General features: G+C 72.9%; 31 protein-coding genes. 17 read left to right on the top strand and 14 right to left on the bottom strand.

The genetic code is table 11. From position 1 onward, the window contains the following. Nucleotides 1-105: 105 nt before the first annotated feature. Complete coding sequence (locus H9640_RS18405) at nucleotides 106-1,056, top strand: tetratricopeptide repeat protein (RefSeq protein WP_191792223.1); 951 nt, start codon at nucleotides 106-108, stop codon at nucleotides 1,054-1,056. Between the two features lie 85 nt (nucleotides 1,057-1,141). Here H9640_RS18405 and glgB read toward each other — a convergent pair whose 3' ends face one another. From glgB to H9640_RS18380, 5 genes are all read right to left on the bottom strand, one after another. Next, nucleotides 1,142-3,436: a 1,4-alpha-glucan branching protein GlgB gene (glgB, locus tag H9640_RS18400; protein ID WP_191792222.1), complete on the bottom strand. Its 2,295-nt coding sequence runs from the start codon at nucleotides 3,434-3,436 to the stop codon at nucleotides 1,142-1,144. 72 nt (nucleotides 3,437-3,508) lie between these two features. Then, nucleotides 3,509-6,259 (bottom strand): glycoside hydrolase family 2 protein, encoded by a 2,751-nt coding sequence (locus H9640_RS18395; protein ID WP_225227465.1) that lies wholly within the window; start codon nucleotides 6,257-6,259, stop codon nucleotides 3,509-3,511. Between the two features lie 159 nt (nucleotides 6,260-6,418). Further along, nucleotides 6,419-7,981, bottom strand: a complete 1,563-nt coding sequence (locus H9640_RS18390; protein ID WP_191792221.1) for a phosphotransferase — start codon at nucleotides 7,979-7,981, stop codon at nucleotides 6,419-6,421. A gap of 33 nt (nucleotides 7,982-8,014) precedes the next feature. Beyond that, entirely contained in the window at nucleotides 8,015-9,814 is a 1,800-nt protein-coding gene (gene treS, locus H9640_RS18385) for a maltose alpha-D-glucosyltransferase (RefSeq protein ID WP_191792220.1), read from the bottom strand. Beyond that, a complete protein-coding gene (locus H9640_RS18380) occupies nucleotides 9,811-11,922 on the bottom strand; it encodes an alpha-1,4-glucan--maltose-1-phosphate maltosyltransferase (protein WP_404821907.1) in 2,112 nt (703 codons plus the stop codon). Before H9640_RS18380 ends, treS begins: the two co-directional genes overlap by 4 nt. A gap of 212 nt (nucleotides 11,923-12,134) precedes the next feature. Here H9640_RS18380 and glgP point away from each other — a divergent pair, with 212 nt between their 5' ends. Continuing rightward, nucleotides 12,135-14,720 (top strand): alpha-glucan family phosphorylase, encoded by a 2,586-nt coding sequence (glgP, locus tag H9640_RS18375; RefSeq protein WP_191792218.1) that lies wholly within the window; start codon nucleotides 12,135-12,137, stop codon nucleotides 14,718-14,720. A gap of 71 nt (nucleotides 14,721-14,791) precedes the next feature. Here the strand turns inward: glgP and H9640_RS18370 are convergent, their stop codons facing one another. After that, on the bottom strand, nucleotides 14,792-15,622 hold the full coding sequence (locus tag H9640_RS18370) for a hypothetical protein (protein ID WP_191792217.1): 831 nt from the start codon (nucleotides 15,620-15,622) through the stop codon (nucleotides 14,792-14,794). Between the two features lie 386 nt (nucleotides 15,623-16,008). Between H9640_RS18370 and H9640_RS18365 the strand changes: the two genes are divergently transcribed. Further along, on the top strand, nucleotides 16,009-16,773 hold the full coding sequence (locus H9640_RS18365) for a hypothetical protein (protein ID WP_191792216.1): 765 nt from the start codon (nucleotides 16,009-16,011) through the stop codon (nucleotides 16,771-16,773). A 43-nt stretch (nucleotides 16,774-16,816) separates the two neighbouring features. Here H9640_RS18365 and H9640_RS18360 read toward each other — a convergent pair whose 3' ends face one another. Beyond that, a complete protein-coding gene (locus H9640_RS18360) occupies nucleotides 16,817-18,589 on the bottom strand; it encodes an FAD-binding dehydrogenase (RefSeq protein WP_191792215.1) in 1,773 nt (590 codons plus the stop codon). Nucleotides 18,590-18,675: 86 nt separating this feature from the next. Then, the gene (glgX, locus tag H9640_RS18355; protein ID WP_318243842.1) at nucleotides 18,676-20,970 is read right to left on the bottom strand and encodes a glycogen debranching protein GlgX; all 2,295 of its coding nucleotides are present in this window, start codon (nucleotides 20,968-20,970) and stop codon (nucleotides 18,676-18,678) included. Between the two features lie 181 nt (nucleotides 20,971-21,151). Here glgX and H9640_RS18350 point away from each other — a divergent pair, with 181 nt between their 5' ends. After that, entirely contained in the window at nucleotides 21,152-21,961 is an 810-nt protein-coding gene (locus tag H9640_RS18350) for an electron transfer flavoprotein subunit beta/FixA family protein (RefSeq protein ID WP_191792213.1), read from the top strand. Between the two features lie 11 nt (nucleotides 21,962-21,972). After that, nucleotides 21,973-22,950 carry an electron transfer flavoprotein subunit alpha/FixB family protein gene (locus tag H9640_RS18345; protein WP_191792212.1) on the top strand — a complete coding sequence of 326 codons (978 nt, stop codon included), beginning with the start codon at nucleotides 21,973-21,975 and terminating at the stop codon, nucleotides 22,948-22,950. An 88-nt stretch (nucleotides 22,951-23,038) separates the two neighbouring features. Here H9640_RS18345 and H9640_RS18340 read toward each other — a convergent pair whose 3' ends face one another. After that, nucleotides 23,039-24,112: a phosphotransferase gene (locus H9640_RS18340; protein WP_191792211.1), complete on the bottom strand. Its 1,074-nt coding sequence runs from the start codon at nucleotides 24,110-24,112 to the stop codon at nucleotides 23,039-23,041. 257 nt (nucleotides 24,113-24,369) lie between these two features. Here H9640_RS18340 and H9640_RS18335 point away from each other — a divergent pair, with 257 nt between their 5' ends. Further along, nucleotides 24,370-25,638, top strand: a complete 1,269-nt coding sequence (locus H9640_RS18335) for a cysteine desulfurase family protein (RefSeq protein WP_191792210.1) — start codon at nucleotides 24,370-24,372, stop codon at nucleotides 25,636-25,638. Next, nucleotides 25,635-26,891, top strand: coding sequence for a tRNA 2-thiouridine(34) synthase MnmA (gene mnmA / locus H9640_RS18330; RefSeq protein ID WP_191792209.1), 1,257 nt, complete (start codon nucleotides 25,635-25,637; stop codon nucleotides 26,889-26,891). The genes H9640_RS18335 and mnmA overlap by 4 nt, the downstream gene beginning before the upstream one ends. Before the next feature lie 22 nt (nucleotides 26,892-26,913). On the opposite strand, the gene H9640_RS18325 is transcribed toward mnmA, so the two are convergent. Then, a complete protein-coding gene (locus tag H9640_RS18325; protein WP_191792208.1) occupies nucleotides 26,914-27,471 on the bottom strand; it encodes an ester cyclase in 558 nt (185 codons plus the stop codon). A gap of 244 nt (nucleotides 27,472-27,715) precedes the next feature. Here H9640_RS18325 and H9640_RS18320 point away from each other — a divergent pair, with 244 nt between their 5' ends. Further along, nucleotides 27,716-28,780 carry a uroporphyrinogen decarboxylase/cobalamine-independent methonine synthase family protein gene (locus H9640_RS18320; protein WP_191792207.1) on the top strand — a complete coding sequence of 355 codons (1,065 nt, stop codon included), beginning with the start codon at nucleotides 27,716-27,718 and terminating at the stop codon, nucleotides 28,778-28,780. A 98-nt stretch (nucleotides 28,781-28,878) separates the two neighbouring features. Here H9640_RS18320 and H9640_RS18315 read toward each other — a convergent pair whose 3' ends face one another. Both H9640_RS18315 and H9640_RS18310 read right to left on the bottom strand, forming a co-directional pair. After that, entirely contained in the window at nucleotides 28,879-30,147 is a 1,269-nt protein-coding gene (locus H9640_RS18315) for a sensor histidine kinase (protein WP_191792206.1), read from the bottom strand. Then, nucleotides 30,140-30,802: a response regulator transcription factor gene (locus H9640_RS18310; RefSeq protein ID WP_191792205.1), complete on the bottom strand. Its 663-nt coding sequence runs from the start codon at nucleotides 30,800-30,802 to the stop codon at nucleotides 30,140-30,142. The genes H9640_RS18315 and H9640_RS18310 overlap by 8 nt, the downstream gene beginning before the upstream one ends. Nucleotides 30,803-30,991: 189 nt before the next feature. On the opposite strand from H9640_RS18310, the gene H9640_RS18305 reads away from it, so the two are divergent. The 6 genes from H9640_RS18305 (at nucleotide 30,992) to H9640_RS18280 (ending at nucleotide 37,860) form a co-directional block, all read left to right on the top strand. Next, nucleotides 30,992-31,474 carry a hypothetical protein gene (locus tag H9640_RS18305; RefSeq protein WP_191792204.1) on the top strand — a complete coding sequence of 161 codons (483 nt, stop codon included), beginning with the start codon at nucleotides 30,992-30,994 and terminating at the stop codon, nucleotides 31,472-31,474. Further along, the gene (locus tag H9640_RS19805; protein WP_191792203.1) at nucleotides 31,471-32,574 is read left to right on the top strand and encodes an efflux RND transporter periplasmic adaptor subunit; all 1,104 of its coding nucleotides are present in this window, start codon (nucleotides 31,471-31,473) and stop codon (nucleotides 32,572-32,574) included. The genes H9640_RS18305 and H9640_RS19805 overlap by 4 nt, the downstream gene beginning before the upstream one ends. Next, nucleotides 32,571-33,260 (top strand): ABC transporter ATP-binding protein, encoded by a 690-nt coding sequence (locus H9640_RS18295; RefSeq protein WP_204809613.1) that lies wholly within the window; start codon nucleotides 32,571-32,573, stop codon nucleotides 33,258-33,260. The genes H9640_RS19805 and H9640_RS18295 overlap by 4 nt, the downstream gene beginning before the upstream one ends. Next, nucleotides 33,257-34,447 carry an ABC transporter permease gene (locus H9640_RS18290; protein WP_191792202.1) on the top strand — a complete coding sequence of 397 codons (1,191 nt, stop codon included), beginning with the start codon at nucleotides 33,257-33,259 and terminating at the stop codon, nucleotides 34,445-34,447. Before H9640_RS18295 ends, H9640_RS18290 begins: the two co-directional genes overlap by 4 nt. A 195-nt stretch (nucleotides 34,448-34,642) precedes the next feature. Then, nucleotides 34,643-35,383 carry an HAD family hydrolase gene (locus H9640_RS18285; protein WP_191792201.1) on the top strand — a complete coding sequence of 247 codons (741 nt, stop codon included), beginning with the start codon at nucleotides 34,643-34,645 and terminating at the stop codon, nucleotides 35,381-35,383. Next, nucleotides 35,383-37,860, top strand: a complete 2,478-nt coding sequence (locus tag H9640_RS18280; RefSeq protein WP_191792200.1) for a glycoside hydrolase family 65 protein — start codon at nucleotides 35,383-35,385, stop codon at nucleotides 37,858-37,860. Before H9640_RS18285 ends, H9640_RS18280 begins: the two co-directional genes overlap by 1 nt. Nucleotides 37,861-37,963: 103 nt before the next feature. Here H9640_RS18280 and H9640_RS18275 read toward each other — a convergent pair whose 3' ends face one another. Continuing rightward, nucleotides 37,964-40,144 carry a prolyl oligopeptidase family serine peptidase gene (locus H9640_RS18275; RefSeq protein ID WP_191792199.1) on the bottom strand — a complete coding sequence of 727 codons (2,181 nt, stop codon included), beginning with the start codon at nucleotides 40,142-40,144 and terminating at the stop codon, nucleotides 37,964-37,966. A gap of 189 nt (nucleotides 40,145-40,333) precedes the next feature. On the opposite strand from H9640_RS18275, the gene adhE reads away from it, so the two are divergent. Further along, complete coding sequence (gene adhE, locus H9640_RS18270) at nucleotides 40,334-43,063, top strand: bifunctional acetaldehyde-CoA/alcohol dehydrogenase (RefSeq protein ID WP_191792198.1); 2,730 nt, start codon at nucleotides 40,334-40,336, stop codon at nucleotides 43,061-43,063. A gap of 343 nt (nucleotides 43,064-43,406) precedes the next feature. Beyond that, nucleotides 43,407-45,929 carry an NAD-dependent DNA ligase LigA gene (gene ligA, locus H9640_RS18265; RefSeq protein WP_404821906.1) on the top strand — a complete coding sequence of 841 codons (2,523 nt, stop codon included), beginning with the start codon at nucleotides 43,407-43,409 and terminating at the stop codon, nucleotides 45,927-45,929. A gap of 25 nt (nucleotides 45,930-45,954) precedes the next feature. On the opposite strand, the gene H9640_RS18260 is transcribed toward ligA, so the two are convergent. Further along, nucleotides 45,955-46,944 (bottom strand): dihydrodipicolinate synthase family protein, encoded by a 990-nt coding sequence (locus H9640_RS18260; RefSeq protein ID WP_191792197.1) that lies wholly within the window; start codon nucleotides 46,942-46,944, stop codon nucleotides 45,955-45,957. 81 nt (nucleotides 46,945-47,025) lie between these two features. Between H9640_RS18260 and H9640_RS18255 the strand changes: the two genes are divergently transcribed. Then, nucleotides 47,026-48,144 carry a hypothetical protein gene (locus tag H9640_RS18255; RefSeq protein WP_225227463.1) on the top strand — a complete coding sequence of 373 codons (1,119 nt, stop codon included), beginning with the start codon at nucleotides 47,026-47,028 and terminating at the stop codon, nucleotides 48,142-48,144. The last annotated feature ends 111 nt before the right edge of the window (nucleotides 48,145-48,255 follow it).

Genomic DNA, 48,255 nt, shown 5'->3' with positions numbered 1-48,255 from the left:
CCCCCCCCCCCCCCCCCCCCCCCCCCCCCCCCCCCCCCCCCCCCCCCCCCCCCCCCCCCCCCCCCCCCCCCCCCCCCACGGCCGGATTCTTCATAGGATGTAGCCATGAGCCAACCGAGCCAGCAGCCGAACTTCGACGTGCGCGGTGCCGTCGACCTGTCGTCCTTGAACCGTCCGTCGGCCCCGCCGCCCGGCGCGCCCGGTGGTGCGCCCGAGGCCGGCGGGTACGTCGTCGACGTGACCGAGGAGTCGTTCCCGCAGCTCGTGCAGGACTCGACGCAGTACCCGGTCGTGGTCCTGCTCTGGATCCCGACCGACCAGGCGAACGCGCAGCTCGGCACCGAGCTCGGCGCGATCGCGGAGGAGTTCGCCGGGCGATTCCTCCTGGGCCGGGTCGACGCGCAGACCTATCCGCAGATCGCCGCCGCCTTCCAGGTCGAGAGCGTCCCGACGGTCGTGGCGATCGTCGGCGGCCAGCCTGTCCCGCTGTTCCAGGGCGCCGCCGCCGGGGACCAGATCCGCGCCGTCCTGCAGCAGGTGCTGCAGATCGCCGAGGGCAACGGGGTCACGGGCCGGGCGCCCGCGCAGGGAGCCCCGGCGGGTGACGAGGCGCCGACCGAGCAGGCGGCTCCCGAGCCCGAGCTGCCGCCCCTGCACCAGGAGGCGTACGACGCGATCGAGCGTGACGACTTCGACGCGGCCGTCGCCGCGTACGAGAAGGCCATCAAGCAGGACCCCCGCGACCACCTCGCCACGGCGGGGCTCGCGCAGGTGGGGCTGCTGCGGCGCACGCGCGACCTCGACCTGCAGGCCGCGCGCGAGGCCGCCGCGGCTCGGCCCGCCGACCTCCAGGCGCAGCTCGACGTCGCGGACCTCGACATCCTCGGCGGCAAGGTCGAGGACGCCTTCGGGCGTCTGCTCGACCTGCTCGTCGGGTCGAGCGCCGAGGACAAGGAGACGCTGCGCCGTCGGCTCGTCGACTACTTCGAGATCCTCGGCCCGGCCGACCCCCGGGTCGGCAAGGCCCGCCAGCTCCTGGCGATCAACCTGTACTGACGCCAGCGCCCGCGCACGACGACGGCCGGTCTCCTCCCGCGAGGTGACCGGCCGTCGTCGTGCGCGGGTGCGGAGCCCGACGTGGTCAGGCAGGCGCCAGGTAGAGCACCCCGAGCGGCGGGACGCGCAGCGTCACGGAGTGTGCCCGCCCCTTCCAGGGCCGTGCCTCGGCCAGCACCTCACCGAGGTTCCCGACCCCGGACCCGCCGTAGACCTCGGCATCGGTGTTGAGGATCTCGCGCCACGCGCCGCCCTGGGGCAGGGCGAGGCGGTAGCCCTCGTGCGGGGTACCCGCGAAGTTCACGACGACGGCGACCTGGTTCCCGCCCGCGTCGCGCCGCAGGTATGCGACGACGTTGTGGTCGGCGTCCTCGGCGTCGAGCCACTCGAAGCCCGCAGGGTCGTGGTCGAGCGCCCACAGGGCGGGGGTGCGCCGGTAGAGCTCGTTGAGGTCGCGCACCTGGCGCTGGACGCCCGCCTTGCCGGGGTCGCCCAGCCCGGCCCAGTCGAGGCTCGCGGCCTCGTTCCACTCGGCGTGCTGGGCGATCTCGCAGCCCATGAACAGCAGCTGCTTGCCGGGGTGCGACCACTGGTAGGCCAGGAACGAGCGGACCCCCGCGCGCTTCTGCCAGTCGTCGCCGGGCATCTTGCCGTAGAGCGACCCCTTGCCGTGCACGACCTCGTCGTGGCTGATGGGCAGGACGAACTGCTCGGAGTACGCGTAGACCATCGAGAACGTGATCTCGTGGTGGTGGTAGCGCCGGTTGATGGGCTCCTCGGCGATGTAGCGCAGCGAGTCGTTCATCCAGCCCATGTTCCACTTGAGGCCGAACCCGAGGCCGCCCGCGTCGGTGGGACGTGTGACGCCGGGCCAGGCCGTGGACTCCTCGGCGATCATCATGACGCCGGGCGTGCGCCGGTAGGCGGTCGCATTGGTCTCCTGGAGGAACGCGATGGCCTCGAGGTTCTCGCGCCCGCCGTGGACGTTGGGGTGCCACTGGCCTGGGCCCCGCGAGTAGTCGAGATAGAGCATCGAGGCCACGGCGTCGACGCGCAGGGCGTCGACGTGGAACTCCTCGAACCAGTACGTCGCGTTGGCGACGAGGAAGTTGCGCACCTCGTTGCGACCGAAGTCGAACACGTAGGTGCCCCAGTCGGGCTGCTCGCCCCGCAGCGGGTCGGGGTGCTCGTAGAGCGGGGTCCCGTCGAAGCGCGCGAGCGCCCACTCGTCCTTGGGGAAGTGCGCAGGGACCCAGTCGAGGATCACGCCGATCCCGGCCCGGTGCAGGGTGTCGACGAGGTACCGGAAGTCGTCGGGGTGGCCGAAGCGCGCGGTCGGGGCGTAGTAGCTCGTGACCTGGTAGCCCCACGAGCCGCCGTAGGGGTGCTCGGCCACGGGCATGAGCTCGACGTGCGTGAAGCCGGTCTCCAGGACGTAGGACGTGAGCTGGTCGGCGAGCTCGCGGTAGCTCAGGCCCTGGCGCCACGAGCCCAGGTGCACCTCGTAGACGCTCACGGGGCCCGTGTGCGGGTCGCGGGCCGCGCGCTCGGCGAGCCAGGCGTCGTCGGTCCACTCGTGCCCGGACGCGACGACGACGCTCGCGTTGGCGGGCGGCACCTGCGTGCCCTTGGCCAGGGGGTCGGCCTTCTGGAGCCAGGCCCCGCCCGCCGTCAGGATCTCGTACTTGTAGAGCGTGCCGGGCCCGACGCCGGGCACGAACAGCTCCCACACCCCCGTGTCGCCCAGCGAGCGCATGGCGTGCGTGCTGCCCTGCCAGTGGTTGAAGTCGCCGATGACCCGCACCGCGCGGGCGTTGGGCGCCCAGACCGCGAACGCCGTGCCGCTCGTGGTCCCGGACGCCCCGGGCTCGCCGAGCACGCTCGGGTAGACCTTCGGGTTGGCGCCCAGGACGGTCCACAGCTCCTCGTGGCGCCCCTCGCGGACCAGGTGCTGGTCCATCTCGCCGAGCGTCGGCAGGAAGCGGTACGGGTCGTCCAGGAGGGTCGTGGTCTCGCCGTAGCGTGCGCGGACGCGGTAGTCGGGGGCGTGCAGCACGGGCGGGGTCGGGGCGCCGTGCGCGGGCTCGTCGACCGCCGCGGGCACGACCGCGACCCAGATCCCGTCCTGCTCGTGCGTCGCGGCGAACTCGCCGTCGAGGGTGATGATCGCGACCTCGTCCGCGAGCGGACGCAGGACGCGCACCGTGGCGGCGCCCCCGGTCCGGCCGCCCGGGAGGGGCACCGCGGTCAGGTGCGGGCCCAGCACCGCGTGGGGGTCGACTGCCCGGCCCTGGGCGACGGCCGCGAGCGCGACCGGATCGGCCGGCACCACGGGGAGCGGTGGGAGGGAGCTGCTCGGAGGTGTCGATGACCCGGTCATGGCCCAACCTTTCCACGTCGCCGGGGTGCGTGCGTACTCCCCGCGCCGCACGGGCACGCGCTCACCCCGCCCTCACCGGTCCGCGCCCGGTGTCGACGGTCCCGCGACGAGCTGGTTCGCCGTGCGCAGGACCCGGCGGGCGGTCAGCGCGGACTCCCCGGTCCGCCCGAGCGGTTCGGGAACCGACACCGTGAACGTCACGGACTCGCCGGGCAGGAGCGTCACGAGCTGGTCGTCGACGCTCGCCTCCGGGTGCACCTTGTCGACCAGGAGGGCCACGTCGCGCACGAGCGCCCGGGCCGTGACGACGACCTCGTACCGGCGACCTCCTCCGGGCCCGCCGACCGCAGCGGGCGTGCGGATCGAGCCCGGCACGGGCGTCGGCACCGGGGCGTCGGGGGCGACCTCCCGCACGGAGGCGTCCAGCCCGTCGTCGGCCAGGGCGCCGTCTCGCGGTTCCGCGAAGAACCACAGCCCGCGCTCGTCGCCCAGGCTCACGACGACCAGCTCGTCGCGGGCGCTCGCGGCCGTCGCGACGGCGTCCGGCAGCAGGAGCGTGCGCGTCTCGCGCGGCGCCAGCCCGACGGCGGTGCTCACCTCGGCGAGGACCGTCCCGTCGTAGCGCACGCGGCGCTGGACGAGCGTCCCGCTCCACGGGTCGGGCGAGTCGTTGACGACGACCACCGCGAGGGCCGAGGGGTCGCCGGAGACGGGCGCGCCGCCGTCGGGCCTGCGGGGCTGGACCGTGACCAGGCGGTCGCGGTACGCGTGGGCGAGGGCGAAGAGCGTGGGCTTGGCGCGACCGGCGCCGTCGACAGCGGCCCACGACGTGACGGGCCAGCAGTCGTTGAGCTGCCACACGATCGCGCCCGCGCAGCGCGGGCTCCACGAGCGCATGTGCTCGATCCCGACCGTCATGGCGTTCGCCTGGTTGAGGGACATGGCCCAGTGCCAGTCGTCCATGTCGTCGGGCAGCGGGAAGTGGGGGAGGAGGCCGTCGGTCAGCTTGTCGTTGCCCTGCGCGGCCTTCTGGTGCACGAGCATCCCGGGGGACTCGGGTGTGAGCGGTTCGTCGGACAGGGCGTCGCGCAGGGTCGACCACGTGGGCGGGCCCTGCCAGCCGAACTCGGCGACGAAGCGCGTGACGTGGTCGCGGTACACCTCGTACCCCTGGCGGTTCCACGCGTCCCAGACGTGCACCGAGCCGTGCGCGTCGAGGTTGGGGTGCAGGTCGAGCGTGCCCGACCACGGGCTGCCCGGCGTGTACGGGCGGCCCGGGTCGAGCTCGGCGAGCAGCGCGGGCAGCAGCTCGGTGTAGTACCCCAGGCCCCACGTGCGGCCCTGGAGGCGCGGCTGCCAGTCCCAGTCGTGGAAGCCCCACAGGTTCTCGTTGTTGCCGTTCCACAGCACGAGGCTCGGGTGCGGGGCCAGGCGGGTCACGTTGTCGCGCACCTCGGCCTCGACCTCGCTGCGCAGCGGCTCCTCCTCGGCGTACGTCGAGCACGCGAAGAGGAAGTCCTGCCACGTGAGGATGCCGCGCTCGTCGCACAGGTCGTAGAAGTCGTCGGCCTCGAAGATCCCGCCGCCCCACACGCGCAGCAGGTTGACGTTCGCCTGCTCGGCCTGGGCGATGCGCGCGGCGTACCGCTCGCGCGTCACGCGGTGCGGGAAGGCGTCGTCGGGGATCCAGTTCGCGCCGCGCACGAACACGGGCTGGTCGTTGACGACGATCACGAACGACGTGCCGGGCTCGCCGTCGTGCTCGTCGGGGAGCATGTCGAGGCGCACGGTGCGGAAGCCCACGCGGTGGCGGTGCGCGTCGAGCGGCCCGACGGCGGCGCGCGGCTCGTGCTCCTGGCGGTCGTCGCGCTCCTCGGCCGACGGCGCGGCGAGGAGCTCGACCGCGACCTCGTAGAGCGGCTGCTCGCCGAACCCGCGGGGCCACCAGCGCCGGACGGCAGGGACGTCGACGTCGACGACCGCGGAGGCCTGTCCTGCCGGGACCCGGGCGCTCGTGACGAGCCCGTCGACGTGGACCGCGACGTCCAGCGGGCCGTCGACGTCGGGGGAGCGCTCGAGGTCGACGTGGACCGTGAGGCGGCCGGGGACGGCGGCGTCGGGCGAGGCCGGGGCGTGCCCGTCGCCGGTGACCGACGCCACGGGCCGCACGGCCGCGAGCCGCGCGCCCGTCCACCCCTCGAGCGCGAGCGGGCGCCAGATGCCCGACGTCGCGGTCTCCAGTCCCCAGTCCCAGCCGAAGCTGCACGCCATCTTGCGGATCGCGTTGAACGGGTGGGGGTTGGTGTGGGGGCGATAGCCCATGGCCACGTTCTGCGCGGCGGCGTACGCGAGCGGCGAGGAGAAGCGCACGACGAGCTCGTTGGTACCGGGTCGCAGGTGTTCGTCGACGGGCAGGCGGTAGGTGCGGTGCTGGTTCGCGGTCTCGGCGAGCAGGTGCCCGTTGAGGGTCACGGCCGCGACGGTGTCGAGTCCGTCGGCGACGAGGTCGTGGCGCTCGTGCCCGTCGGGGGCCCACTCGAACGTGGTGCGGTACTCCCAGTCGCAGCGGCCGATCCACGCGAGGACGTGCTCGTTGTCGTCGAGGTAGGGGTCGGGGACGATCCCGGCCGCGAGGAGGTCGGTGTGGACCGTCCCCGGCACGGACGCGGGCACGGGCGCGTGCACCTGCTCGGCGAGGTGTGCGGGGACGGGGCCGGCGACGGCGCGCACGGTCCAGCCCGTGTGCAGCTCACGGCGGGTCGGGCTCGGCGCGCCGGTCTCGGTGCCAGGGGTCTGGGCGGGCAGGGATGTCAGCGCTGTCATCGTCGAGGGCGCGAGGTCTGCAGAGGCCGGGGCCGAGGTCACGGGGAAGCTCCAGAGAGTGAGGGGTCGTCGTCGAACCGCGTCACCATCATGCCTGGTGACGGTGGGTTTCCTGCGCAGCGGTCGGCGACGGCACGTCGCCCACGGCCGGCCGCGCGGCTACCGTCCGCCCAGCAGCCGGTCCACCGCGGTGAGCGGGATCGGCTCCCACGCCGGGCGGTTGCGCGACTCGTACACGACCTCGTACAGCGCCTTGTCGAGGACCAGGGCGCGCAGCAGCGCCTCGGTCGTCGCGTCCGAGAGCCCGGCGGTCCCGTCGTCGTCGCCGATCGCGCGCCGGTACGCCTCGACGAACGCGGTGCGCGCCGTCGTCGTCCACCGGGGTGAGCGCGCCCCGCCGACCGCCGCCGCGTAGTCGAGCGAGCGCACGATCCCCGCGACGTCGCGCAGTGGCAGGTCCGGGCGCGTGCGCTCGGCCACGGGCCGCAGCGGCTCGCCCTCGAAGTCGAGGATCTTCCAGCCGTCGCCGAGCGCGTGCAGGGCCTGCCCCAGGTGCATGTCGCCGTGGATCGCCTGGAGCACGGGAGGCGGCGCCTCCTCGCGGGCGAGTCGCTCGGCCACGCCGTCGAGGAACACCTCGACCTGCGCGGCGCGTCGCCCGAGAGGGGCGGACGAGGCACAGGCCTCGCGTGCCCGACGGCGCAGGTCGCCCAGCAGCCAGCCCGCCTCGAGCGGTGGCCCGGTCGGCAGTGCCTCGCGCAGCGCCCGGTGCATGGTCGCGAGCGTCCGGCCGAGGTCGGCCGCGAGGTCGGCGAACGAGGTGTCCTGGGCCGCGTAGGCGCACGCGAGCTCGAACCCGTCGCGCGCGTCCGTGACGAGCTCGCTCAGCACCGCGAGGTGCGCGGTCCTCGCCGGGCCCAGGGCCAGAGCGCCCGCCGGCACGTCGAGCGGCTCCCACGTCGCCTCGACCCAGCCGAGCGGGCGCGGCACACCGGTCCACCCCACGCGGGCGAGCGCGTCGGGGACCACGACGTCCGGGTTGGGGCCGATCGCGATCGTCCGCAGGATCTTGAGGATCGAACCGCCCGCGACCCCCGGCAGGATCACCGAGGAGTTCGACTGCTCGCCGCCGACCATCCGGGCACCCGTCAGGTCGACCGGACGGTCGCGACCGTCCTGGCGCGCGTCGCCCGCTTGCTCGAGCGCGCCCAGGAGGGCCACCCACAGGTCGGGGTGCGTGGCGCCGTCGTGCACCGCGAGCGGGGCCGCGGAACCCTCGGGGTCGCTCGCCCCGCTCCCACCCCGTACCCCGTCCGGTCGCCGGTCCGGCTCCGGGACGAACCCCACCAGGCCCGGGAGAGGCGCGCGGCCCGTGCCCGCGGTGCCCGACGCCCCGGAAGCCCCCGCCGGACGCGCGTCCGCAGGCCCGAGGCCCGCCGGGAGCCCGCCAGCAGGCGTCACGACGAGGGGAACCTGGATCACCAGGTCCACCCCGTCACCCACGATCCGCAGGAGGTGCAGCGTGCAGCGCTCGGTGAGCGCGAAGCTCATCCACGGCACGTGTCGCACCGCGAGGCCCTTGACGGGGTACCAGCGCTGCGCGGGCAGCCACGCGTCGAGGAGCCCGAGCAAGCGGGCGTCCGGGACGGGGACGCGCTGCGCCGACCCGAGCGGCCCGGGGCGCGACACGACGGGCGAGGACGAGACGGTCTTCGGCACCACGTCAGCTCCTTCTGCCGGGCAGGTCAGGGCGTCCTACGACACCGTGAGCCAGTAGAAGTCCCTCGAACCCCATGTCATCACGACGTCGCCGTCCTCGCCCACCGAGGGGAACGTCGCCCCGCCGAACACGTCGGTCAGGGTCGCGCCCGCGTGCTCGGGCAGGTGGATCGTGGCAGTGCGCGCGGTCGCCGAGAGGTTCGCGACGCACAGGATGGTCTCGGCCTCGTTGCGGCGCAGGAACGCGAGGACCGACTCGTTGTCCGTGCTGAGCGTGACCTGCTCGCCCGCCCCGAAGGCCGGGTGCAGCCTGCGCACCGCGAGCATGCCGTGGACCCAGTGCAGCAGCGACGTCGGCTGCGCGAGCTGGTTCTCCACGTTGACGTACCCGTAGTTGTGCACGAGCGACTGGATGGGGGGCAGGTACAGCTTGCCCGGGTCGGCGGTCGAGAAGCCCGCGTTGCGGTCCGGGGTCCACTGCATGGGCGTGCGGACCGCGTCCCGGTCCGGCAGCCAGATGTTGTCGCCCATCCCGATCTCGTCGCCGTAGTACAGGCACGGGCTGCCCGGCAGCGACAGCAGCAGCGCGTGCGCGAGCTCGACCTCCTTGCGCGAGTTGTCGAGCAGCGGCGCCAGGCGGCGGCGGATGCCGACGTTCGCGCGCATGCGCGGGTCCTGCGCGTACCACCCGTACATCGACGCGCGCTCCTCGGTCGAGACCATCTCGAGCGTCAGCTCGTCGTGGTTGCGCAAGAACGTGCTCCACTGCGCGCCCGCAGGGATGGGCGGGGTGTCGCGCAGGATGTCGACGATCTGGTTGGCCCGCTGGTCGCGGATCGCGTAGAAGATGCGCGGCATGACCGGGAAGTGGAAGCACATGTGGCACTCCGGCTCCTCCTCGGTGCCGAAGTAGTCCACGACCTCCGCGGGCCACTGGTTCGCCTCCGCGAGGATGATCCGTCCCGGGAACTCGGCGTCGACCATCTCGCGCACGCGCCGCAGGAACCGGTGCGTCTCGGGAAGGTTCTCGCAGTTCGTGCCCTCGGCCTCGAACAGGTACGGGACCGCGTCGAGGCGGAACCCGTCCACGCCCACCTGGAGCCAGAACCTCGTCACGTCGAGCATCGCGTCCGCGACGCGCGGGTTCTCGAAGTTGAGGTCCGGCTGGTGCGAGAAGAACCGGTGCCAGAAGTACTGGCGCCGGACCGGGTCGAACGTCCAGTTGCTCGTCTCGGTGTCGACGAAGATGATCCGCGCGTCCTGGTAGCGCGTGTTGTCGTCGCTCCACACGTAGAAGTCGCCGTACGGGCCCTCGGGGTCGGCGCGCGACGCCTGGAACCACGGGTGCTGGTCGCTCGTGTGGTTCATGACCAGGTCGATCACGATCCGGATGCCGCGCGAGTGCGCCTCGGCGATGAGCTCGGTGAAGTCGGCCATCGACCCGTACTGGCCCGCGATGGCCGTGTAGTCGGCGACGTCGTACCCGCCGTCCCGCAGCGGCGACGGGTAGAACGGGGGCAGCCACAAGGCGTCGATCCCCAGCCACTGGAGGTAGTCGAGGCGTTCGATCAACCCGCGCAGGTCGCCCGAGCCGTCCCCCGAGGAGTCCGAGAACGCGCGGACCAGGACCTCGTAGAACACGGCCGTCTTGTACCAGGCGGGGTCCGCCGAGAGCCCCGAGCGCTGCGCCGACGGAGCCTCTGGCTGGCGGCGTACCGGCAGGGCGCCGACGGGCAGGGGCGCGGTCGTCGGGGCGACGGGGGCAGGCCCCGCGGCGGGCCCCGCGGCGCGGGCGGCCGGCCCTGCGGCGCGGGCCGAGAACGGCGAGCTGCTCATGGCGTCCTCACGTGGATGACGTGCGCCACCTGCTCCTGGGGGACCAGCCTGACGTAGACGTCCTGGCCCCACCCGTACGAGGCGCCGGAGAGCAGGTCGTGCGCGACGAACTGCTGCTCGGGCGCCAGGCCCAGCGCGGAGAGGTCGAGGTGGACCATCGACTCCTGCGTGCCCCACGGGTCGAGGTTCACGACCACGATCACGGTGTCGGCCGGCACGACCGTCCCGTCCGGCGACACGCGCTCGGGCAGGTGCCGCGAGAACGCGAGGACGTGGTCGTTGGTCGTGGGGTGGACCGTGAGGTTGCGCAGCTGGCGCAGCGCAGGGTGCTCGCGGCGCACGTCGTTGAGGGTCGTCAGGAGCGTCGAGATGCCGATCTCCCCGGCGAGCGCCCAGTCGCGCGGCTTGTACTCGTACTTCTCGTTGTCGATCTGCTCCTCGACCCCGGGGCGGGGCACGTTCTCGACGAGCTCGTAGCCCGAGTAGACACCCCACGTCGGGGACCCGAGCGCCGCGAGCACGGCCCGCACCGCGAAACCGGCGACACCGCCGTGCTGGAGGTAGGGCGGCAGGATGTCGTGCGTCGTGGGCCAGAAGCTCGGGCGCATGTAGGACCCCGCGGGCCCCGAGACCTCGGTCAGGTACTCCGCGAGCTCGGTCTTCTCGTTGCGCCACGTGAAGTACGTGTACGACTGGTGGAACCCGATGCGTGCGAGCGTGTGCATCATCGCGGGCTTGGTGAACGCCTCCGACAGGAAGATCACCTCGGGGTTCGTCGCGCGGACCTCCGCGAGCAGCCACTCCCAGAACGGCAAGGGCTTGGTGTGCGGGTTGTCGACGCGGAACGCCGTGACGCCGCGCGCGATCCACACCCGCACGACGCGCAGCACCTCGGCGTAGATGCCCGCCGGGTCGTTGTCGAAGTTGAGCGGGTAGATGTCCTGGTACTTCTTGGGCGGGTTCTCGGCGTACGCGATCGAGCCGTCGACGCGCGTCGTGAACCACTCGGGGTGCTCGGTGACCCACGGGTGGTCGGGCGAGCACTGGAGCGCGAGGTCGAGAGCGACCTCCATGCCCAGGCGCCGGGCCTCCTTCACGAACGCCTTGAACGTGCGCTCGGTGCCCAGCTCGGGATGGATCGCGTCGTGCCCGCCGTCCTTCGAGCCGATCGCGTACGGCGAGCCCGGGTCGCCCGGCAGTGCGGTGAGCGAGTTGTTGCGGCCCTTGCGGTGCGTGGTCCCGATGGGGTGCACGGGCGTCAGGTAGACCATGTCGAAGCCCATCGCGGCGATCGCGGGCAGCCGCCTGGCCGCGGTCGTGAACGTCCCGGAACGCCACGTCCCGTCCTTGAGGCGCCGCGCGCCCTCGGAGCGGGGGAACATCTCGTACCAGGCACCGGCGAGCGCGAGCGGCCGGTCCACCCGCAGGGGATACGTGCCCGACGGCGTCACGTGGTCCCGCAGGGGAGTGCGGCCCAGGGCGTCGCGCACCTCGGGCGACAGGGCTGCCGCGAGCCGCGCCGGGGAAGGGCGCGACGGGTCCGCGAGGGCCGCGGCGCCGTCGTGCAGGGTCTTCGCGTCCCGCGGGCTCAGGCCCTCCAGGGCGGTGATGCGCTCGAAGAGCGCGACGCCCTCGGCGAGCATGAGCTCGACGTCGATGCCCGCCGCGACCTTGATCGCCGCGTCGTGCGCCCACGTGCCGTACGGGTCGGACCACGCCTCGACGCGGAACGACCACTCACCCGGGGAGTCGGGGGAGACCGTCGCCCGGAACCGGTCGAGTCCCGGAGCGACGTCGACCATGCGCGCCCACGAGTGGTCCGAGCCGTCCGGGGCGACGAGCACCGCGGTCGCCGCGACGGCGTCGTGCCCCTCGCGGAAGACCGTGGCCTCGACCGGGACGACCTCGCCCACCACCGCCTTCGCGGGCCAGCGGCCCCCCTCGACCACGGGCGACACCTCGACGACGGGGATGCGCCCGATCGGGGCGGCGGGGGCGATCGGAGGAGCGAGCGGGACCGTCGCCGGGGCGATGGAGGACACGATCGAGGGGGCGGTCGGTCGGGGCGCCGGCGCGGGGGTCACGGGGCTCGTGGAGTTCTCAGGCACGAGCACAAGGTATCGAGCGCGGGCGATGTGCGGCACCCGCTGGGCGGGCGTGGCGCGCAACCCGTGGCGCGCGGCTGCCCGGCCGACCGCTCGCAGACGGGAAGCCGACAGGTTGCCGACGGGTTGCCGGCGGGTGAAACGCCCTGAGCCCGTCGCGAGCACACGGCAGGTAGAGGGTGTACAGCGGCCCACAGTTGCGTACTGTCGGACCCGTGAGAGCGATCAGACGTTTCACCGTCCGCACCGTCCTGCCCGCCGAGCTGCACGACCTCGACGAGCTGTCCCTCAACCTGCGTTGGTCCTGGCACACCGCCACGCGCGAGCTCTTCTCCGGGATCGACCCGCAGCTGTGGGAGTCCGTGAAGCGCGACCCCGTGGCGCTCCTCGGCGCCCTGGGGCCCGACCGCCTCGCGGCGCTCGCGGCCGACCAGGAGTTCGTGGGCCGCGTCCGCGCGGCCGCAGCCGACCTGCACCGCTACCTCCAGGACCCGCTCTGGTACCAGGAGCAGGCCGCGGGCGGCGAGGAGCTCCCGCAGGCGATCGCCTACTTCTCCCCGGAGTACGGCATCACCTCGGTCCTGCCGCAGTACTCGGGCGGCCTCGGCATCCTCGCGGGCGACCACCTCAAGAGCGCGTCCGACCTGGGCGTGCCCATCGTCGGCGTCGGGCTGCTCTACGGCGCGGGCTACTTCCGCCAGTCCCTCACGCGTGACGGCTGGCAGGTCGAGACCTACCCGCTGCTCGACCCCGACGGACTGCCCCTGACGATCCTGCGCGAGGACGACGGCACGCCCGCGCGCGTCTCGATCGACCTGCCCGGGGGGCGCGTCCTGCACGCGCACGTGTGGGTCGCGGCCGTCGGGCGCGTCCCGCTGCTGCTGCTCGACTCCAACGTCCCCGGCAACGACGAGGCCGCGCGCAAGGTCACCGACCGCCTCTACGGCGGCGGCGGCGAGCACCGGCTCCAGCAGGAGCTGCTGCTCGGCGTCGGCGGCGTGCGCGCGCTGCGCCTGTGGTCGCACCTGACCGGCGCCCCCGAGCCCGAGGTCTACCACACCAACGAGGGGCACGCCGGGTTCCTGGGCGTCGAGCGCATCCGTGAGCTCGTGACCGGCGCGGGGCTGACGTTCGACGCAGCCCTCGAGGCCGTGCGCGCCGCGACCGTGTTCACGACCCACACGCCCGTCCCCGCGGGCATCGACCGCTTCGGCCGCGACCTCATCGGCCAGTACTTCGGCGGCGACAACCAGATCCCCGGGATCGACGTCGACCAGGTCCTCGCGCTGGGCGCCGAGGACTACGACGGCGGCGACCCCACCGTCTTCAACATGGCCGTCATGGGCCTGCGCCTGGGCGGCCGCGCCAACGGCGTGTCCCTCCTGCACGGCGAGGTCTCGCGCGGCATGTTCAACGGCCTGTGGCCGGGCTTCGACTCGCGCGAGGTCCCCATCACGTCCGTGACCAACGGCGTGCACTCGCCCACGTGGGTCGACCCGCGCCTGGCGACCCTCGAGGCCGAGCGCCTCGGGCTCGACGAGCTCACGGCCGACGCTGCGTCGTCGGGCTGGCTCGACCCCGCCGGGGTGAGCGACGAGGAGCTGTGGGGCATGCGCCGCGAGCTGCGCGGACAGCTCGTCGACGAGGCCCGCAACCGGCTGCGCAGGTCCTGGCGCGAGCGCGGGGCCAGCCCCGCCGAGCTCGGCTGGGTCGACGACGCGCTCTCGCCCGACGTCCTGACCATCGGGTTCGCGCGCCGCGTGCCCACGTACAAGCGCCTGACGCTCATGCTGCGCGACCCCGACCGGCTGCGTTCGCTGCTGCTCGACCCCGAGCGGCCCGTCCAGCTCATCGTCGCCGGCAAGTCGCACCCCGCCGACGACCAGGGCAAGCGGCTCATCCAGCAGCTCGTCCGGTTCACCGACGAGCACGACGTGCGCGGGCGCATCGTGTTCCTGCCGAACTACGACATCGGCATGGCGCAGTCGCTCTACCCGGGCTGCGACGTGTGGCTCAACAACCCGTTGCGCCCGCTCGAGGCCAGCGGCACGTCGGGCATGAAGTCCGCGCTCAACGGCGGCCTCAACCTGTCGATCCTCGACGGGTGGTGGGACGAGTGGTACGACGGCGAGAACGGCTGGGCCATCCCCACGGCCGACGGCGTCGAGGACACCGACCGCCGCGACGACCTCGAGGCAGCGGCACTGTACGACCTCATCGAGACCCAGGTCGCGGCACGGTTCTACGACCGTGACGAGCGGGGTGTGCCCGTCCGGTGGCTCCAGATGGTGCGGCACACGCTCGCGACCCTCGGCCCCAAGGTCCAGGCCACGCGCATGGTCGCCGACTACGTGCACCGCCTCTACGGGCCCGCCGCGGTCGCTGGTCGCACGCTCAACGCCCCGGGCTTCGAGCCCGCACGCGAGCTCGCGGCATGGAAGGCGCACGTGCGCGGGGACTGGTCGCACGTGCGCGTCGACCACGTCGAGTCGAGCGGGATCCGCGAGGTGCCGCAGGTCGGGGACCTCCTGACCGTCAAGGCCTACGTGTCGCTCGGAGACCTGGCACCCGGCGACGTCGAGGTGCAGGTGGTCCACGGCCGCGTGACCGAGGCCGACGTGATCGAGTCGTTCACGGCCGAGCCGCTCGCGCTCGCCGAGACGTACGAGGCGGGCCGGGCGGCGTTCGCCGGGTCGGTGCGCCTCGAGGCGTCGGGACCGTTCGGGTACACCATCCGGATCGTGCCCAAGCACGAGGGGCTGGCGAGCGTCGCGGAGCTGGGGCTGGTGGCGAACGCCTGACCACCTCGGCGCCGAAGTAGTACGCGCCGCGTGAGGTAGAACCCCCTACGTTCTACTTCACGCGGCGCGTACTACGTCGAGCGTTCGCGAGCCAGCCGTCTGGCCGCGCGGAGCCGACCCGCGAGGCGCTCGGGATCCTTCAGGTCCTCCCAGGTCACGCGAAGGATGGTCCACCCCGACTCCCGGAGGGCGTCCTCGCGTCTCTTCTCGGCAAGCAGCCGTTCTCGGGGATCGCCCATGCCTCCGGCGTACTTGACCGCGCCGTCGAACTCGAGCCCGATGCGAAGCTCGGGCCAGGCGAGGTCGAGCCGGAACTCGCCGCGCCAGGTGATGACGGGGAACTGAGGGACGAGGGGCGGCAGGCCGACGTCGAGGGCGGCCCAACGCACCAGGGTCTCGCCGGGGGACTCGGACCGAGCGTCGGCGAGCTGGAGGATCTGCCTCGCCTGGACCACTCCGCGCTTTCCCGCCGACTCGTCGAGGATCTGGTCGAGCAGCCGGACCTCGGCACCGAGACGCAGGGCAGAGTCGGCGACGACCAGGGCGCTGGGGGCCGGCAGCGAACGAGCGCAGTCGACGACGGTCCGCTCCAGGGAGGTGACCGGGACACCGTCCAGGTCGCTCCGGTCCCGTTCCGGCAAGGCAGTCCAGTGTCGTCGGATGGTCGGGTCGGCGTCGCGGCGCACGCTGGGATTCGCGAGCTGCGTCACATGGACCAGCCGCCCGAGCCTCCAGGTCCAGCACCCCCACAGGAGCGCTGCGGTCTCGTGGCTCAGCCAGTAGGAGGTGGTGAGCCTCTCCACGACCCCTCGGACGCTCGCGAGCACCTCGGCCTCGCGTCGGAGCGCGTGGCCCTCTCCGGTGGGGAGCGGCAGGTAGACCCCCGGTCGGACACGGACCACCTGTCCTTCGCGTCGGCTCTTCTCGAGCCGGGCCCGGGTCGCTGGTTCGTACCGCAACGCGGGTGGGACCCGACGAGCAGCCTCTGTTCTTCCCATGCCGCTCAGCGTGCCGGTGATCGACGGGAACAGGGTGGGGCGACTGGGTATCTGTGGACGACCCGCGGGCGAAGTAGAACGTCCTGGTCGAGGTAGTACGCAGCGCGTTCTATCTCACGCAGTAGGTTCTATCTCGACGGAAGACCACCCCGGCGACGTCGAGGTGGGCCACGTCCGGCCCGGCGGCCGGAGGACCGGGGGGAGGGGCGTGGTCGGGCGGGGTCATGCGGGGAGCGTACCGGCGTGGGCGTGCGCTGGCCGGGCGGCCTCGCCGCGGCTACGTTCGCCTCATGCCCGACGACGCCGCTCACCTCCCCGACCGTCCCCCGCCCTTCGGCGGGGTCGCGTGGGACGACGACGCGTCGGCCGGTGACTGGATCGGGCCTCGGCTGGGCGGGTGGGGGACGGTCGGGTCCTGCGTCTCGTCGGGCTATGCCGCGTACGCGCGCGTCCCCGACGTGCCCGCGTGGTCCGACGAGGACGAGGCCATGGGGTCCCTCTACCTGGGTCGGAGCGACCAGGCGGGTCCCGAGCAGATGGACCTGCTCCTCGACGCCCTCGCGCCGTTCACGGGCGACCAGCCTTGCCACTTCGCGCTGTGGACCGGGTACGGGTGGCTGTACGACCACGGGACGCGGCCCGAGGACTCGACGTCGTTCGCTGCGCTGACGTACGCGATCGACGACGTGGGCGAGGGGGACGCGCCGGGGTCGTCGTTCGCGCTCGCGCAGGCGCAGGCCGAGGCCCGGCTGCGAGCGATGCGGGCAGCGCACCAGGTCGAGCGGCCCACGGCCCCGACGCTCGCGCTGCCGCACCGCGACTACCACCTGTGGCACGGCCCGCTCGCGGCTGCGGCGGCGTTCGCGTCGCTCGACCAGTCGCCCACGCTGTGGTGGCCGGACGACCGGTCGTGGTTCGTGTGCACCGAGCTCGACACCGTGGCCACCGACCTCGGGGGCAGCGAGGAGCTCGTCGCCGCCCTGCTCGGGGTGCCCGGGCTGCGCGCGTCGCGCGTGAGCCCGGACGACCCGGTGCAGATGCCCGCGGACTGGTGACGGGAGCGGTCCTCCGCCTGCGGACCCGGGCCGCTCCGCCGACCTAGAGGATCCGCGCGAGCGCGCGCCCTACCGTGCGCCCCGAGAACAGGCAGCCCCCGAGGAACGTCCCCTCGAGCGCCCGGTGGCCGTGCACGCCGCCGCCCCCGAACCCGGCGGCCTCGCCCGCCGCGTACAGGCCCTCGAACACCGAGCCGTCGGGGCGCAGCACGCGACCGTCGGTGTCGGTGTGCAGACCGCCGAGCGTCTTGCGGGTCAGGACCGAGAGCCGCACCGCCAGCATCGGGCCGTCCTTGGGCGTCGTGAGCGGACGCGGCGGCGACACCCGGATGACGCGGTCCACGAAGAACTTGCGGGCCATGGCCGTCGCGACGACCTGGTGGTCCTTGCCGAGCCCCGAGCGCACCTGGTCGTCGCGCAGCCGCACGAGCCGTTCGAGCTCTCCCGCGTCGATGTGGCCGCGGGCCCCGGGGGTCGCGTCGGTCAGGGCGTTCATGCCGGCCGCGAGCTCGGTCGGGTTCGCACCCCACACGAACTCGGGGGACTCGGCGGCGAACCGCGCCACGGGCCCGACCGCCCCCGGCAGCACGCGCTGCGCCAGCAGGCGCACGCTCCGGCCGGTCAGGTCAGGATTCTGTTCCGAGCCCGACAGCGCGAACTCGCTCTCCATGATCGCCTTGTTGAGCACGAACCAGGAGTGGTCGTCGCCGCGCGCCGTGACGTGCTGGAGCGATCCCAGGGCGTCGAAGCCGGGGAACAGGGGCGAGGGCAGTCGGTGCCCGTGCGCGTCGACCCACAGCGACGACGGGCCGGGCAGGATGCGGATGCCGTGGTCGGTCCACACGGGGGAGTGGTTCGCGATGCCCTCGGGGTAGTGCCACATGCGGTCCTCGTGCACCAGGGCCGCACCCGCGTCGCGCGTGATGCCGAGCAGCAGTCCGTCGGTCGAGTCCGGCACTCCTGAGAGCATGCGCGCGGGCAGCACGCCCGCAGACGCGGGCCAGTGCGCACGGACCAGGTCGTGGTTCGCGCCGATCCCCCCGGAGGAGACGACGACGGCGCTCGCCGAGAGCTCGACCTCGCCCACGACGTCGCGCACCGAGGGGGCGCCGCGCTCGGCCGGGTCGTCGGCCAGGATCTCGGCCCGCACGCCGGTGACGGCGCCGTCGGTCACGACGAGGTCGGTCACGCGGTGACGGAACCGGATGTCGAGCAGACCGGCTGCCCGGGCGTCGAGGGCCGCGCGGACGAAGGGTTCGAGGACGCCGGGGCCGGTGCCCCAGGTCACGTGAAAACGGGGCACGCTGTTGCCGTGGCCGCCCGCGGGGTAGCCGCCGCGCTCTGCCCACTGGACGAGCGGGAACCAGCGCACCCCCTTGGCGTGCAGCCACGAGCGCATGTCGCCCGCCGCGAAGTCGACGAAGCCGCGCGCCCAGGCGTAGCCCCAGCGGTCGGGACCCTCGCCGTCGGCGGCGCCGGGGGCGAAGTCCGCCGACCCGAGCCAGTCGTCGAGCGCGAGCTCGGGCGTGTCCTTGACGCCCATGCGGCGCTGCTCGGGGGAGTCGACCAGGAAGAGGCCGCCGAAGGACCAGTAGGCCTGGCCGCCCAGGCTCGCGGCAGGTTCCTGGTCGAGCAGGATCACGTGGCGCCCCGCGGCCGTGAGCTCGGTCGCGGCGACGAGGCCCGAGAGTCCCGCGCCGACCACGATCACCTCGGCACGATCAGGGCCGGACCGGCTGGGAGCGCTCCCGTGGGCGGGCGTGCCCGACGGGACGGCGTTGCTCGCGGAAGGGATGCTGACGTCGTTGTCACTCATGCGCAGAGACTAGACCCCGCGCCCCGCCGCGAGGTAGGGGGCAGTCGTCGGGAGAGAGGCCCAGCCCTACCCCCGACGCGAACCCTCTACCTCGGCGAGAGATAGACCTGCAGGCTGAGCGGCTCCAGGAGGGCCGTCCCGGGCGCTCCTCCGGCCTCGTGCGGGCCGGGGGGCGCGGCGTCGCCGCCCTCGGTCGGGTGCTCCCAGTCGGAGTCCCACGCAAGCACCCACGCGGTGGCACCGTCCCCCTCGGCCGCCCCGGGGGCGGAGCGCCCCGGCACGTCCGCGAGCGTCACCTCGACCGTGTCGAGCGCTCCGTTGAGCACCAGGAGCACGTCGCGGTCGCCCGCTCTCGGCCCGGTGCGCAGCATCTGCAGCACGCGGAACCCGGGGTCGTGCCAGGCCGCGTGGTCGAGGGTGCAGCCCGCGGCGTCGAACCACGCGAGGTCCGGCACCGCGTCCTGCGCCGAGTGCCGGGGCCGGCCGTGGAAGAACGTCTCGCTGCGCAGCGCCGCGTGCTCGCGGCGCAGCTCCAGGAGGTAGGCCGTGGTCGCGAGCAGGTCCTTGCGCCAGGGCGACAGGTCCCAGCTCACCCACGACACCGGCCCGTCCTGGCAGTACGCGTTGTTGTTGCCGCGCTGGGTGCGTCCCATCTCGTCGCCGGCCGTGAGCATGGGCGTCCCCGCCGCCAGGACCTGGGTCGCCATGAGGTTGCGGATCGAGCGGCGGCGAAGAGGCGCGATCTCGAGCCCCGGCTCGAAGCCCTCGATCCTCATCTCCTCGTTCTCGACGCGCCCCTCGAACCCGTGGTTCCAGGACCGGTTGTCGTCGCTGCCGTCGCGGTTGCCCTCGCCGTTGGCCTCGTTGTGCTTGTGCTCGTAGGCGACGAGGTCCGCGAGCGTGAACCCGTCGTGCGCCGTCACGAAGTTGACCGACGCCACCGGCCCGCGCATGAGCGGCGGGTCGCTGTGCCCGAAGAGGTCCGCCGACCCGGCCAGGCGGGTCGCGAGCTCGCGCACGCCCTGCCCCGGGCGCCCGTGCGAGGCCTCGCGCGGGTCGGCGAGCCAGAACTGCCGCACCGCGCCCCGGAAGCGGTCGTTCCACTCGGCCAACGGCGCGGGGAACTGCCCTGTGCGCCACCCGCCCGGACCGACGTCCCACGGCTCCGCGACGAGCTTGAGGCCGTTGAGGACCGGGTCGGTCTGGAGCGCGACGAGGAACGGGTGGTCGGGGTCGAACCCGGCGGGTCCGCGGCCCAGGGTCACGGCGAGGTCGAAGCGGAAGCCGTCGACGCCGACCTCCTGCGCCCACCAGCGCAACGAGTCGAGCGTCATCTGCACCACGCGCGCGCGCCGGAAGTCGAGGCTGTTCCCCGTCCCGGTGACGTCCGCCAGCTCGGCCGGGGACGCGCCGTCGTGCAGGTAGTAGACGGGGTTGTCGAGGCCGCGCCACGACAGGTGCGGGCCGTCCGCGCCGCCCTCGCACGTGTGGTTGTGCACGACGTCGAGGAGGACCTCGAGCCCGGCCTCGTGCAGCAGGTGCACCATGCCACGGACCTCGTCGATGACCGCGCCGGGCCCGGCCTCCTGCGCGGCGCGCGTCGCGTACGGGGCGTGGGGGGCGAAGAAGCCCGCGGTCGAGTAGCCCCAGTAGTTGGTCTGGCCCCGGGCCACGAGGTGCGGCTCGGTGAGGAACGCGTGGATCGGCAGCAGCTCGACCGTCGTGACGCCCAGCGACTTCAGGTGCGCGATCGTCGCGGGGTGCGCGAGCCCCGCATAGGTGCCGCGCAGGTGCTCGGGCACGGCGTCGAGCTGCATGGTCAGGCCGCGGACGTGGGCCTCGTAGACGACGGTGTCGACCCACGGCACGTGCGGACGGCGCACGGGCTCGTGCCCCGTGCGGGGCGCGACGACGACCGCGTGCGGCACGTGCGGCGCCGAGTCGCGGGGGTCGGCCGGACCGCGGACGTCACCGACGAGCGCGCCCGCGGCGTCCCGCTCGGCGACGTGACCGCGCGTGGACGGGTCGTCGTCGAGCACGCCCACGATCCCGTGCGCGTACGGGTCGAGGAGCAGCTTCGCGGGGTTGTACCGGAGGCCGGCCGCAGGGTCCCACGGGCCCTCGGCCCGGAAGCCGTAGCGCTGCCCCTCGCGCACCCCGGGCACGTGCCCGTGCCAGACGCCGTGGACCGGCCCGCCGAGAGCCACGCGCCGTTCGTGGATCTCGCCGTCGGCCGAGACGTCGAGCAGGCACAGGTGCACAGCGCTCGCGTGCGAGGCGAGCACGGCGACGTCGACGCCGTCACCGGCGAGATGGACACCGAGCCGGGGGACCGGGCCGTGCGAGGGACGGGGGCGGGGGGAGGGGGCAAGCGCTTGCACCTCTCCATTGTGCGGCCCGCATGTGGACGGCTCGTGCTCACCAGGTGGTCGTGCGCGAGATCTCACCCGGTTGCGCGGCGCTGCCCGGTAGGGTTTCGCCTGTGCCACACCTTCCACGGAGGGCTGTGGCGTGCGGGTACCACCCGGGTCCACCGTCGTCCCAACCACGGAGCACATCACGATGAGGATCGTCGTCGCCGTCAAGTACGTTCCCGATATCCACGCCGACCGGCGGTTCGACGCCGGACGAGTGGTGCGATCGTCCGAGGAGGGGACCCTCAACGAGCTCGACGAGAACGCGATCGAGGCCGCGCTGCGCATCGTCGAGTCGCTGCCGGAGGCCGAGCAGGAGACCTCCGAGGTCGTCGTCCTGACCATGGCCGGCCCAGAGGCCGACACCGCGATCCGCAAGGCCTACCAGATGGGCGTCGGACGCGGCGTGCGCGTGAGCGACGAGGCGCTCGCGGGCTCGGACTACTTCGGGACCGTCGCCACGCTCGCCGCGGCGATCCGCAAGCTCGAGGAAGAGGGGCCGGTCGACCTCGTCCTGACGGGGATGGCAGCCCTCGACGGGCTGGGGTCCGTGGTCCCCGTGCTGCTCGCGGCCGAGCTCGACCTGCCGCAGCTCACGCTCGCGGGCAAGCTCGAGGTCGACACCGCTGCCCGCACGGCCCAGGTCACGCGCGAGCTGGACGACGCGCTCGAGGTGCTCTCGGCACCGCTGCCCGCCGTGGTCAGCGTGACCGACCACGCCAACTGGCCGCGCTTCCCCAACTTCAAGCTCATCATGGCCGCGCGGACGCAGCCGATCGAGGTCTGGGACCTCGCTGAGCTGGGGCTCGACCCCGCGACCGTGGGTGACGCCGGAGCCCGCACCCGCGTCCTCGCCGCCACGCCGCGCCCGCCGCGTCCCGAGGTCGAGGTCGTCGTCGACAAGGGCGAGGGCGGCCGCGCGCTGGCCGAGTTCCTCATCCGTAACGACCTGGTCTGAGAGGGAACACCGTGACCACCAACGTCCTCGTCCTGCTCGACTCCCCGGAGACGCAGCTGCGTTCCGCGGCCCTCGAGCTCCTGACCATCGCGCGCAGCCTCGGCCGCCCCAAGGCCGTGACGCTCGGCAGCCCGAGCGTCACGACGCTCGCCCAGCTCGGCGCCTACGGTGTCGACACGGTCCTCCAGGCCGAGCTGCCCACGTCCGTGAGCGCGGACGCCGCGCACCTCACGGCGGTCGTCTCGGCGACCCTCGAGACCGCCGTGCGCCGCGCGAACGCGGACATCGTGCTGCTCTCGGCGACGTTCCCCAACAAGGAGGCCGCCGCCCGGCTCGCCTACGCGCTGGGCGCCGGCCTCGTGATCGACGCGGCCGCGGTCCGCGCCGAGGACGGCAAGGCCGTCGGCTACAAGCGGGTCTTCGCGGGCTCGTGGGACACCTCGTGCGAGGTCGTCACCGAGCAGGCCGTGTTCACGGTGCGCGCCAACTCCGTCGTCCCGGAGCCTGCCGAGTCCTCGGTCCAGACCGAGGTCATCGGGTTCCCCGTCGACGTACCGGCGTCGGCGACGAACGTCACGGTCGTGTCCCGTGAGGAGAAGCCGGTCGTCGAGGGTGGGCGCCCCACGCTCGCCGAGGCCGCGACGGTCGTCGCGGGCGGTCGCGGCACCGACGGCGACTTCGGGCCGATCGAGGAGCTCGCCGACGTGCTCGGCGCGGCCGTCGGCGCGACGCGCGACGCGGTCTACGAGGGCTGGTTCGACACCTTCATCGGCCAGACGGGAGTGACGATCGCGCCGCGCCTGTACATCGGCGCCGGAATCTCGGGGGCCCCGCACCACCGTGGCGGCATGCAGGCCTCGCAGGTGATCGTGGCCGTCAACAACGACTCCGACAGCCCGCTGTTCGAGATCGCGGACTTCGCGGTCGTGGGCGACCTCGCCGAGGTCCTGCCGCAGGCAGCGCAGGTCCTGCGGGAGCACAAGGGCTGACCCCCTGACCCTGACGGACGCCCCGGCGGGCTCGGCCCGCCGGGGCGTCCGTGCGTCCGGGGACGAGGTCGCGAGCGACCGAGGCGGGTCACAGACCCAGGTGCTCCAGCCAGGCGAGGGCCGAGACCGACTGCCCGAGGGCCACCGTGGGGCGGCACGGGTCGGACCGCGGGGCGGGTCTGCGCGTGGCGTCCATGCTGAAGCCCGCGAACCCGCCGACGATCGACCGGAGGTCTCCGGGGTGCACCTCGGCGCCGAGGGGGTGGTCGTCGAACACCGCGGTGAGCCAGGCCCCCGCACGCTCGGCGTCGTCCCAGGTCACGAGAGGTGGGGAGCCGTCGGTCGGCACGCACACCTCTGGCGGGTCGAAGACGCCGTCGACGCCCTGCGAGCCGACCGTGACGAGCAGGTGCGCGAGGTCCAGCCACCCGGCCCCACGCATCGCGTAGGGCCAGTCGAGGACGTACACCCTGTCGTCCGTGACGGTCAGGTTCCGCGCGCGCATGTCGCCGTGGACGATCGACTCCCCCTCGCACGCTACGAGGACGCCCAGCTCGAGCTCGGCGAGCGCCGCGAGCCGACGGGCTGCCCACGGCGCGAGCGCCCCCAGGGGCTCCCAGGGCTCGCGCAGCATCCGACCCCACCCGATCGCGGTGGACGCGAGCTGTGGTCCGGCCGGTGGGAGCGGGATCTGCCGGGCCCCGGGGACACGTGCCAGGTCGTCGAGGGTGTCGAGGACCCTCGCGAGCACCGCGGGCTCCCACGGGACCTGCGGCGGGTAGCCGTCGATCGCCTCGTAGGCGAGCACGATCCAGTCGCCGTCGCCGTGGCCCCACAGGAAGCGCGGCGTCGGGACCGTCGAGGGCAGGCGGGTCGCGATGCGTGCCTCGGCGCGGTGCAGGTCGGCGCACTCGCGTTCGTCGCGCGTGCGCGCCGCCTTGAGGAAGACCTGCCCGCCCGTCGACAGCCGGAGCAACGACCCCATGCCAGGGCTGAAGCCGCTCACGACGCTGATCTCCTCGACCACGTGCGCCTCCATCGTGGCCTCGATCTCGTCGCGGAGCTCACGGGGCAGCATGGCCCACCGCAGGCGGTCGCTCGCGTGGGCTCGCGGATCCTGCGGTGAGAGGACCACGCGGGAGGTCGCGACGTCGTCGGGCATGGGGCAGAACGCTCGCACGGGGTGAGGAGGGACGGGAGGCGGGGCGGTCGAGGTGTCGCCGTTCATGAGCGGACCCCGGCCGTGCGACGAGGCGCGACGGTCAGTCTGCGGGGTTCCAGGAGGCGAACGAGCATCTGTCAAGATATCGGTTTTTCCTGTGCTGTCCAGCAATGCTCCACAGAACTCACGGACCTCGTGCGCACCGTGGCGGCGGCGGCCGCGAATACCTTCGTAGACTGGACGACTGTGATCGCCTCATGACCGCCACGCCCGCCGAGCCCTCGCACGGCGCCTACCTCGACCACGCCGCCACGACCCCCATGTCGCCGGCCGCGCTCGAGGCCTTCGTCGCGGAGCTCGCCCAGACCGGCAACCCGTCCTCGCTGCACGCGGCGGGCCGGGCCGCTCGCCGCGTCGTCGAGGAGTCGCGCGAGGCCGTCGCCGCTGCGCTCGGCGCGCGACCGAGCGAGGTGATCTTCACGGCCGGGGGGACGGAGTCGGACAACCTCGCGATCAAGGGCCTGTTCTGGGGTCGACGGACCACCGAGCCGCACCGTCGCCGCATCCTGGTCTCGGCCGTCGAGCACCACGCGGTGCTCGACCCGGCCTTCTGGATGGCCGAGCACACGGGCGCGGAGATCGTCCTGCTACCCGTCGACGTCGACGGCAGGCTCGACCTCGACGCCCTGCGCGCCGAGCTCGCGGCCAAGGGGGACGAGGTCGCGCTCATCTCGGTCATGTGGGCGAACAACGAGGTCGGGACGATCCAGCCTGTCCACGAGGTCGTGCAGATCGCCCGTCCCTACGGCATCCCCGTGCACTCCGACGCGGTGCAGGCCGTCGGGCAGGTGCCGGTCGACTTCGCTGAGAGCGGCCTCGACGCCCTGACGCTCACGGGCCACAAGCTCGGCGGACCCATGGGTGTCGGTGCGCTGATCGCCAAGCGCGGGCTGCCCCTGACCCCGGTGCTGCACGGCGGTGGGCAGGAGCGTGGCGTGCGCTCGGGCACGCTCGACACCCCCGCGATCCGGTCGTTCGCGGTCGCGGTGACCGAGGCCGTCGGTGCTCGCGCCGAGCGGTCCGAGCATCTCGCGTCGTTGCGCGACGACCTGGTCCGGGGTGTGCGGGCGGCCGTGCCGGACGCGGTGCTGCGCGGCCCCGACCCGCTGGTCGACCCGTCCCTGCGGCTCCCTGGCAACGCGCACTTCACGTTCCCCGGCTCCGAGGGCGACTCGTTGCTGTACCTGCTCGACTCGGCGGGCGTGCAGACGTCCACCGGGTCGGCGTGCCAGGCGGGTGTGCCGCAGCCCTCGCACGTCCTGCTCGCGATGGGGGTCTCGGAGGAGGACGCGCGCGGCGCGCTGCGGTTCTCGCTCGGGGCGACCTCGACGCACGACGACGTCGCGCGACTTCTCGACGCGCTGCCGCAGGTGGTGGCGCGCGCCCAGGCCGCCGGGCTGGCGTCGTCGGCCCGGTCCGGGCCCCCGAGGACGCGCCCGGCCGCCACGACAGGGAGGTCCGCATGAGAGTCCTGGCAGCGATGTCCGGCGGTGTCGACTCGGCCGTCGCGGCGGCCCTGGCCGTCGAGGCCGGCCACGAGGTGGTCGGCGTGCACATGGCCCTGTCGCGCAACCGCGAGCAGTTCCGGGCGGGTTCGCGCGGCTGCTGCTCGATCGAGGACGCGGGCGACGCGCGCCGCGCCGCCGACGTGCTGGGCATCCCGTACTACGTGTGGGACCTGTCGGAGCGCTTCGAGGACACGGTCGTCGCGGACTTCCTGTCCGAGTACGAGGCCGGGCGCACGCCCAACCCGTGCGTGCGCTGCAACGAGCACATCAAGTTCGAGGCGCTGCTCGACAAGGCCACGGCGCTCGGTTTCGACGCGGTCGCCACGGGCCACTACGCACAGGTCCTCACGCGCGAGGTCACGGTCCCGGGGACGGACGGTGAGCCCGTGACCCGTACCGTCCGCGAGCTGCACCGCTCGCCCAACGAGGCCAAGGACCAGTCGTACGTGCTCGCCGTGATGGGCCAGGAACGGCTGGCCCGGTCGATCTTCCCGCTCGGCGGCTTCGCGTCCAAGGACGAGGTCCGTGCCGAGGCCGAGCGGCGAGGCCTGTCGGTCTCGAACAAGCCCGACTCCTACGACATCTGCTTCGTGTCCGACGGCGACACGCAGGGCTTCCTCAAGGCGCGCCTGGGCGCGCGCACGGGCGAGATCGTCGACACCTCGGGCGAGGTCCTCGGGGAGCACGAGGGGGCCTACGCGTTCACGGTCGGCCAGCGCAAGGGCCTGTCCCTGGGGCGACCGGCCGCGGACGGCAAGCCGCGCTACGTGCTCGAGGTCGAGCCGGTCTCCAACCGGGTCGTCGTGGGTCCGGCAGAGCTGCTCACGGTCGACCGCATCGAGGGGGACCGCTCGGTGTGGCTCGCGGACGACGTCCTCGCGGCCGCCGGGTGGGAGCAGGCCCCTGCCGGGCCCGGGCCCGACGGTGCGGGAGCCGGCCAGGTGTCCGGCTGGTTCGACGCGTCGGTCCAGGTGCGTGCCCACGGGGTGCCGGTCCCTGCGCGGGTGCGCGCCGTCGTCGGGCAGGCGGACGGTCGTGAGGCGCCCGGTGCCGCCGACGGAGCGCGCACGGAGGTCGAGCTCACGGGTGAGACGCTGCGCGGCGTGGCCGCAGGGCAGTCGCTCGTCGTGTACCAGGGGACGCGCGTGATCGGGCAGTCGACCGTGCAGCGCGCCTACCGGGCGCAGCGCGCGGCGAGCGCCGCCCGCTGAACGACCGGCCGTGCGCCACTCGTCACACCGCGACCGGGACGCTGCTCCCCACCGCGGCACCGGGCTGCGTCGCGGCGAGCACCGCGCTCGTCGGGACGACGGGGTGCTCGCTGAGCTCGCGCACGAGCCACGCGTCGTCGCGCACCGCCCAGTGCTCGGCCTCGCGCCCGTCCACGAAGCGCAGCATGTGCATCTCGCGGACCGTGAAGTGACGGCCCGTCGGGGCCAGGCCCCGGAAGTAGCCCGTGTGCCGGGCGCTGAACGCGACGTGCAGCGCCACCAGGTCGCCCTCGGCGACCGCGTGCAGCACCTCGACGCGCTGGTCCGAGAACGCGTCCGAGAACCAGTGCATGGTCGCGACGAGCCCCTCGATGCCGCCCGAGCAGCCGGGGGCCGGGTCGTGGTTGTGGAAGTCGGCGGCGACGAGCGCCGCGAGCGCCTCGGCGTGGTTCCCAGGGATGGCCTGCGTGTGGACCGCGATCGCGGCCGCCTTGTTGGTCGTGTGGGCGGCGGTCGTGTCCGCCTCGTCCCGGTCGCCGGGAAGGGTGGTCCCGGTCGCCTCGTGCCTGCTGCTGCTCATGTCCGCCTCGCTCGTCCGGCGGGGTCGGTCCAGCGGCCACCGCGTCGTCACGGTCTGTGGTGCATACTCATCAGCCTTCACTCGGAGAGAGGGACACCGCAAGAGTTCGTGCGGGTGATGCCCGGGTGAGTTATCCGGCGAGCGTCCGAGGAACGGACGCCGTCGGTGCAGTCGAGGCAGTTGATGGACCGGCCGGGCCGTGGGGCCGGTCGTCGAGCACGTCGAACAGCAAGGAGACCTGGACATGACGTCAGTCAGCGGCCACGGGCCGTGGCCCGGCGGCGAGGGCACCGACGTCCTCGAGGCGCAGCAGATGATCTTCGGGGACCTCGCCGAGGTCCCCACGGGCGTCACGCCCGTCCCGTTCCTCGTGCGTCTGCCCCAGCGGGGACCAGGGTCCGACGGCGTGGGCCGCACCGCGACCCTGCTCGCGGACCTGCCCGTCGAGGTCGGGCCGCACGGGTGGAAGCTCGCGGACCGGCCCGGCATGGACGAGCGCCGGGCCAGGGCCTTCCTCCGGGACGACCTCGGGGCGCTCGCGATCGCCGGGCACGGGTACGTCGGGCCGCTCGCGGTGTCGGTCGTGGGGCCGTGGACGCTCGCGGCCGAGCTGTACCTCGCGCGCGGGGACAGGGTGCTCGCCGACCTGGGCGCGCGGGCCGACCTGGCCGCGTCGCTCGCCGTCGGGGTGCGGGCGCACCTCGACGAGGTGCGACGACAGGTCCCCGGCGCCGAGCTCGTGGTGCAGGTCTCCGAGCCGCTGCTGGGTCAGATCAACGCGGGCGTGCTGCCCACGTTCTCCGGGTTCTCCCGCCTGCGGCCGGTCGAGGGGCCCGCGATCGTGGAGGGCCTCGAGACGGTCCTGGGGGCGGTGCGGGACGGGGGTGCGCGCAGCGTCGTGCACGTGGGGCCCGCGTGGGTCGGGATCGCTCCCGTCGTCCTCGCCGGTGCCGACGCCGTGGGCCTGGACCTCGCGGCCCGGGCCGACGGCTGGGACGAGAAGGGCTGGGAGCTGGCCGCGCGCGCGGTCGAGCGCGGCGTCGGGGTCTGGGCCGGGCTGCCGCCCGCGAAGGTCTCGCAGTGCTCGGGGCCGAACCTCGGTGAGCTCGCGTCGCTCGTGACGGTGCCGTGGCGCCGGATCGGCCTCCCGGCGTCGGGGCTCGACGACGTCACGCTCCTCGCCGCACCGCGTGCGGGGGGAGTGGGGCTGGGGTCGGGGCAACGGCTCGGGAGCATCGACGAGAACCGCGCGATGCTGGGCAACCTCGGCCGGGTCGCGGAGATGCTCGCGGAGCGGGCGCAGGACTGAGGGTCGGGCGCAGGACCGGGGTCGCGCGCGGGCGGCGGAGGACTCCACCTTCGAGGGCGTGACCCGCCAGGCCGGCGCCGGCAGGAGAAGCGGGCGGATCAGGACCCGGTGGCGTCGGGTTGCGACCTGGCGCGCACCGGGGGCGGGAGCAGGACGACAGCCCGCAGTCCTCCTTCCGGGCGCGGTGCGAGCCGGAGCTCACCACGGAAACGCTCGACGATCGCCGCGACGATCGACAGCCCCAGGCCCTGCCCGGTCGCCGTCGTGGCCCTCGTGCGCCCCGCTCCTCGGGTGAAAGGGTCGGTGAAGCCCTCGACCGCCGCGGGGTCGAGGACCGGACCGGAGCTGACGACCTCGATCGCCCACCCCCCGGGAGGGTCGGAGGGCCCGGCATCGACCGCGAGAAAGCCACCGGGCACGTTGTGCCGGATGCCGTTCTGCACCAGGTTGGTGACGAGCTGGCGCAGCAGGACGGGTTCGCCGTCGAGCGTCGTGCCGGTCAGGCTCTGCTCGATCCGGACGTCGTGGGCCGCCGCCTCCTCGGCGCACGACTCGATCACCTGAGCGACGACCCGTGCCGGGTCGAACCGTTCGAGGTGCGGGGGCGAGGAGTCGATCCTGGCCAGGTCCAGGAGAGCCGTCACGGTCTCGATGTTCCGCTCGTTCATGACCCGGAGACGGTCGAACACGATCCTCTCCTCCGGGTCGTCGTGCTGGGCCAGGGCGACGTCCAGCATGGCCCGGGTCGTCGCGAGCGGGGTCCGCAGCTCGTGCGAGGCGTTGGCCGCGAAGCGGCGCGTGGCCGTGAAGGACCGGTCGAGGCGATCGAGCATCTCGTCGAAGCTCTCGGCGAGCTCCGAGATCTCGTCCCGGGGTCCGGACAACCGGATCCGCTGCGCCAGGTCGCCCTCGCTCGCCCGGTGCACGGCCGAGTTGATGTCCTGCAACGGCCGGAGCATCCGGCCCGCCACCGCCCAGCCCACCGCGGTGCCCACCACCGCCAGGACGACGAGCACGACGATCGAGGTCACGAGCAGGAGGTTGAGGAGCTGCTCGCTCGACGTCACGAGGAGCTCGGACGCGGGGACGACCACCGCTGCCGGTGCCGTCGGGTCTCCGGTGGGGAGCGGCGAGCCCCCGGGGGCGACCGAGGCCGCGTCGGTGGACGCCGTCGTCGCCGTGGCAAAGTCGTAGGTGGGGACATAGCGCATGAAGACGTAGACGATCGCGAGCAGGACGATGCCCGCCCCCGTAAGGAGCGCCGAGTAGGTCAGTGCGAGCCGCGCGCGCACCGTCAGACGGTAGCGCTTCGTCTCCGGCTCCCTGCCGTCGAGGTCCGGCGGCGGGGTGGGCCGCGGGCTAGTCATCGCTGATCACGTACCCCGCACCGGGCACCGTGGCGATGACTCCCGGGTCGCCGAGCTTGCGCCGCAGCGTGCTGAGGGTCACCTTGACGGCGTGCGTGAAGGGGTTGGCGTTCTCGTCCCAGGCCTTCTCCAGGAGCGTCTCCGCGCTGACCACGGCTCCGTCGGCCGCCAGGAGCAGCTCCAGTACCGCGAACTCCTTCCGGGTCAGGGTGACGCGCCGACCCCTGACCGTGACCTCGCGGCGGAACGGGTCCAGGCGGACTCCGCGTCGCTCGAGCACCGGCGGCCGGGACGTGAAGCTGCGCCGGTTGAGGGCGCGGAGCCGGGCGATGAGCTCGGGGAACTCGAACGGCTTGGACAGGTAGTCGTCGGCGCCGAGGCCGAGCCCGTCCACACGGTCGTCGAGGGTCCCCGCTGCCGTGAGCATCAGCACCGCGGGCGCGGCAGGGTCGGCCGCCAGGCGCCGACAGACCTCGTCCCCGTGCACACCGGGGATGTCCCGGTCGAGCAGCACCACGTCGTAGTCGCACAGCTCGACGGCGAGGAGCGCCGCGTCGCCGTCCGGGGCCACGTCGGCCGCGATCGCCTCCATGGCCAGACGCGCCCGGACGGCGTCGGCCAGGTACTCCTCGTCCTCCACGATCAGCACTCGCACGTGCGTGTCCACCTTCCTTCGCTCGGGAAGCCCGTTCGCGGCGCCCCGCCGATCCATCTCCCCCAGGAGACCACGGAGAAGGTTGCGTCGAGGTAAGGCGCGGACCTTACTTTTCCGCAACCAAGGGCTTGATGAGATCGGCGCAGCACGTCAGGTCGCCCGACCTCGACGCGACGAAAGGACACCACTGTGCGCACGACGACCATCCGTTCCCTCACCGCAGTCCTCGGGACGGGCCTGCTCCTCGCGGTCTCCGCCTGCTCCCCCGCTGCGGACTCCGACCCGGAGCTCGACACGGGAGCCCCCAAGATGACCATCGAGGAGTGGCGGCAGGACGTCGACGACTGCATGCTCGACGCCGGCTACGACCTCGTCGCCATGAGCGAGGGGGGTGGCGCCACGCCGTCGATGACGAGCGAGGAGTCGGCGGCTTTCGACACCGCGTACACGGCCTGCATCGACGACATCGGCGAGGCCCCTGTCGACGAGAACATGCCGTCCGAGGACGAGATGTTCGAGGCCCAGCTGGCCTTCGCCGCGTGCATGCGCGAGGCCGGCTACGACTACCCCGACCCCGTCAAGGGATCGGGCATGAGCGAGGCGCTCGGTCCTGAGATCGACCCCGACGTCGTCGACACCTGCTACGCCAAGAGCCAGGAAGCCGTCCAGTGAGCGCTCCCACCACCACTGACCAGTCCTCGGCGACCACCACCGCCCGCCCTCATCGAGCACGACGCTGGATCCTGACGACCCTCGGCGCCCTCGCGGCCGTCGCGGCCGTCGTCGGCGTGGTCGCTCTCACGCGTCCGCCCGCGGCCCCCGACCCCACGAGCACCCGGCTCGAGCTCGAGACCGTGAGCGTGACCCGCGGTGACCTCACGGAGCAGGTCCGGACCCAGGGCACCTTGGCCCACAACGCGCAACGCGACCTGGGGACCGAGCTCACCGGGGTGATCACCGGGCTTCCCGCACCGGGCACGGTGGTCACCGTGGGCCAGGAGCTGTTCCGGATCGACGACCTCCCCGTGACCCTGCTGCGAGGGACCCTGCCCGCCTGGCGCACGTTCACCGCCGGGATGTCCCCGGGGAACGACGTCCTCCAGCTCGAGCAGAACCTCGCCCAGCTGGGCTTCTTCGTCGCGAAGCCCGACTCCACGTTCAGCGAGAGCACGACGGCCGCGATCAAGAAGTGGCAGAAGTCGCTGAAGGTCGAGCAGACCGGCACGATCGATCTGGGCCGGGTCGTCTTCTCGCTCGTCGACGTCCGCGTGCAGTCGCACAAGGCGCAGGTGGGCGACACCGCCGGTCCCGAGATCCTCTCCGTCACGGGACCGGACAAGCAGGTCCAGGCCTTCCTCGACCAGGCACAGGCCCCCGTCGCCCCCGTCGGCACCAACGTGGCGATCACCCTCCCGGGAGGCGTCTCCACGACGGGAACGGTCGCCGAGGTGGGGGCACCGGTCGAGCAGGAGGGCGGCGACGGCAAGACGCTCAAGGTGCCCGTGACCCTCACGCTCGACGACCCGGCTGCGGCCGAGTCTCTCGACAACGTCGCCGTCACGCTCCTGCTCACCCGGACCCGCGCGACCGACGTGCTGACCGTGCCCGTCCTGGCCCTGCTCGCGCAGCCGGGGGGCGGCTTCGCCGTCGAGACCTCGGCCGGCGACAGCACCCAGCTCGTGCCTGTCGAGCTCGGGACGTTCGCCAACGGCCTGGTCGAGGTGACCGGGGGCGACCTCGAGGTGGGCGACACGATCGTGGTGGCCAAGTGAGCACAGCGATCATCGACCTGGAGGACGTGACCCGCACCTACGGGTCACCACCGACGGTCGCGCTCGGTGGGGTCACCCTGAGGATCGACGAGGGTGAGATGGTCGCGATCGTCGGCCCGAGCGGGTCCGGCAAGTCGACCATGCTCAACATCATCGGGTCCCTGGACCGCGCGTCCTCGGGCGCGACCAGGATCGCCGGGAACGACGTGACCGCCATGAGCGACGCGAGCCTCTCGGCCTTGCGGGCCTACACGATCGGGTTCATCTTCCAGCAGTTCCACCTGTCCGACGGCGTCACGGCTCTCGACAACGTCGCCACCGGTCTGCTGTACACCGGCCTGGCGCCCCGCGAGCGCCGTCGCCGGGCGCGCACTGCTCTCGAACGCGTGGGCCTCGGCGCACGGTTGCACCACCACCCGCGGCAGATGTCGGGCGGAGAGCGCCAGCGCGTCGCGATCGCGCGCGCCGTCGTCGGCGAACCTCGCCTGCTCCTGGCGGACGAGCCGACCGGCAGCCTCGACACCGCCTCCGGCGAGGGCGTCGTCGAGATCCTCCACGACCTGAACAGGTCCGGGACCACGGTCGTGGTCATCACCCACGACCAGGAGCTCGCCGACCGCCTGCCCCGGCAGGTCCGCATCCGCGACGGCAGGATCCTCTCCGACGACCGGGAGGACAGCCGATGAGCCTCGACCGCCGTTCCAGGCTCCGGCCCGGCGACCTCTTCAGCCTCGGCCTGCACGGGCTGCGCGCCCGCCCCATGCGCGCGATCCTCTCGTCCTTGGGCATCGCGATCGGTATCGCCGCCATGATCTCCGTGATCGGCATCTCGACCTCGAGCCAGGCGCTCATCAAGGACAAGCTGTCCGCGCTGGGCACCAACCTGCTCACGGTCACGGCCGGCACGGACGTCCTCGGCCAGGACGCGCCCCTCCCGCCGGACGCCGTCGCGCTCGTGCGGCGCATCCCGGACGTCCTGCACGTGAGCTCGATCGGTACGCTCGACACGATCACGATCTTCCGCAGCTCCGAGGTCGATCCGGGCCGCACCGGAGGGTTGACCGTGGCGGCCGCCGACCTCGACCTGCTCGAGGCGACCGGTGCCCGGATCATGCACGGGTCGTGGCTCAACGAGTCGACCGCGCAGTACCCGGCGGTCGTCCTCGGCCGCGGGACGGCCGAGCGCCTCGGGATCGGCACGGTGGGCAGCCTCGTGTGGGTGGGCGGTCACCCGTTCACCGTCGTGGGCATCCTCGAGTCGTCGCCCCTCGCCCCGGAGCTCGACTCGACGGCACTCGTCGGCGAACCGATCGCCGCTGGCCTGTTCGAGCACGACGGCGCGCCGACGACGATCTACGAACGGTCCACCGAGGCGAGCGTCGCCCAGGTGCGCAAGCTCCTGCCGCCGACGATCCACCCCGAGTCGCCGAGCCAGGTGCAGGTCAGCCGCCCCTCGGACGCCCTCGCCGCGAAGAACACGGTCGACCAGGCCTTCACCGGGCTCCTGGTCGGGGTGGGCTCGATCGCCCTGCTCGTCGGTGGGATCGGGGTGGCCAACACCATGGTCATCTCGGTCCTGGAACGTCGTCAGGAGATCGGTCTGCGGCGCTCCCTGGGCGCCACGCGCGAGCACATCCGGGTGCAGTTCCTCTTCGAGGCGATGCTGCTCTCGGCCCTCGGTGGGGTCGCGGGCGCCGTCCTCGGATGGGTCATCACGGCCGTCGTCGCCAGGACGAACGGGTGGAGCCTCGCGATCCCCCCCGAGGTCCCCGTGCTGGGGGTCGTCGTCACGATCCTCGTGGGGGCGGTCGCGGGCGTCCTGCCCGCCGTGCGCGCGTCCCGCACCTCGCCGACCGCGGCACTGAGCAGCTGAGGTCTGCCGACGTGCCCCCCGCGTGCAGAGCTTCCGGCGCGCGCAGGGGGCACGTCTCGTCCTCGCGGCAGGCAGGGGGCCGGGGACACGCCTCCCGTCGCCGTTTTCGCCCAGGCGCCCCCTGGTGCGTAGGCTCGGAGCGAGGTGCCGAACTCGCGGCGCTCCCTCGTCCGTCCACTCTCCCGAAGGAGCGCGATGCCCGCTCTGCACGCCGTCCTCTTCGACCTCGACGGTGTCCTCACACCGACCGCCGAGGTCCACATGCGCGCCTGGGAACGCCTGTTCGCGCCGTTGTGCGACGAGCGCGGGGTCGCGCCGTACACCTCGGCGGACTACTTCGCGCACATCGACGGCAAGCCCCGCTTCGACGGGGTCGCCACGATGCTCGCCTCGCGCGGGATCGAGCTGCCGTGGGGAACGATCGACGACGCCCCCGGGGAGGGCACGGTCTGCGCGCTGGGCAACAAGAAGAACGAGATCGTCAACGCGATGTTCGCCCGGGAGGGCATCGACCCGTACCCGGGCTCGATCGCGTTCCTCGACGCCGTGACCGCGGCCGGGGCGCTCGTCGCGGTCGTCTCGTCGTCGCGCAACGCCCCGTCGGTCCTGGCGGCCGCGGGGATCGCGGACCGTTTCGAGGTCGTCGTCGACGGTGCCGTCGCGGCCGCGGAGGGACTCGACGGCAAGCCCTCGCCCGCGACCTACGAGTACGCGGCCCAGCTCCTGGGCGTCCCGACGACCGCCGCGATCGTGGTCGAGGACGCGATCTCGGGTGTCCAGGCGGGTGCAGCCGGTGACTTCGGGCTCGTCGTCGGGGTGGACCGCGGGGTCGGGGCCGACGCCCTGACCGAGCACGGCGCCGACGTGGTCGTGTCCGACCTGGGCGAGCTCGACGCGACGGTCCTGGACCGCCCCGCGCACGAGGAGGCCCGCTGATGGCCGGGTTCGAGCACGGCTTCGACGGCACCGTCGACCGCAGCCGCTTCCCGGCGGACCCGTGGCGGCTCACCGAGAACCGCTACTCGGCGCACGACCTCGGGGTCACCGAGACCCTCTTCTCGGTCGGCAACGGGTACCTCGGCATGCGGGGGAACGTCGAGGAGGGGCGCGAGTCCCACACGCAGGGCACGTTCATCAACGGCTTCCACGAGACGTGGCGCATCCACCACGCCGAGGAGGCGTACGGGTTCGCCGAGGTCGGGCAGACCATCGTCAACGTCCCGGACGTCAAGATCATCCGGCTCTACGTCGACGACGAGCCGCTCCTGCTGCCCGTCGCTGACCTCGTCTCCTACGAGCGGTCGCTCGACATGGCCGACGGCGTGCTGCGGCGCGAGCTGTTGTGGCGCACGCCGTCGGGCAAGCGCGTCCTGGTGAAGTCCGAGCGCATGGTCTCGTTCGTCGAGCGGCACCTGGCCGTCATCACGTTCGAGGTCACGATGCTGGACGACCCGGCCCCCATCGCGATCTCGTCCCAGATCCTCAACCGGCAGGACGGGCAGGACGAGTACCACGTCCCGTCGGCCGCCATGGGCCAGGGCTTCGACCCCCGCAAGGCGAACCAGTTCACCGAGCGCGTCCTGCAGCCGCAGGCCCAGTGGGGGGACGACGAGCGCCTCGTGCTGTCCTACCGCTGCACCAACTCGGGCATGACGATCGCGGTCGCCGCGGACGACGACCTGGTCACGGAGAACACGTACGACGTGCGCACCCAGGTGGACGAGGACCTGGCCAAGCACGTCTACCGGGTCCAGGCCGAACCGGGGAAGCCGGTCCGTCTCACCAAGACCGTGGCCTACCACACGTCCCGCGGGGTGCCCGCGCGCGAGCTCATCGACCGGTGCCGCCGCACGCTCGACCGCGTGCGCGACGAGGGCATCGCGTTCCAGCACGCCGAGCAGCGCGAGTTCCTCGACGAGTTCTGGGCGCGCTCCGACGTCGAGATCCCGGGTCAGCCCGAGATCCAGCAGGCCGTGCGGTGGAACATCTACCAGCTCGCGCAGGCCACGGCCCGCGCCGAGGGCAACGGTGTCCCCGCCAAGGGCCTCACGGGCACGGGGTACGGCGGCCACTACTTCTGGGACACCGAGATCTACGTGCTCCCGTTCCTGACGTACACGAGCCCGCGGTACGCGCGCAACGCGCTGCGCTTCCGCTACCAGATGCTCGACGCCGCCCGCCGCCGCGCCGGGCAGCTCTCGCAGGAGGGTGCGCTGTTCCCGTGGCGGACGATCAACGGCGAGGAGGCCTCGGCCTACTACGCCGCGGGCACCGCGCAGTACCACATCGACGCCGACGTGACCTATGCCCTCATGCAGTACGTGCGGGCGACGGGGGACCAGGACTTCCTGGAGCGCGAGGGTGTCGACATCCTCGTGGAGACCGCGCGCATGTGGGCCGACCTCGGCTTCTGGCGGGCCAACGGGGACGACCACTTCCACATCCACGGCGTCACGGGCCCCGACGAGTACACGACGGTCGTGAACGACAACCTCTTCACCAACGTCATGGCGCGCTTCAACCTGCGCGTCGCGGCCGAGACGCTCCAGATCATGCGACGCGACGCGCCGCACGAGTACGAGCGGCTCGCGATCCGGCTCGGGGTCTCGCAGGAGGAGACGGCGGAGTGGGAGCACGCGGCCGAGCGCATGTCGATCCCGTACGCCGAGCACCTGGGCATCCACCCGCAGGACTCGCACTTCCTCGAGCGCGAGATCTGGAACCTCGCGGCGACACCTGCGGACAAGCGGCCCCTGCTGCTGCACTACCACCCGCTCGTCATCTACCGCTACCAGGTGCTCAAGCAGGCGGACGTCGTCCTCGCGCTGTTCCTCCAGGGGGCCGAGTTCACGCCCGAGGAGAAGCTGGCCGACTTCGAGTACTACGACCCGCTGACCACGGGGGACTCGACGCTCTCAGGCGTGGTCCAGTCGATCATCGCGGCCGAGGTCGGCTACCACGAGCTCGCGCTCGAGTACTTCACGTCGTCGCTGCTGGTCGACCTGGAGAACCGTCACGCCAACGCGTCCGACGGCGTGCACGTCGCCTCGGCCGGCGGGACCTGGTCGGCGCTCGCGTTCGGGTTCGGCGGCATGCGTGACGACTGCGGTCGCATCAGCTTCGACCCGCGCCTGCCGCAGTCGTGGGAGTCGCTGACGTTCCGCGTCACGCTGCGCGGGGCGCGGCTGAAGGTCACGGTCACGTCCGACGCGATCACGCTCGTGTGCGAGACGGGCGAGAGCGCCGAGGTGCTGGTGCGCGGCGAGACCGTGCGGGTCGCCGCGGGCGAGCCCGTGACAGTGGCCCTCGACGGGCAGGGGCCCGTCCGTCAGGGAGTGCCGAGCCTGCGGGACCTGACTGGCAACCGTCGCGAGGACGGCACGCTCATCACGGCCACGGTGCCTCACTCGTAGGTCGCGGGTCGGTCGTCCGGAGACGCACGGAGGGCGGGTTCCCGGGGGAGCCCGCCCTCCGTGCGTCTGCGCGTGCGTCGTGCGGACGAACGGTCGCCCGGCGTCAGCCGAGCTGCTCGCGCAGGAAGCGGTAGTGGATCGCGGACATGTGCGCGGCCTGGGCGTTGTTCGCGGCGCCGCCGTGCCCGCCCTCGACGTTCTCGTAGTACGTCACGTCCTTGCCGGCCGCGAGCATCTTCGCGGCGAGCTTGCGGGCGTGCCCGGGGTGGACCCGGTCGTCCTTGGTCGACGTCGTGAAGAGCACCGGCGGGTACTCGCGCTCGGCGTCGAACAGGTGGTACGGCGAGAACGTCTTGATGAACTCCCACTGCTCGGGGTCGTCCGGGTCGCCGTACTCGGCGGCCCACGACGCCCCCGCGAGCAGGTGGGTGTAGCGCAGCATGTCGAGCAGCGGGACTCCCACGATCACGGCGCCGAAGAGCTCGGGGTACTGGGTGAGCATGTTGCCCGCGAGGAGCCCACCGTTGGAGCGTCCCTCCATACCGAGGTGCTCGGGGGTCGTGATGCCGCGGGCGACGAGGTCGCGCGCGACGGCCGCGAAGTCCTCGTAGGCCTTGTGCCGCTTGGCCTTGAGGGCGGCCTGGTGCCACGACGGGCCGTACTCGCCGCCGCCGCGGATGTTCGCGACGACGTACACGCCGCCGTCGGCGAGCCAGGCCCGTCCGAGCCCGCCCGAGTAGCCAGGGGTGAGCGAGACCTCGAAGCCGCCGTAGCCGTAGAGCAGCGTGGGTGCGGCGCCCACGGGGGCGTCGTCCGTCCCGGCGGCGGCGCCGGCGGCCTCCGGGCGGACGAGCTCCTCACGCCCGACGACGAAGTACGGGACGCGCGTGCCGTCGTCGGACACCGCGAAGTGCTGGTCGATGACCAGGCCCGCGGCGTCGAAGAAGGTGGGGCTCGACTTGAGCACCTCGGGCTCGGTGCCCGCGCCGACCGTCAGGAGCGAGAGCGTCGAGGGCGTGAGGTAGTCGGTCGTCACGAGCCAGACGTCGTCGCTCTCCTCGGAGTCGACCGCACCCACGACGACCGTGCCGATGGTCGGCAGGCCGGGCAGCTCGCTGCGGGTCCATCCACGGCCCTGCGCGTCGGCGTCCGCTTCCGTGCCCGACGAGGGCGGCGTCAGCACGTGGAGGCGGTTCTTGACGTCCTCCAGGACGTTGACCACGAGATGGTGCGCGGTCCACGTGGCCCCGGCGAGCGACGTCGTGGGCGTGGGCTCGAACAGGACCGTGAAGCCGCGCGCCCCGGCGAGGAAGTCCTCGAAGCGGGTCGCGAGCAACGACCCCGCGAGGTAGGTGGTGCCGCCGACCGTCCAGTCGTCGCGCAGCTCGACGAGCATCCACTCGCGCTTGACGCCGACCTCGGCCGAGCGCGGGACGTCGATCTTGACGAGGTGCTCGTCGGGCGTGCCCGCGTCCTGGACGAGGTAGGTCTCGCTGTCGTAGAACGCGATCGAGCGGCCGACGAAGTCGCGCTCGAACCCGGGCGAGTGGGTGCGCCAGCCGAAGATGTACATGTCCTCGGGCTCGCCCTCGTACACGACCGTCGCCTCGGTGACCGGGGTGCCGCGGCGCCAGCGCTTGACGATCCGGGGGTATCCCGAGGGGGTCATCGAGCCCGGCCCGAAGTCCGTGAAGACGTACACCGTGTCGGCGTCGATCCACCCGAGCCCGCCCTTGGACTCCTCGCGGAAGAACCCGCCGTCCTCGGGGGCGACGAACTGCTTGGTGACGAGGTCGAACTCGCGGGTCACGTCGGCGTCGGAGCCGCCGGGCGACAGGTCGACCAGGGCGTGGCGCCACTCGCCGCCGGGGGCGGGACGCAGGACGCTCGCACCGTGCCAGACCCAGCTCTGCCCCTCGGCCTCGCCCAGCGCGTCGAGGTCGAGCACGAGCTCCCACTCGGGGTGCTGGGTGCGGTACGAGTCGAGCGTCGTGCGGCGCCAGACGCCGCGCTCGTGCTGCGCGTCGCGCCAGAAGTTGTAGTAGTGCTCGCCGATCTTCGAGACGTCCGGGATCTTGTCGTCCGAGTCGAGGACCTCGCGGATCGACTGCTCGGTCGCGGCGAACTCGCTCGTGGCCTCGATCGTCGCGGCGGTCTCGGCGTTGCGGCCCTGGACCCAGGTGAGCGCCTCGCGGCCCTCGACCTCCTCGAGCCACAGGTACGGGTCGTGCGGCGTGGTCGGCTGTCCGGTGGGTGGGTCGGTCACGACGTTCTCAGCACTCATGCCAACACACTAGGCGACCGATCCGCGGGACCGGGCATGCATAGATGCCAGGGGAGAGCGGGGGCGGGGGAGGCTCGTCCGAGATCACCATCGAACATCACTTGCATCTATCCGTACCTTGTGAAAGTATTCACAAGCAAGGGAAAGACACCACGCAGACCCGGCCGCTCGGGTCACTGGAGGAGCAACGTGAGCAGCACGAGCAAGGCCCCCGTGAAGGCCCCCGCCGGAGTCACCGAGATCGACGCCCTCGTCGACCGTGGCCTCAAGGCGCTCAAGCAGTACGACGCCTTCACCCAGGAGGACATCGACCGCATCGTGAAGAAGGCGTCCGTCGCGGCGCTCCACGAGCACGGCCGCCTCGCGCAGCTCGCGGTCTCCGAGACCGGGCGCGGCGTCTTCGAGGACAAGGCCACCAAGAACATCTTCGCGTGCGAGCACGTGCCGAACTCGATGGCCAACCTCAAGACGGTCGGCGTCATCGGGCGCGACGAGCTCACGGGCATCGTCGAGATCGCCGAGCCGGTCGGCGTGGTCGCGGGCATCACCCCCGTCACCAACCCGACCTCGACCGCGATCTTCAAGTCGCTCATCGCGCTCAAGACGCGCAACCCCATCATCTTCGCGTTCCACCCCAGCGCCCAGAAGTGCTCGGTCGCCGCAGCCCGCATCGTGCGGGACGCCGCCGTGGCCGAAGGCGCCCCCGAGGACTGCATCCAGTGGGTCGAGCAGCCCTCGCTCGAGGCCACGTCGGCACTCATGAACAACGACGGCGTCTCGCTGATCCTCGCCACGGGCGGCAACGCCATGGTCCGTGCCGCCTACTCGGCGGGCAAGCCGGCCCTCGGCGTCGGTGCGGGCAACGTCCCCGCCTACATCGAGAAGACCGCCAAGCTCGGCCGCGCCGTCAACGACGTGGTCCTGTCCAAGGGCTTCGACAACGGCATGGTGTGCGCCTCGGAGCAGGCCGTCATCCTCGACGCCGAGATCTACGACGCGGCTCTCGCCGAGTTCGCCCACATGCACGCCTACCTCGCGAACCCCGAGGAGAAGGCGATGCTCGAGCGCTTCATCTTCGGCGTCGAGGCAGGCGGGGCGAACTGCGCCGGTGCCAAGCTCAACGCCACGATCGTCGGCAAGAGCCCCCAGTGGATCGCGGAGCAGGCAGGATTCTCGGTCCCCGACGACACCTCGATCATCCTCGCGGAGTGCAGCCAGGTCGGCCCCGCCGAGCCCCTGACGCGCGAGAAGCTCAGCCCCGTCCTCGCGGTGCTGCGCGCCGAGTCGACCGACCACGGCATCTCGCTCGCCGAGCAGATGGTCGAGTTCGACGGCCTGGGCCACTCGGGCGCGATCCACACCGAGGACAAGGACATCGCGGAGGAGTTCGGCCAGCGCGTCAAGGCCGTCCGCATCCTGTGGAACCAGCCCTCCGCGCTGGGCGGCATCGGCGACATCTACAACGCGCTGATCCCGTCGCTGACCCTCGGGTGCGGCTCGTACGGGCACAACTCGGTGTCGAACAACGTGTCGGCCGTCAACCTCGTCAACGTCAAGCGGATCGGACGTCGTAACAACAACATGCAGTGGTTCAAGATCCCGCCGAAGACGTACTTCGAGCCGAACTCGATCCAGTACCTGACCCAGATGCCCGACGTCGAGCGCGTCACCATCGTCACGGACAAGGTCATGAGCCAGATCGGGATCGTCGACAAGGTCCTCGACGTCCTGAACCGCCGGCCCAACAAGGTCTCGATCCAGATCATGGACCAGGTCGAGCCCGAGCCCAGCGTCGAGACGGTCGAGAAGGGCGCGGAGATGATGCGCGACTTCAAGCCCGACACGATCGTCGCGATCGGCGGCGGGTCGCCCATGGACGCCGCGAAGGTCATGTGGCTCAAGTACGAGCACCCGGAGATGGCGTTCTCGGACCTGCGCGAGAAGTTCTTCGACGTCCGCAAGCGCGCGTTCAAGTTCCCGACCCTGGGCGACCTCGCCAAGCTGGTCTGCATCCCGACGTCGTCGGGCACGGGCTCGGAGGTCACGCCGTTCGCGGTCATCACCGACCACGCGACCGGGTACAAGTACCCCCTCGCCGACTACGCGCTGACCCCGTCGGTCGCGATCATCGACCCGGTCCTGACCGCGACGATGCCCGCGAAGCTCGCGGCGGACTCGGGCTTCGACGCCCTGACGCACGCGACCGAGGCCTACGTGTCGGTCTACGCGAACGACTTCACCGACGGTCTGGCGCTGCACGCGATCAAGCTGGTCTTCGAGCACATCGAGGCCTCCGTCACGCAGGGGGCGGCAGCCCCCGAGGCCCGCGAGAAGATGCACAACGCGGCCACGATCGCCGGCATGGCGTTCGGCAGCGCGTTCCTCGGGATCGTCCACGCGATGGCCCACACGGTCGGCTCGACGTTCGGCCTGGTCCACGGCCGCACGAACGCGATCTTCCTGCCGCACGCGATCCGCTACAACGGGCAGATCCCGACCAAGGTCACGGGCTGGCCCAAGGCCGAGAAGTACATCGCGCACGAGCGCTACCAGCAGATCGCCAAGCACCTTGGCCTGCCGGCCTCGACGCCCGAGCAGGCCGTCGAGTCCTACGCCCGGGCCGTCGAGGAGCTGCGCGCCAAGGTCGGGATCGAGCGCTCGTTCAAGGAGCAGGGCGTCTCGGAGCGCGAGTTCATCGGAGGCCTCGACGCCCTGTCGATGCGGGCCTACGAGGACCAGTGCGCCCCCGCGAACCCGCGTCTGCCGATGCTCGAGGACATGAAGGACATCATGGTCGCGGCGTACTACGGCACGACCCGCGAAGAGGTCCGCGCCGAGCGCAAGGCCACCGAGGAGGCAGCCCGCAGGACTGCCGAGAAGAAGGCCGCGGCCCCCGCCGCGGACGAGCCCTCGAAGTGATCCGGGCACCGGCGTCCGGGAAGCAGCCCGGACGCCGGTAGCCCGCACGACGACCCGAGCGGTACGGGTCACGGTCGGGTGGCGCGTCCTGCCGGGTGGCGCCACTCACCACGGGCCCGAGGCATCCCCCTTGGCCTCGGTCCCGCTCGCAGCGCCCCCGCGTCCTCCAGCGCGGGGGCGCTGCTCGGCGTCCGGGCACGCGAAGGTCCGACGGCGGAGCGCGCCTGGTGCGTCCGGCCCGAGCTCCCGGGTGCGCCGGTGGGCAGGGGCGAGCGCCGCCGTCGGGCGGGACGCGCCGCCACCGGGGCAGGCGGCTGTGGGTGGGGCGAGCGATGATGGGCACGTGAACGACGCCACCCCGCCGCACCCCGCAGCCAGCCCCGACAGCACGAGCACGGCCCTCGCGACCGCCGCCTCCGACACCGCTGTCGCCCCCGATGCCGCCCCGGCGCTGGACGAGGCCGGTGCCCAGCGCCGCTGGGCCGAGCTGGTCGCCCAGGTCGAGGCCGACCAGCGGGCCTACTACGAGGCCGACGCCCCCGTGTCGTCGGACGCCGAGTACGACGCGCGCATGCGCGAGCTCGAGGAGCTCGAGGCGGCGCACCCCGCGCTCCAGACCCCCGAGTCGCCCACGCAGCGGGTCGGCGGGCGCGCCGCGACAGGCTTCGCGACGGTCGAGCACCTCGAGCGCATGCTCTCGCTCGACAACGCGTTCTCCGAGGAGGACCTCGCCGCGTGGGCCGCGCGCGTGCACCGGGACCTGGGCGTCTCGCCGGAGGCCCCCGTGGAGTACCTGTGCGAGGTCAAGATCGACGGCCTCGCGATCGCGCTGCTGTACGAGCGGGGGCGGCTCGTGCGGGCCGCGACGCGCGGCGACGGGCGCACGGGCGAGGACGTCACGGCCAACGTCCGCACCATCACGAGCATCCCCCAGCAGCTCGCCGGTGACCCGGCCTCGCATCCCGCGGTGATCGAGGTACGGGGCGAGGTCTTCCTCGGGGTCGAGGACTTCGCGGCCCTCAACGAGGCGCTCGTCGCGGCCGGGCAGGCGCCGTACGCGAACCCGCGCAACACCGCGGCAGGCTCCCTGCGTCAGAAGGACCCGGCCGTGACCGCGAGCCGCAACCTGCGCATGTACGCGCACGGCGTCGGGGCGCTCCAGTGGGACGAGGGGGAGCACGCCGAGCTCGCGCGCCAGTCGGACGCCTACGCGCTGTTCGAGCAGTGGGGCATCCCCGTCTCGCCGCACAACCGCGTCGTCGACGGGCTCGCGGGCGTGCAGGAGATGATCGCGTACTTCGGCGAGCACCGCCACGACATCGAGCACGAGCTCGACGGGATCGTCGTCAAGGTCGACGAGCTGGCGCTCCAGCGCCGCCTCGGGGCCACGAGCCGCGCGCCCCGGTGGGCCATCGCGTACAAGTACCCGCCCGAGGAGGTCAACACGCGCCTGCTCGCGATCCAGGTCGGGGTCGGGCGGACCGGCCGAGCAACCCCGTACGCCGTCATGGAGCCCGTGCTCGTCGCGGGGAGCACGGTGCGTCAGGCGACGTTGCACAACCAGGACGTCGTGCGCGCCAAGGGCGTGCTGATCGGGGACGTCGTGGTGCTGCGCAAGGCGGGGGACGTCATCCCGGAGATCCTCGGGCCGGTCGTCGCGCTGCGCGAGGACGGCGTGCAGCGTACGGAGTTCGTCATGCCGGCCGAGTGCCCCGAGTGCGGGACACCGCTGCGCCCCATGAAGGAGGGGGACGTCGACCTGCGCTGCCCCAACGCGGAGAGCTGCCCGGCGCAGGTCCGCGGGAGGGTCGAGCACATCGGCTCGCGCGGCGGCCTCGACATCGAGGCGCTGGGCGAGGTCACCGCGGCCGCGCTCACGCAGCCCTACGAGCCCGCCGAGCCGCCGCTGCGCACCGAGAAGAACCTGTTCGGTCTCACGGTCGACCAGCTCGCCCCGATCCGCGTCGTCGTCCGCGACCCGGAGACCGGGCTGCCCCGGCCGTTCGAAGGGGTGGGCGAGTCGGGCGAGGTGGAGATGTCCGACGGCTCGGTGCTGCTGGCCAAGGTCGTCCGACCGTTCCAGAAGGTCGCCGCCCGTACCTACCCGCCGGGGTTCGAGGACGCGACCCCCGCCGAGCGCCGGGCCGCAGGAGTCCGCAAGGACTTCCCGGTGTACGGCCCGTCGACCACGGCGCAGACGCTCGTGGACGAGCTGCGGATCGCGAAGACCAAGGACCTGTGGCGCATCCTCGTGAGCCTCAACATCCGGCACGTCGGGCCGGTCGCCGCCCGGGCCCTCGCGGAGTGGTTCGGGTCGCTCGACGCGGTCCGGGCCGCGAGCCGCGACGAGCTCGCCGCGGTCGAGGGCGTCGGACCGGTCATCGCCGACGAGGTGCTCGCCTGGTTCGAGGTGGGCTGGCACCGGGAGATCGTCGAGACCTGGCAGCGGGACGGGGTCCGGTTCGAGACCCCGGGGCACCCCGGCCCCGGTGCGCGCCAGCAGCCGACCGGCCCGCTCGCTGGCCTGACGGTCGTGGTCACGGGAGGCCTCGAAGGGTTCTCGCGCGACGGCGCCAAGGAGGCGATCCTCACCGCGGGCGGCAAGGCCTCGGGGTCGGTCTCCAAGAAGACCGACTACGTCGTCGTGGGGGAGAACGCGGGCTCGAAGGAGACCAAGGCCAGGGACCTGGGCCTGCGCATCCTCGACGAGGCCGGGTTCGTGGCGCTCCTCGCGGGCGGACCGGCGGCGGTCGGGGACGCGCCGGAGCCCGAGGACTCGGAGCCGGAGGGCTCGGGCTCCGAGGTCACGGAGGACACCGAGGTCACCGAGGACACCGAGGACACAGTGGGGCCGACGGCCGACTGACGGCCCGCACGGGGCTGGCAGGGGTCTACCTCGCGGTGCCGGTCCCGGTGTCCGCGGGACTCGGCACCCGGGAACCCGGCACCGCAGCCGGCCGGCGGGCCAGCACGGCCCGCAGCCCTGCGGTCTGCTCGGGCGGTGTCGCCAGGACGGGCCCCCGCGGCGGACCGGTCGGCACGCCGAGCAGCCCGGCGAGCGCGTGGAGTCCTGCGACGGGCCGCAGCCGTCCGAGCTCGCGGACGAGGGCCAGGAGCCAGGACCGCTCCACGACCGCGTCGAGGGGCCGGCGGTCGACGTGCGCGCGGCGCATCACGACGTACTCGTCGGGCACGAGGGCCGCGACCCCGGTGTGCCAGGCGTCGCTCGCAGGCAGGGTCGTGAAGGCCCCCTCGGTCATCGCGAGGTCGCCGCTCAGGCCTACGGCGAACGGTTCGCGCGCGACCGCGGCACGGACGGCGTCCAGCCGGGCGCCCACGTCCGTCCGTCCGGCCGGGTCCTTGAGCCCCCGGAGCCTGGTGGTGCGGGCGAGGTGGGCCAGCACCTCGGGCGTCACGTCGTACCCGTTCTGGACGGGCCGGTTGTAGAAGCACACGGGGAGGTCGGTCTCGGCGGCCACGGTCTCGAACAGGGCCACGACCTCGGCGTCGACGAGCGGGGTGTAGGCGAACGGGGTCAGGACCAGCCCGTGGGCGCCGCCGGCCTGCGCCGCGACCGCGTGCCGCACGACCTCGGTGGTCGAGGGGGCCGCGACCGCGACGTGCACCGGGACGTGCTGCCCCGAGGGACCGGGGCCGGCGTCGTGCGCCGCCCGGACCGCGGCGCCCACCACGGCAGCGCGCTCCTCGGGTGCGAACGACGTGCCCGCACCCGACGACGCGAGGACCGTGACGCCGTCGGCCCCGGCGCGGACCGCGTCCTGGACGACGCGCGTCAGCGTGCCCAGTGCGGGAAGTCCGTCGGCGCCCAGCGGCGTGATCGGGTAGGCGAGCAGCCCGGTGAAGGGCGTCGGGGAGGTCATCCCCGAGATGGTGCCACAGGCCGTCTGCCGAGGGATGAACAGCCCGGCCCGTGAAGTGGTACCCACGTCTACGATGCGGTCATGACTCAGGCGACCTCCGCGACCCGGCCCTCCCCGCACGACGACGACCCGCAGGCAGCCGCCCAGGTGCGCGGCGCGCACCTCGTCGGCTCCGTGAACCTCCCCACGGCCGAGGACACGTTCCGCACGGTCGCTGCCCACGCGGGTACCCACCTCCGGCGCATCCCCGACGGCGAGGTGGGCGAGCGCTTCCACTGGATCCTCTTCCAGGGCGCGCGCTTCGACGCCGTACCCGGGCTGGCACGGTTGCCGATCGAGCCCGTGGTCGTCGCCGGGTTCGACGTCCGTCCCCACGTGCTCGACGGCTCGGTCCCGGCGGACGAGCTGGTCTTCGGGGAGCTGGGCTACGCGGCCGCCGCGACGGCGTCGTACGCGGAGTTCGTGCGGCTGCGCGCGCAGGGCGTGATCCCCGCGACCACGCGCTTCCAGGTGTGCCTGCCCACTCCGCTCGCCCCTGTCGTGGCGTTCGTGGTCCCCGAGGCGCGCGAGGTCGTGTACCCCGCCTACGAGGCCGCGATGCTGCGCGAGATCGAGGCGATCGTCGCAGCGGTCCCTGCGGGCGACCTCGCGATCCAGCTCGACCTCGCGAGCGAGTTCGCGCTGGTCGAGGGCGCGAACCTCGGGGCCGGACCGGCCCAGGCGTGGTTCGCGATCGACTCCGACGAGGTGCTCTCGGGCTGTGTCGCGCGCGCCGCACGCGTGGCCTCCACGGTGCCCGCGGACGTCGAGCTCGGCTTCCACCTCTGCTACGGGGACGTCGCCGAGAAGCACTTCGTGGAGCCGTCCGACACGCGCCGCCTGGTCGAGGTCGCGAACGGCCTGGCCGCGACCGTGACGCGCGAGATCGCGTGGTTCCACCTGCCCGTGCCGATCGAGCGCGACGACGTGGAGTACGTCGCGCCGCTCGCGGACCTCACGATCGATCCTGCGACCGAGCTCTACCTCGGCGTGGTGCACCACGAGGACGGCGTCGAGGGCGCGCAGCGTCGCCTCGCGGCCGCGGCCCAGGTGCTGGGCCGGGAGATCGGCGTGGGGACCGAGTGCGGGTTCGGTCGTGGCCCGAGCGAGCGCACGGGCCCGCTGCTCGATGTCCACACGGCGGTCGCGCGCGCCTGGTAGGAGCGCGCGGCGCATGCCCGACGTCGCAGCGCACGTCGGTGACCGGCTCGCTCCGGTGCGTGGCGCCGTCGGGAGCACGAACGGTCGCCGCCCCGGGTCGTCGCCCGGTCG

It is taken from the genome of Oerskovia gallyi, from assembly GCF_014836745.1.
Lineage (GTDB): Bacteria > Actinomycetota > Actinomycetes > Actinomycetales > Cellulomonadaceae > Oerskovia > Oerskovia paurometabola.
This window is presented reverse-complemented; position numbering and strand designations above follow the sequence as displayed.

Coding starts and splice junctions, on each gene's coding strand:
- H9640_RS18255 (WP_225227463.1), top strand. CDS start 47,026: ATGACTCAGGCGACCTCCGCGACCCGGCCCTCCCCGCACGACGACGAC.
- mnmA (WP_191792209.1), top strand. CDS start 25,635: ATGAGAGTCCTGGCAGCGATGTCCGGCGGTGTCGACTCGGCCGTCGCG.
- H9640_RS18405 (WP_191792223.1), top strand. CDS start 106: ATGAGCCAACCGAGCCAGCAGCCGAACTTCGACGTGCGCGGTGCCGTC.
- H9640_RS18360 (WP_191792215.1), bottom strand. CDS start 18,589: ATGAGTGACAACGACGTCAGCATCCCTTCCGCGAGCAACGCCGTCCCG.
- H9640_RS18350 (WP_191792213.1), top strand. CDS start 21,152: ATGAGGATCGTCGTCGCCGTCAAGTACGTTCCCGATATCCACGCCGAC.
- glgB (WP_191792222.1), bottom strand. CDS start 3,436: ATGACCGGGTCATCGACACCTCCGAGCAGCTCCCTCCCACCGCTCCCC.
- H9640_RS18365 (WP_191792216.1), top strand. CDS start 16,009: ATGCCCGACGACGCCGCTCACCTCCCCGACCGTCCCCCGCCCTTCGGC.
- H9640_RS18315 (WP_191792206.1), bottom strand. CDS start 30,147: ATGACTAGCCCGCGGCCCACCCCGCCGCCGGACCTCGACGGCAGGGAG.
- H9640_RS18290 (WP_191792202.1), top strand. CDS start 33,257: ATGAGCCTCGACCGCCGTTCCAGGCTCCGGCCCGGCGACCTCTTCAGC.
- H9640_RS18275 (WP_191792199.1), bottom strand. CDS start 40,144: ATGAGTGCTGAGAACGTCGTGACCGACCCACCCACCGGACAGCCGACC.
- H9640_RS18260 (WP_191792197.1), bottom strand. CDS start 46,944: ATGACCTCCCCGACGCCCTTCACCGGGCTGCTCGCCTACCCGATCACG.
- H9640_RS18395 (WP_225227465.1), bottom strand. CDS start 6,259: ATGACAGCGCTGACATCCCTGCCCGCCCAGACCCCTGGCACCGAGACC.
- H9640_RS18280 (WP_191792200.1), top strand. CDS start 35,383: ATGGCCGGGTTCGAGCACGGCTTCGACGGCACCGTCGACCGCAGCCGC.
- H9640_RS18285 (WP_191792201.1), top strand. CDS start 34,643: ATGCCCGCTCTGCACGCCGTCCTCTTCGACCTCGACGGTGTCCTCACA.
- H9640_RS18340 (WP_191792211.1), bottom strand. CDS start 24,112: ATGCCCGACGACGTCGCGACCTCCCGCGTGGTCCTCTCACCGCAGGAT.
- H9640_RS18320 (WP_191792207.1), top strand. CDS start 27,716: ATGACGTCAGTCAGCGGCCACGGGCCGTGGCCCGGCGGCGAGGGCACC.
- H9640_RS18325 (WP_191792208.1), bottom strand. CDS start 27,471: ATGAGCAGCAGCAGGCACGAGGCGACCGGGACCACCCTTCCCGGCGAC.
- treS (WP_191792220.1), bottom strand. CDS start 9,814: ATGAGCAGCTCGCCGTTCTCGGCCCGCGCCGCAGGGCCGGCCGCCCGC.
- H9640_RS18335 (WP_191792210.1), top strand. CDS start 24,370: ATGACCGCCACGCCCGCCGAGCCCTCGCACGGCGCCTACCTCGACCAC.